We start from the raw sequence: 57,550 nt of genomic DNA, 5'->3' as shown, positions 1-57,550 counted from the left end.
GGGCGCCCAGGCGTTCGGGCCGCCCGGCCGGCTGCTCGCGCTGCCGCCGGTCGCCGCGCTGCTGCGGCGCCAGGTCCGCGGCGACCTGGCGGCGTTCCTCGCCCGCGGCTGATCGAGGACCGGGGTCAGCTCCGCCCGGGCCGCGGGAACTGCGTCCCGACGAAGGCGTCCCACATCCGCGCGGTCATCAGCCGCCGCTGGGCGATCAGGAGGTGCGCCGACGGCGTCACCCGGTAGCGGATCCGGGGCCGCGCGGTGGTGATCGCCCGCTCGACGACCTTGGCCACGCGCTCCGGCGGGCCGCCGAACAGCTTCATCGGCTGCTTCTCGTAGGCCTCGGCGGTCAGGCGCTCGACCGCGGCGTTGAACGACGCGTAGGGATCGTCGCCGGCGACGTCGCCCGGCATGTGGGCCTTCGCCGCCGCGGCGAACTGGGTCCGGATCGCGCCCGGCTGGACGATCACGACGTCGACCCCGAAGCCCTTGACCTCGAACCGCAGGGCGTCGGAGAGCGCGTCGACCGCGTACTTGGTCGCGTGGTAGATGCCGCCGCCCGGGAACACCAGGTTGGCGCCCATCGAGCTGATGTTGACGATCCGCCCGCGGCCGGCTGCCCGCATCGACGGAAGCGCCAGCTGGCACATCCGCATCAGCCCGAAGACGTTGGTCTCGAACTGGGATCGCGCCGCGTCGAGGGGGACCGACTCGATCGCGCCCGACTGCGAGTAGCCGGCGTTGTTGACCAGGGCCCCGACCGCGCCCCGCTCCTCGACGACCCGATCGACCGCGGCGGCCATCGACGCCTCGTCGGTCACGTCGAGCGCCAGCACCTGGCAGCCCCGCTCGGCCAGATCGGCGATCGACTCCGGCCGGCGGGCGGTGGCGTAGACCACGTGCCCGCGGTCGGCGAGCCGCTCGGCGGTGGCCCGGCCGATGCCGGTCGAGCAGCCGGTGATCAGCACTGCGCCTGCGTCGGCCATCAGGAGCCTCTCCTCTGGCGCAGCAGCGCCTTGGCGATCGTCAGCGGGTGGTTGGCGACGGTCGCCAGCCGGCCGACCAGCGTGGTCGGGTCGTGCGCCACGCCGAGCTGGCGCAGGATCGTGGCGCTGTCGAAGTAGACGCGCTCGGTCACCAGCCGGTCGCTCTCGCCCTCGAAGACGAAGAACGCGGCCATCCGGGCGGTGAAGTCGCGGCCGGTGGCGGGCAGGCCGCGGAACGGGCCCAGGTGCGTGCCGCGGAGCCAGAACTCGACGATCACGGCATCGGCCGCGTGGTGGAGGGCGATCAGCTCGTTGCGCTGATCGGGGAACGCGGTCCGCGTCTCCCGGAAGTAGCGGCGGACGGCCTGCTCGCCGTCGAACACGTCGCCGGTCGCGATCAGCTCGTAGCGCGGGTGGTGGAACGTCCCGATCGTCACGTCGTAGGCGTGCTCGTTCTCGGACTCCATGTGCTCGCGCACGAGCGCCTCGCGGCGCTTGCGCACCGCGGCGGTGACGGCCATCGGTTGCTCCCCGGACGTTGGTCGGGACGATCCTAGTCGCCGTCCGGGCGCCGGCTCGACGGCCTGCGCGGCGGGCGGGCCGCACCCTGCGAGCCGCGCCGCCGCGCGGTCAGCCGGTCCAGCGGACCGGGCGCAGCAGCTCGCGGATCAGCGGCAGCGCCGGGTCCAGCGAGGCGCGCCCCCACTCGCGGGCGCGGTCGATCGCGTCCGGCGACGGGACCAGGTTGGCCGGCGACAGCGTCGGCGTGAACTGCACCATCACGTCGGCGAAGAGGGCGTTGCGGCGCAGCTGGACCTTGACCGCCTGGGTGATCGGGTGCAGCCACAGGTGGCGCGGGTCCCACTGCGGCTGGAAGCAGTCGAACGCCAGGACGAGCGCGTTGCGGGTCCCCAGCCGCCCGGCCTGGACCCGCCGCCAGGCGAGCTCCGCCGGGACGTTGGCGACCATCCCGCCGTCGATCAGGGCGGCCAGCTGGCGCCGCTCCATCAGCTCGCCGAAGGCCTGCGCGCCGGGGCTGTCGTCGTCGGGCATCAGGTCGTAGTGGAGGACGCCGGGAATCGAGGCCGAGAAGCCGGCGGCGTCGAGCGCCCGGCAGGCGGTGGTCCCGGGCTCCGCCCCGATCACGACCGGCTCGACCAGCCGCGGGTCGAAGAACGCGGTCGCCTGCCACATCCGGGTGGCGATCGCCGGTGCGACCTGCGACGGCGACTGGCGCGCGGTCGGATCCTCGAGCGTGGCCTCGGTGGCGTCGGCGCGGAAGTGCCGGGGGAGCCGCTGGAAGGGGCGGCGGCGGACGCCGGCGACGACGGCCTCGTAGGGGATCTCGAGGTCGGCGAGCGTGATCGCCTCGCCGTCGGGCATCGCGAAGACCTCGCCGAACGCCCGCCGCAGGCGCAGCGGCAGCAGGCCCGGCATCCCGAACCGCCGCTTCGTCGCCGACGACATGAACAGCGAGCGGCGGTCGGTCGCCTTGGCGATCGCGTCCAGCTGCGGCCAGTCGGGCTCGCGGTGGCGGGCGCGGAAGACGCCCATCAGCGCGCCGATCGAGGCGCCGATCACGTAGGCCGGGGCGATCCCGGCCTCGTCGAGCCGCGCGTAGGCCCCGAGGTAGACGTAGCCGGCGCCACCGCCCCCGCCGGCGGCGTTGACCAGCACCCGGGTGCCGACCTCGGCGTCCAGCTCGTCGGCGGAGAAGGCGTTCCCGTGGGCGGCGACCAGGGCCGCGCGCTGCTCGGCCAGCGGCTCGCGCAGCCGTTCCAGCATCCCGACGGCGGCGGCCAGCAGGGTCGGTCCGTCACCGCCGTTGCGGCGGGCCGTCGTGAGCTCGGCGAGCACCCGCCCGCGGAACCCGGACAGCTCGGCGCTGAGGTCGACGTCGGGCCGCGCGCCGACGGGGCCGCCGCCCGCGGCGCCCGGCTCGAAGACCGTCAGGCGGGCGAGCGAGAGCAGGTAGCGCAGCTGCTCGAGGTGCTCGGGCTCGAGGCCGTCGGCGGCCTTCAGCTGGGCGCGGACCAGGTCGACCTCGGCCCGGGCGATGTCGCGCACGGCACGGGTCGCGGTCGCGCCGCCGATGTCGGGGCTGCGGGCGGCCGCCGCGCTGGCCGGGCCACCGGGTGCCGCCAGGCCGGCGGCGTCGCCTGGGTCCGCGTCCGGCTCGGCCATGGAGCGAGTCTACGGCGACCTGGGGTCGCCTCGGGGCACCTCAGCGGCGGACGCCGCCGAGCACCAGCGCGGCCAGCTCCTCGTAGGCCTCGGCGTCGTGCAGCCCGGTGTTGCGCAGGACGGCGCCGCTCTGGATCCGGGTCATCGTGGCCGCGACGGTGTCGGCGACGAACGCCGCGTGGACGGCCCGGAAGTCGCCCGCGTCGACGCCCTCGGCGATCAGCCGCCGGACCCGCTCGGCGGCCGCGGCGGTGTTGCGCTCGTAGACCTCGGCCGCGGCGGGGTGATCGGCCAGGTCGGCCATGAACTGGGCCGAGGCCGGTCGCAGGGCGTCGGCGACCGCTCGCAGGTAGACGACGATCCGCTCGGCGGGATCGTCCTGGGCGGCCGTTCGCTCCTCGACGAAGGCGGTCGCGGTGCGGAAGAAGTGGCGGACGGCGCCCGCGGTCAGCTGCTCCTTGTTGCGGCCGAGCGCGTAGAGGGTGGTCTTCGAGCAGCGCAGGCGGGTCGCCAGGTCGCCGAGCGTGAACGAGGCGAAGCCCTCGGCGAGGAAGAGCTCGACGAGGTCGTCCAGCAGCTCGAGGTGCCGTTCGGTCGCGGTCGGGGCCACCACGCGAGGTTAACGTGCTGATCCCAGCACCAGTACCTGGGTACTGTGGCTGGTACTCTCATGGCATGCCGGCTGAGCGTCTCCTTCCCTCGCCCGAAGCCGAGGCCGTCGTTGCGATGGCCCGCGACGTCGCCGCGTCGGAGCTGGCGCCGCGCGCCGCCCGGGCGGAGGCCGACGCGGCCTTCCCGCGCGAGGTCTTCCGCCATCTCGGCGAGCTGGGCCTGCTGGCGATGCCCTACGGCGAGGACGTCGGCGGGGGCGGCCTGCCCTACGAGGTCTACCTGCAGGCGCTCGAGGAGCTGGCGAGCGCCTGGTCGAGCGTCGCGGTCGGCGTCAGCGTCCACGTGATGTCCTGCTACCCGCTGGCGACGCGCGGCAGCGACGAGCAGCGCGAGCGGTGGCTGCCGTCGCTGCTCTCGGGCGAGCTGCTCGGCGGCTACTGCCTGTCGGAGGCCCAGGCCGGATCGGACGCCGCGGCGCTGCGGACGGCGGCCGCGCGGACCCCGGGCGGCTACCGGGTCCGCGGCAGCAAGGCCTGGGTCACGCACGGCGGCGAGGCCGACTTCTACACCCTCTTCGCCCGTACGGCCGAGGATCGCTCGCGCGGAATCAGCTGCTTCCTGGTCCCGGGCGACGCCGCCGGGCTCAGCGCCGAGGCGCCCGAGGCCAAGATGGGCCTGACCGGGTCGACGACCGCGACCGTGGTCTACGACGACGTCGAGGTCGCCGAGCAGCGGCGGATCGGCGACGAGGGCGACGGGCTGCCGATCGCCCTCGAGGCCCTCGACAGCGGGCGGCTCGGGATCGCGGCCGTCGCCGTCGGCGTCGCCCAGGCGGCGCTCGACCACTCCGTCGCCTACGCCCAGCAGCGCGAGACCTTCGGCAAGCCGATCATCGACCACCAGGGCCTCGGCTTCCTGCTGGCCGACATGGCGGCGGCGGTCGAGTCGGCCCGGGCGACGGTGCTCGAGGCGGCCCGCCGCCGCGACCGCGGCCTGCCGTTCAGCCGCCAGGCGTCGGTCGCCAAGCTGGTGGCGACGGACGCGGCGATGCGGGTCACGACCGACGCCGTCCAGGTGCTCGGCGGCTACGGCTACACCAGGGACTTCCCGGTCGAGCGGCTGATGCGCGAGGCGAAGGTGATGCAGATCTTCGAGGGCACCAACCAGATCCAGCGGTTGGTGATCTCGCGCCACCTGGCCCGGACGGCGCGGGCGCGGCCGCTGGTGGCGGCTGGGTAGCGCACCCCTCCAACGTGCCTGGGGCCCCGCTCTAAGTGGGGGGTCGGCGCCTCATGAGGAAACCGCTGCCGGGGCGCAGCATCGGGTCCGTACTCGCACGGGAGAGGCGGACCCTCATGGCATCCAGGCAGCTGACGGCGCAGGACATCACGGAGCTCTTCGACGCGTATGCCACGCGCGTCCAGGCGTTCTGCCAACGCATGCTGGGGTGCCCGGCCGCCGCGGAGGACGCGACCCAGGAGACGTTCCTCAACCTGCTGCGGCGGGCGCCAGCGGTCCGCGACGATCCCGACGCTGTCCGGACCTACGTCTTCGCGACCGCCCGCAACGCCTGTTGCGACCTGCTGCGGCGGCGGCGGGCGGTGGTCAGCCTCGACGCGCTCGCCGAGGCGGGAGACCGCGCCGGCGACCCCGTCAGCCTCGACCCGCGCCACGACCCGGAGCGGCGCGCGCTCTCGGCCGAGCTGCGCGGAGACCTGGTCGCGGCGCTGGCCCGGATCCCTCCGCGCCAGGCCGAGGTGATGGTGCTGCGCGTCGCCGGGGACCTGTCCTACACCCAGATCGCCAACCGGGTCGACACCAACGCCAACAACGTCGCCCAGATCCTGCACCGGGCGCGCCGCAACCTGGTCACGGTGCTGGAGCCGGTCGCGGTCTGAGCGGGGCGTCGCGGCGCCGCCGGGCGTCCCGGATCGGGTCTGCCGGCCGCTACGCTGCGCAGCGAGATGGGTCAGCAGGGGGAGGACGGTGGTCGCCCGGCTTCGTGGGGCCCCGGTCGGCTGCTCGAGCGCGAGCGCGAGCTGGCGGCCCTGGACGCCGCGAACCGGGCCGCGACCGGAGGCGCGGGCGGCGCTCTCGTGGTGCTCCGGGGACCGTCCGGCATTGGCCGATCGAGCCTCCTGACGGCCTACCGCCACCAGGCCGAGGCGGCCGGGATGGTCGTCGCCTCGACGGTCGGGGTACCGACGCGCACGGCCGTCGGATACGCGGCGGCGCGCGAGCTGATCGCGGCCGTCGACGCGCGCGCCCAGCGGGCCCCGAGCTCGGCGCGCGCGGTCGCGGCGTGGCGGGTGCTGACCGGCGCCGCCGCACCGGAGGAGGCTCCGCCGACCGTGATGCTCGGCGAGGGCGCGCAGGTCGTCGCCCGCGGCCTGACGGAGTACGTGCTCGAGGTCGCCGACCACCGGCCGCTGGCGCTCGTCGTCGACGACCTGCAGGCGGTCGACGAACCGACCCAGCGCTGGCTGGCGCTGCTCGCCCATCGGATCGACCGCCGCGCGCTGGTGCTGGTGGTGGCGCTCCACGAGGGGCACGCCGAGCAGCGGACCGCGCCGATCGCCGAGCTCTGCGGCCGCGCCGGAGCCCGGCTGCTGGACCTCGGGCCGCTCAGCGAGCGAGCGACCCGGTCGATCGTCGCCTCGGGCCTGCGGAGCCCGGCGAGCGACGGCCTCGCGCGCCACTGCCACGAGCTGACCGGCGGCAACCCGTTCCTCACGATCGAGATCGTCGCCGAGCTGCGGACCCGCCGGCAGCAGGGCACCGACGCCGGCCTGGCGCTGCTGGAGGGCGGGCTCGACCGCTTCGTCGCCCACATCCTCACCCGTGCCGAGAGCGTCGGCCCCGAAGCGGCCGCGGTCGCCGAGGCCGTCGCGGTGCTCGGTCCGGGCGCGCGGATCGACGATCTGGCGGCACTGGCCGGGATCGGCGTCGACGAGGTCGCCCACGCCCTCGATGGGCTCGGCCACGTGGGGCTGCTCTCGGCGGCCGATGGCGGCTTTCGTCACCCGATCCTGCGGTCCGCGCTCTACGACGCGATCGGCCTGCGGCAGCGGCAGGCGCTCCACGAACTGGCCGCTCGGCGGTTCGTCGCGCGGGCCGAGCCGGCTCGCGAGGCCGCCGCGCACGTGCTGGCGACCCGACCCGGGCGCGCGCCCTGGGCGCGGGACGTGCTGATCCGGGCCGGTCACGACGATCTGTTGGCGGGCGCCCCGGAGACGGCGGTCCGGTACCTGCGGCGGGCGCTCGACGAGGGGATCGACCGGGACGACGAGGCGGTCCTCCACGCTCTGCTGGCGATGGCCCACTGGCAGACCGGCGACGCGGTCCGGGCGTCGGCGGAGATGGAGCGCGCGATAGCCGGGGCCCAGGACGAGGAGACCCGTCTGCGGTGGGCGATCGAGCGCAACACGATGATGACCTCGCACGCCGACACGATCGACGCTGCGCTGCCCGCCTTCGAGCGCGTCCACGCCGCCAGCGTCGCGCACGTCTCCCCGGACACGGCGCTGGTCGCCGAGTCGTGCCTGCTCGCCGACCAGCTGCTCCTGCGCCCGGGTGCCGTCGACCCGGCGGTCGATCGCCATCGCGACCTCGAGGGGCGGACCGACGGCGAGCAGCAGCTGCTGTCGATCCTCGCCTGGCGCGCGTTCGTCGCGGGCGAGCCGCGGGACGTGGTGATCTCGCTCGCTCGCCGTGGCCTGGGGCACGGGCACGGGCCGATCGAGAGCTTCCTCGTCCGCAACTCCGGCTACTACGCGTCGTTCGCGCTGCTGCTGGCGGACGATCGGCCGTTCATCAGCGAGGCGCTGGCGGCCTGGGAGGACGCGGCCCGCGACCTCAACGCGCTCTTCGGCACCTCCGGCCTGCTGATGCTGCGCTCCTACGACGCCCTGGTCGAAGGCGACTTCGCCGTGGCGGCGGAGCGGGCCGGCGAGGCGCTCGAGCTGACCGGGCCGCTGGCGAGCCTCGGGTTCATGGCCCTTGCCTGCCGCGTTCGGGCGCTGCTGGAGCTGGACCTGGTCGTGCAGGCGCGCACCGAGCTGGACCAGGCGGGGGTGGCGTTCCCGTTGCCGCCGACGGCGCTGACCAACCCGCTGCTGCACGCTCGTGGCCTGGTCGAGCGGGCCGAGGGCCGTCGCGACGACGCCTGGGCGACCTTCCACGAGGTCGGTCGCGCCGACGCCGAGGCCGGAATCGCCTTCAGCCCCGCGTCGCCGTGGCGGACGGAGGCGGCACGGATCGCGATCGAGCGCGGGGATGACGACGCGGCCCGCGAGCTCGCGGATGCCCACCACGCGGCCGCCGAGTCCTGGGGCGCGCCGGGAGAGCGAGCGCGGGCCGCGGCCGAGGCACGGTTGGCCGGGCTGCCGGTCGCGCCGCCCGCGCTCGACCCGGCGACCACGCCCTACCTGCGGGCGACGGTCGAGCACGCGCTCGGCCTGGCCGCCCTGTGGGCCGGGGACGCGGACCGGGCCCGTCATCACCTGCGGGCGGCGCGCGACGGCCTCGAGCTCGCGCGCCACCCGCGCCGGGTGCGGCTGGTCGAGGATGCCCTGCGAGAGGCGGGCGGGCGCCGCAGCGCGCGCGATGACGATCCGCTTGGCCTGACGCCGGCCGAGCGGCGGATCGTGGACCTGGTCGTGGCCGGGCTCTCCAACCGCGAGGTCGCGGAGCGGCTGGTGGTGCGGCCGAAGTCGGTCGAGAACCAGCTCGGCAGGATCTACCGGCGGCTCGGCGTTCGATCGCGGACCGAGCTCGAGCGGGCGCTGCGCGACGGGGAGCGCTCGGGCCCCGCGTGACGTCGCGGCCGGCCCAGCGACTGCGACGTCACGAGCGCCCGCCGGCGTCGACGAACGCCCCCTCCGCCAGTCGCGCCCGCAGCTCCTCGCGACCGGCGACGTCGAGCTTGCGGTAGGCGCGCCCGAGGTGGTTCTCGACCGTCCGCCTGCTGACGAACAGCGTCCCGGCGATCCGCTCGCTGGTCAGCCCCTCGACGGCCAGGCGGGCCACTCGCCGCTCGGCCGCCGTCAGCGCGTCGAGCCCGCTGAAGGCCAGTGGCTGCGGGCGGCTGCGCAGGACCGCCAGCTCCGACGACGCGGCGTCGACGAGCGCGTGCGCGCCGCAGCGACGTGCGATCCGCAGGGCCTCGTCGATCCGGTCGGCCGCGACGCTGCGGCGGCCGGCCCGGCGGTGGAGCCGGCCGGCGGCGAACAGGCAGTGGGCCAGCTCCAGGTGGATCCCGTGCTGCTCGAGGGTCGGCAGCGCCCGCTCGACGATCGCGGGATCGCCGGCCACCTCGCCCATCACGCGGTGGGCCTCGCCGATCAGCGGCGCCGCGTCCCACCAGGCGGCGTGCTCCAGGTGCTCCGCGGCCAGGGCCCGGGCCTCGTCGACCCGGCCGAGCCGCAGGAGCGCCAGGGCGGCGCCGCCTCGCCAGGTCCGGTGGGGGACCGCAAGCGCCGGGTCGCGCTGCTCGTCGGCGCGGATCCCGTCGAAGGTCTGCAGCGCCTCGTGATCGGCGCCGCGGGCGAGCAGCAGCTGGCCGTGGGCGTGCCGTGCCCGGGCACGGTGCTGCGGGTCGCTGTCGTCGAGGACTGCCGTCACCGCGGCCTCTGCCTCGTCGTAGCGCCCCTGCTCGCGCAGGCACTGACAGAGCAGCGGCAACATCATCGTGTCCCACTGCGGGGCGCCGGGGAGCTGGCGGAACTCGGTGACCTCCTCCTCGCAGCGGCGCAGGTCGCCGACGGCGAAGCGGGCCGTCGCCTGTCCGACCAGCAGCAGCGCGACGGCCAGGCGCGAGCAGGTGGCCCGGGTTCGGTCGAGCTCGGGGGAGAGCAGCGCGAGCGCCTCGTGTGGGAGCCCGCAGGCGACCAGGCCGGTCGCTCCGAGGCTCATGTGGACGGTCACGATCGGGCTCATCGCCGCGTCGGCGGGCGGGACCAGGCCGCGGCGCGAGAGATCGACGACGGTCGCCCGGTCGCCGTGCACCAGGTACTCGTAGCGCGCCCGCATGCCGAGGGTGCTCCACGCGAGCATCGGGGCGACGGCGAACGCCTCCTCGTAGGGGGTGATCTCGGCCGGGGTCCAGCCGCCGAATCCCGGCAGCGTGACGGCCGCCGCGGTGGTCAGCAGCGCCTCGGCCTCGAGCCGCTCCTCGGGAGCCCACGACCGCTGCCGATCGCCGAGCAGCCGTCGCAGCCGCGGGAGGGCGAGTGCGGCCCGGCCGGACGCGGTCAGCGCTCGGGCCTCGAGCAGCTCGGCCCGGAACGCGTGCGTCCCGCGACCGTCGCCGTCGAGCCCCCGCAGCCGGCGCGCGGCGGCGACCGCCTCGTCGAAGTGGCCGAGGCCGATCAGGAGGTCGGCGAGCTCCTCGAACAGCTCGGCGAGCGCCTCGTGGCCTGGCGGCTCCTCGATCGCCCGTCGCAGCAGCCGGATCGCGTGCTCGGCGCTCCCGTCGCGGCGTGCCGCGGCCGCTTCCGCCCGCAGCGCGGCGACGATCGCCGCGTCCCCGGTCGGAGCCGATGCGAGCGCGTGGACGGCGGCGCCACGCCGGTCGCCGCGGGCCAGCAGCGCGCGCGCCGCGCGGCCGTGGAGGACAGTCCGGGTCGACGGGGGGATCCCGGCATGGATCGCCTCGCGCACGAGCGGATGCTCGAACGCGCCGCTGTCGTCCAGCAGGCCGTGGTGGCGGAGCCGCTGGCCGGCCGCCTCGACTGTGGGCAGCGGGCGCGCCATCGCCTCGGCGACGACGGCTGGCTCGGCGACGTCGAGGACGGCGAGCATCCGGATGGTCGCGAGCGCGTCGCCGTCGAGTGCCGCCAGCCGCCGACCGATCGCCTCCTGGACGGTCGCCGGTATGCCGTCCGCCTGGCCGGCGCCACCCAGGTGGCGGGCCAGCTCGACGACGAAGAACGGGACGCCGTTGGTGCGCGCCCGAAGCTCGCGGACGGTGCGCTCGTCGACGGCGGCGCCGTGGCCGGCGAGCAGGATGCCGACGCCCGTGGCCGACAGCGGCAGGGGACGCAGGCGATCCGCGCCCGCGGCGCCGATCCGCTCGGCGACCGTCGCGGTCGCGTCACCGTCGCGCAGGCCGAGGACGAACAGCACCGGCACCTCGCCGGCCCACTCCTCGAGCAGCCAGCAGAGGACCTCGACCGACTCGTCGTCCGCCCACTGGAGGTCGTCGACGCAGGCGACCAGCGGCCGCTCGGCCACGAGCCCCTCGAGCAGCCGGCTGATGGCGCTGGCGGCGCGCACGTGATCGTCGTGGCCCTGATCGGCGAGCGCCGCCAGCGTCGGCCCGCCGGCAACGGCCCCGCGGGCGTCGACGACCGGACCGATCAGGCGCTCCACGACGCCCAGCGCCAGGGTCTGCTCGATCTCGCGGCCGGCCACGCCCGCGATGTCCACGCCGGCCAGCGCGGCGCGGTCGCCTGCCGCCTCCAGCAGCGCGGTCTTGCCGACCCCGGGCGGGCCGGTCACCAGCACGGCGCCGCCGCGGCGGTCGCGGGCCAGGCGATCGATCCGCTCGCGGAGCAGCGCCAGCTCGCGGTCGCGCTCGGTCAGCGGGAGCATGTGGTGCCGGTGGCGCGGGCGTCGAGGGTCGCGAGCAGCCGCTCGATCGCCCGCCGCGACTCGGGTGAGCGGACGACGTCGACGAACGCGCGGTCGGCGCCCGCGGCCGCCTCGTGCATCCGTCCGAGCACCGGCGCCCGGACCGCGCGCTTGGTGAACCGGAACGCGGGCAGCGAGCCGCCCGCCAGCCGCGCTGCCTCGGCGATCGCCCGGGAGACCAGCGCGGCTGGGTCGCAGACCTCGTCCAGGACCCCGATCCGGTGGGCGGCCTCGACGTCGAGCTCGGTCCCCAGCAGCGACAGGCGCGAGGCGGTGGGCCAGCCGATCGCGCTCGCCAGCAGCTCCAGGTAGGTGCGCGGCATCGGGATCCCGATCGGCACCTCGTTGAGGGCGAACCGGGCCGGACCGCGGGCGCCGATCCGCAGGTCGGCGCAGAGAGCGGTGATGAGCCCGCCGGCGTAGGCGTGTCCGTTCACGGCGGCCACCAGGGGACGATCGAGGGCGAAGAGACGGAGGTTGGTCGCGAAGTAGCGATCCTTCCACGCCAGCAGGGCGTCGTGGTCGCCGTCGCGGAACAGCTCGCCGACGTAGCGCACGTCGAGGCCGGCCGAGAACGATCGCCCCTCCCCGGTGAGCACGACGGGCCGGTCTCGGTGCTCGTCGTCGAGGCGGTCGAGGGTCGCGTGCAACGCGGCGTAGAAGGCCTCGTTCTGGCAGTTCGCCGGCGTGCCGGTCATCGTCGTGACGGCGACGCCGTCGACGACCTCGATCGGCCAGGGCGGGGTGGCGTCGACCGCGGGGCGGGCGGTGCCGTCGGCGGCGTTCGGCAGCTGGTCGCGGCGGGCGTCGAGCGCAGAGGTTTCGGTCACGGAGGGACAACCGTCGAGCGGCGCCGGACTTACGGCTGCCGCTCGACGAACGTCGCGCTCAGCCGGCCGGGGCGACGGCCAGGCCGGCGACCAGGTCCCGCGTCGTCGCGGCGACGGCCGCGACCGGGTCGTCGTGCTCCTGGATGGCCCGCACCACGCGGCTGCCGACGATCACCCCGTCGGCCCCCGCGTCGGCGACGGCGCGGACGTGCTCGCGCGTCGACACCCCGAACCCGACCGCGATCGGCAACTCGGTCATCTCGCGGACGCGGGCGACGGTCGGTGCCGTCGAGTCGGGCATCGCGCCGCGCTCGCCGGTGACGCCGCCCGCTTGCGCGACGTAGACGAAGCCGCCGGCGGTGGCGCAGGCGGCGTGGAGGCGCCCCGGGGGCGTCGACCCGGCGACGATCGGCACCCAGCCGATCCCGTAGCGCCGACAGGCGTTCTGAACCTCGCGGGCGGCGTCGACCGGGAGGTCGGCCACGATCAGGCCGCAGGCCCCGGCCCGCCGCAGCGCGGCGACGAAGCGCTCCGGGCCGCGGGCGTAGACCGCGCTCGCGTAGCACATGACGACCACCGGGACGGCGGCCGAGACGACCGCCACCGCGTCCAGGATCCCGTCGACCGACGCGCCGCGATGGAGCGCCGCGCGTCCCGCCGACTCGATCGCGGGGCCGTCGGCGGTCGGGTCGCGCGAGGGCAGGCCGATTTCGACGAACGCCGCGCCGGCGGCGGCCGAGGCAGCGGCCGCCGCGCCGCTCAGCTCGACCGTCGGGAAGCCCCCGACCACGAAGGTGCCGAGCGCGGCGCGTCCCGGCGCGCCGTGGATCGCGGCCGCCAGCCGCTCCGCGCCGCTCATGAGGCCGCCGCGATCAGGGCCAGGTCCTTCTCTCCCCGCCCGGAGAGGCAGATCACCGTCAGCGCCGACGGGTGGTCGGCGACCCAGGCCAGGGCGTGGGCCGCCTCGATCGCGGGCAGGATCCCCTCGCAGCGCGCGAACGCCCGGTAGGCGGCGAGGGCGCGATGGTCGTCGATCGCCACGTAGTGCGCCCGGCCGCTGTCGCGCAGCCGGCCGTGTTGCGGCCCCGCCCCCGGGTAGCGCAGGCCCTCGGCGATCGAGCGTCGCGGCACCGCGTGGCCGTCGCGGTCGCGGATCAGCGGGATCCGCGCCCCGTGGAGGATGCCGCCGCGCGCTCCGGTGGTCAGCGGTGCCGTCCAGACGTCGCCGGCCTCGACGCCGACCAGCTCGACGTCGTCGTCGAGGAACGCCGAGAAGATGCCCCAGGCGTTGGCGCCACCCCCGACGCAGGCCACGATCCTGGCCGGGCGTCGCCCGTCGGTCCGCAACTGCTCCCGGGTCTCGTCGCCGATCACCGACTGGAGATCCCCCACGATCGACGGCAGCGGCGCCGGCCCGACGCACGAACCGGGCAGGAAGTACGAGCCCTCTGTGTCAGCCATCCAGTCGCGCATCGCCTGGGCGAAGGCGCTGCGGACCCCGTCGTCGGGACCGGCGACCGGGCGCACGTCGGCGCCGAGCAGCCGCATCTGGTCGACCGCGACCCGCGACGGGGCCCGCGCCACGTGGATCGTGCAGGCGAGGCCGAGCTTGGCGGCGGCGGTCGCCGTCGCGATGCCGTGCTGCCCCGAGCCGGTCTCCGCGATCAGCCGGCGGAAGCCGAGGCGGCGGGCGAACAGGGCCTGGCCGAGCGTGTTGGTGATCTTGTGCCCACCGGTGTGGAGGAGGTCCTCGCGCTTGAGCAGGACCGGGTGGCCGGCGAGCTCGCTGAAGCGGTCGGCCGGCTGGAGCGGGGTCGGTCGCCCGGCGTAGCGCGCCAGCAGGGCGGCCAGCTCGGCACGGAAGGCGCGGTCCTCGCGCGCGGCGCGCCACTCGTGCTCCAGCCGGTCGAGCGCCGGCACCAGCGGCTCGGGGACGAAGCGTCCGCCGAGCGGTGGTGCGGGCCGCGGCGCCGGTGGCGCCTCGGGGGCAGTGCAGGTCGTCATCGCGTTTCCGTCGTCGGGGTAAGGCCGATGGTCCCTGTGCCGTCTTCGACTTCAACCAACGGCGGCAGGGGCCGCACCATCAGCGACGAGGAAGCGGAGCGAGAACTTATGACCACGCACGGGGCCACGGCCCAGGATCAGCTGCATCCCCACCATCGGCTCTCGGTGAGGAACGGCCACGACAGCGTCTTTCGGATCGGCGGGCGTCAGGTCGGCGGCGAGGCGTTCACCCTGATCGCCGGTCCATGCACGATCGAGTCCGCCGAGCAGGTGCGCGAGACCGCGCTGGCGGTCGACGCGGCTGGCGCGACGATGTTCCGAGCGGGCGCGTACAAGCCGCGGACGTCGCCCTATGCCTTCCAGGGCCTCGGGGTGGCCGGGCTCCAGATGCTGGCCGAGGTTCGCAGCGAGCTCGGGATCCCGGTCGTGACCGAGGTGATGGACGCGCGCCACGTCGAGACCGTCCGCGAGTACGCCGACGTGATCCAGATCGGCGCGCGCAACATGCAGAACTACACGCTGCTGGCCGAGCTCGGCCGCAGCGACGTGCCGGTCCTGCTCAAGCGCGGGCAGGCCTCGACGATCGACGAGCTGCTGGCCGCCTCGGAGTACGTGCTGGACGGTGGCAACGAACGCGTGCTGCTCTGCGAGCGGGGCATCCGGACGTTCGAGCAGGCCTACCGCTTCACCCTCGACGTGTCGGCGATCCCGGTCCTCAAGGAGCGCACGCACCTGCCGGTGATCGTCGACCCGAGCCACGCCGCCGGACGTCGCGAGTGGGTGACGCCGCTTGCGCTGGCCGCCGCGGCCGCCGGGGCCGACGGCCTGATCGTCGAGGTCCATCCGGAGCCGGAGCTGGCGATCTGCGACGGCCGCCAGTCGCTGCATGTCGACGACTTCGCCGGCTTCGCGGAGGCGGTCGCCCGCGTCGCCGTCGCCGCCGGTCGCCCTGCGACCGCGAACCCCGTCGCGGTCGGGGTCTAGGGCGATGTCGGTGGCGGCGCCCGAACGGGCGATCGAGGTCCAGCCGTCCGTCGGCGCGGTGCGGGAGGCGTCGCGCCGCGGAGAGTGCGCGACGGTCTGGACGACCTTCCTCGACGACGAGCTGACCGCGGCCGCCGCCTACCAGCGGCTGCGTGGGGACGGCCCCTCGTTCCTGCTGGAGCCGGCCGACGGCGAGCAGCCGACCGGGCGCCACGCCTACATCGGGATCCACCCCGCCGAGCTGCTGCGCTGGCGCCTCGGCGACCCGGGCGATCCGTATCGACTGGTGCGAGAGGCCAGCGGGCGGGCGAGCCGCGACGCCGGACCGCCGCTGCCGTTCCGCGGCGGCGCGGTCGGGCTCTTCGGCTACGACCTCGTGCGGGCCGTCGAGCCGCTCGGGCCGCCTCCGCCGGACGAGCTGGGGCTGCCCGACCTGGCGGTGATGGTCACCGACGTCGTCGTCGCGCTCGACGCGGTCGACCGCACGATCACGATCATGGCCACGGTCCGCCCGGAGGAGGACCCGGAGCTGGGGCACGCGGACGCCTGCCGGAGGATCGCCGAGGTCCGTGGGCGGCTGCTCGATCCCGGCGCCGGCCCCAGCGGGCCGCCGCGGGTGGCGGCCGGGATGTTCCGGGACGGCGTCGCGCCGGGGCGCTACGACGAGATGGTCGAGCGCTGCACCCGCTACATCGAGGCCGGGGACGCGTTCCAGGTGGTGCCATCGCAGCGCTGGTCGGCCCCGCTGGAGGGGGACCCGTTCGACGTCCACCGCGCGCTGCGGTCGGTCAACCCCGCGCCCTACCTGTTCTTCCTCGACTTCGAGGACTTCCAGCTCTCCGGGGCCAGCCCCGAGCCGCTGCTGCAGGTCCGCGACGGCGTCGCGACGACCTCGCCGATCGCCGGCACCCGTGCCCGCGGCGCGGACCCCGTGGCGGATCTGCTGCAGGAGGCCGAGCTGCTGGCCGACGAGAAGGAGCGGGCCGAGCACACGATGCTCGTCGACCTCGGCCGCAACGACCTCGGCCGGGTCTGCGAGCCGGGCAGCGTGCGGGTCGATCGCCTGATGGACGTGGTCCGCTGCTCGCACGTGATGCACGTCGTCTCGCGCGTGAGCGGGACCCTGTCCAAGGGCGTCCACGCGATCGACGCGCTGCGCAGCACGCTCCCCGCCGGCACTCTCAGCGGCGCGCCGAAGGTCAGGGCGATGCAGATCATCGACGAGCTGGAGCCGGTCAAGCGCGGGCCCTACGGCGGCGCGGTCGGCTGGCTCGGCCACGACGGCAATCTCGACACGGCGATCGTGATCCGGACGGCGGTCGTCCGCGACGGCCGGATCCACGTCCAGGCGGGAGCCGGCGTCGTCGCCGACTCGATCCCGTGGCGGGAGCGCCGCGAGACCGTCGACAAGGCGCGCGCCGTCGTCCGCGCCGTGGAACTGGCGGGCGGTGCCGCATGACCCGCGTGCTGATGGTCGACAACTACGACTCGTTCACCTACAACCTGGTCCAGTACCTGGCCGAGCTGGGGTGCGAGGTCGACGTCGTCCGCAACGACGCGGCGACCACGGGCGAGCTGCTCGCCCGCGGCTACGACCGGGCCGTCATCTCGCCGGGGCCGTGCACGCCCGATCAGGCGGGCATCAGCGTCGAGGTCGCCCGGGCCTTCCCCGAGGCGGGGATCCCGCTGCTGGGCGTCTGCCTGGGCCACCAGTCGATCGCCCAGGCCTACGGCGGACGGGTGGTGCGTCACGTCCCCGCCCACGGCAAGGCGTCCACGATCGACCACGACGGACGCTCCCTGTTCGGGGGACTGCCGAGCCCGGTCGACGTCGGGCGCTACCACTCGCTGGTCGTCGACGCCGCTCTGCCGCCGTGCCTGGAGTGCAGTGCCGACGTGACGCTCGACGGGGTCCGCGTCGTGATGGCGATCCGCCACCGCGCGCTGCCGGTCGAGGGCGTCCAGTTCCACCCCGAGTCGATCCTGACCGAGCACGGCAAGCGCCTGCTCGAGAACTTCCTGGAGGCAGCATGAGCAGTCGTGGCGATCTGCGCGAGGTCCTCGGACGGCTCGCGCGGCAGGAGCAGCTGACCGCCGGCGAGGCCGGAGCCGCGGTGCGCGTGATCATGTCGGGACGGGCCGCGCCCGAGCAGACGGCCGGCTTCCTGATGGCCCTGCGGGGGCGTGGCGAGACCGTCGACGAGGTCGTCGGCGTCGCTCGCGCGATGCGGGAGCTGGCGACGCCGGTGCACCTGGACGACCCGGACGGCCTCGTCGACACCGCCGGGACCGGCGGCGGCCGCTCGACGTTCAACGTGTCGACGCTGGCGGCGCTGATCGCGGCCGGCGCCGGCTGCCGCGTGGCGAAGCACGGCAATCGGTCGAGCACCAGCCGCTCCGGATCGGCGGACGTCCTGCGTGCGCTCGGCGTCGAGGTCGGCCTGTCGCCGGACGGCGTCGCGGCGTCGATCGACGCGACCGGCTTCGGCTTCATGTTCGCTCCCGCCCACCACCCGGCGATGCGCCACGTGGTGCCGGTCCGCCGTGCGCTCGGGGTCCAGACGATCTTCAACCTGGTCGGCCCGCTGACGAACCCGGCCGGCGTGCGACGGCAGGTGATCGGCGTGTCGGACGCCGGCTGCGTCGATCTGGTGGCGCGGGCCGTGGCCCGGCTGGGGGCGCTGCACGCGCTCGTGGTCCGCGGCGAGGACGGCGCCGACGAGCTGAGCCTCGAGGGCGCGTCGCGGGCGATCGAGATCGTCGACGGGGCGATCGTCCGCGACGGGACCCTGGTGCCCGAGGACTTCGGCCTGACCCGCCGGCCGATCGACGACGTCGCCGGCGGCGAGCCGGGAGAGAACGCCGACGTCCTGCGGCGCGTGCTGGCCGGTGCCCCCGGCAACGCGCGCGACGTCGCGGTCCTCAACGCCGCGGCCACGATCCACGTCAGCGGGCGCTCGTCGTCGCTGACCGAGGCGGGGGCGATGGCTCGCGAGTCGCTCGACAGCGGGGCGGCCGCGGCGGTCCTGGAGCGCGTCGTGGCGCGTACGCGGGCGGGGGTGGCGGCATGAGCGTCCTCGACCGGATCATCCGCACGACGACCGCCGACCTGGGGGCGCGGATGGTGCGGATCCCGGCGGCGGAGCTGGAGGCCCGGGCGCTGATGGCGCCGCGGCGGCCCTCGTTCGCGGCCGCCCTCTGCGCTCCCGGGCTGTCGGTGATCGCCGAGCACAAGCGGCGCTCGCCGTCGCGTGGGGCGATCCGCGTCGATCTCGAGCTGACCGAGATCGTCCGCGACTACGAGCGGGGCGGGGCGGCCGCGGTCTCGGTGCTGACCGAGGAGCGCCACTTCGGCGGCGCGCTCGACGACCTGACCGAGGCGGCTTGGGTCTGCGGGCTGCCGCTGCTGCGCAAGGACTTCGTCGTCGACCGGTACCAGCTGCTGGAGGCCCGGGCCGCGGGCGCGTCGGCGGTGCTGCTGATCGTGGCCGCGCTGCCGATCCGGCGGCTGGAGGAGCTGCACGGCGCGGCGCTCGACCTCGGCCTGGACGTCCTGGTCGAGGTCCACGACGCGGTCGAGCTGGACGTCGCCCGCAGCATCGGCGCCCGGATCGTCGGGGTCAACAACCGCGACCTGCGCGACTTCTCGATCGACGTCGAGCGCACCTACCGACTGCTCGACGGGATGCCGGCCGGCGCGCTGGTCGTGGCCGAGTCGGGCATCCGCGGGGTCGACGACGCGCGACGGCTGGCCGCGGCCGGCGTCGACGCGGTGCTGGTGGGCGAGGCCCTGATGGCGGCGCCCGATCCGCGGCTCGCGTGCGAGGAGCTGGCGTGCGCCTGCGGATGACGACCGCCGGCGAGTCGCACGGCCCTGGACTGAGCTGCATCGTCGAGGGCCTGCCGGCCGGGCTGCTGCTCGACCGCGAGGCGCTCGACGAGGACATGGCCCGCCGTCAGCTCGGCCACGGGCGCGGCGGTCGGATGCGGATCGAGCGCGACCGGGTCGAGGTGACCGCCGGCGTCCGCCACGGGCGCACGCTGGGATCGCCGGTGGCGCTGCAGGTGGCCAACCGCGACCACGGCAACTGGGCCGAGCGGATGAGTCCCTGGCCGGTCGACGCCGAGATCCCCGAGGTCCACCTGCCGCGTCCGGGCCACGCCGACCTGGCCGGGCTGCTCAAGTACGGCCATCGCGACGTCCGCGACGTGCTCGAACGCGCGAGCGCGCGGGAGACGGCGGCACGAGTCGCCGGTGGCGCCGTCGCCAAGGCGCTGCTGCGAGCGCTCGACGTCGAGGTCCGCTCGCACGTGACCCGGATCGGGGACGTGGCGACCGACGTGCGTCCGCGCGAGCTGGCGGCCTTCGCCGCGGTCGACGAGAGCCCGGTCCGCTGCCTCGACCCGGAGGCGGCGGCGGCGATGGTCGATCACATCACCCGTCAGCGCAAGGCCAACGAGTCGATCGGGGGCGTCTGGGAGGTCGTGGTGCTGGGCCTGCCGGTCGGCCTCGGCTCCCACGTCAGCTGGGAGGAGCGGCTCGACGGCCGGCTGGCGGCGGCCGTCTGCTCGATCCAGGCGTGCAAGGGCGTCGAGTTCGGGGACGGCTTCGCGCTGGCGGCGCGCCCGGGATCGGCGGCCCACGACGAGATCTTCCCGGGACTGGTGCGCCACACGAACCACGCGGGTGGCCTGGAGGGTGGGATGACGACCGGCGAGCCGCTCGTGATCCGAGGCGCGATGAAGCCGATCCCGACCCTGACCCGTCCGCTGCGATCGGTCGACCTCGGGACCGGCGAGGCCGCGGCCGCGCTGCGGGAGCGGACCGACTCCTGCGTCGTCCCGGCGGCGGCCGTCGTCGGCGAGGCGATGATCGCGCTGGTGCTCGCCGATGCCGTGCTGCGCAAGTTCGGCGGCGACCACCTGGACGACGTGCGGGCGGCGCTAGCGGCCTACCGCGAGCGCTGCGCCGCGCTGGTCCCGGTCGCCGCGGCGTAAGCCGGAACCGGTCCAACCAGTCTCACTCCACGGGAGCGCCGTCAGGGAGGGCGGCGCCCCGTTCATCGGAGGAGAGAGAACCGTGAGAACGATCGGACGCCTGCTCGTCCTCGGCATCGTGCTGGGGGCAGCGCTGGCCGGACCCGCCAACGAGGCCCGGGCCGGCCTCGTCTGCGAGCTGACACCGCAGCTCTGCAACACCCTCACCTACGAGTACGTGACGACGACCGAGACCGGCGGCCAGCCGATCGTGCGCACCCACAAGGCCCTGATCGACGTGCCGACGCTGATCAACGTCGACGACGACCTGGCGCCGGAGCTGACGGCGACGCTGCTGACGATCTCGGGCACCAGCGCCACCGTCGAGATCAAGCGCAACGGGCTCGGCTGGCAGGACGGCCAGAAGCTGCGGACCAAGGTCGAGGTGCGCCTGCCCTATACCGGCGAGAAGCGGATGGCGTTCGGCTACGACGGCCGGCTCGACACCGCGCCGACGGCCTTCAAGGCCAAGCTGAAGGCGCCGAACGCGACCGACGTCAGCGTCGGCGTGACCCAGGAGGGCGCGGGCGCGAAGACCGCGGTCACCGGGGCGACCTTCACCCCGGTCGGCGACGTGCGCAAGGACCCGACCGAGATCGAGGCGCGCTTCTCGGCGCTGCCCGCGCAGGTCGACCTGAACGCCCAGATGACCGATGCGCCGGTCTTCCAGCTGACCGCCGCCGGCCGTCCGACGCTCGACCTGCGGGTCGACAGCACCGCCGGGGCGGAGGCCCAGCGGATCAACGCGCACGTCGAGAAGCTGCCGACCTGGACCAAGGTCTCCTACGCGACCGGGGCGGACGACCGCCACGTCGTGTGGGACGCCGCGCAGGTCGCCGCCCGCGGGACCTTCGACTACACCCGCTTCGTCGGCGGCATCGACCGCGAGCACGTCGGGGTCGTCGCCGAGGACGTCCCGCAGAAGCTGCTCGTCGACCAGACCGCCGATCAGCTGGTGGTCGACGGGTCGACCGCGGCGAAGAAGCTGCGGGCCCAGGTCGACGGCGCCCAGCCGATCTTCCAGGCCAACGGCCAGAGCGTCCGCTCGCTCTACGCGTCGCTGACCGGCCCGACGAAGAAGGTGACCGCGCGCTACGTCGGCGGGGCCGAGGGCTACCGGCTGACGCCGGAGGGCGGCACGATCGACGAGGTCGCGCTGCGGCTCTCCGACGAGCGCAAGCCCGCGCCGCTGGGCGGCGGCCAGGGTCCGCTGCCGATCTCCGACGGGCAGGCGATCCCGCGCAGCTTCGTGCGCTACCGCGACCGGCCGAACGAGTTCGACGTCGCCGCGCGCCTGCGGGATGTCCGCGGCGTGGCGCTGCGCACCGACCAGCCGCTGCGCGTGGCGCCGGACGTCGCCACCGCCCAGCCGCTCGACGTCGACCTGAAGTGGTCCGACGCCGCGGGGCCGGTGATCTCCGCCGGGGGCGGCGACGGCCGTACGCCGCGGCCCCTGTACGAGGTCTGGGGCACGGTCGCGCAGCTGCAGCCGAGCACCGTCCTGCAGCTCGACGACCAGGGCGGCGCGCGCGGCATCCAGTACGACGCGGCCGGCACGGTCACCCAGGCCGACCTGCACTTCCGCGGCTTCGACCTGACCGATCGCGCCGACGTGCTCGACGTCGAGGCGGACGCGCTGCCGGGCAAGCTGACCCTGCAGTCCTCGCCCGACGGGACGATCGTCGGCGGCGCCTCGGCGCCGATCGGCGAGGTCCGGATGCGGCTGGTCGACCAGGCCGCCAACGCGATCGCCCCGCCGGCCGGCAAGGACGGCGTGACCTACGTCGACACCCCGGCCAGCTTCGGCGTCGCGGCCCGGATCCGCGGGGTCCGCAGCTTCGAGCTGCGCTCGGGCGACAAGCAGGTGGTGGCCGTCGACAGCGCGGCGGGCAAGCCGTTCGGGGCCCGGGTGACGATGCCGCAGAGCGGGTTGCCCCAGCCCCTGCGGGCCGAGGTCGACCTGTCGAAGCTGCCGCCGAAGGCACGGCTGAGCCTGGAGCCGCGAGCCGGTGGCGGCAAGCTCGTCGGCTGGAGCGCCGACGCCGGCGTGCCGAGCGCGACGATCGCCGTCCGCGACGTGCGGCTGACCGAGCGGGCACGCTACGCGGGCCTGGCCGTGACCGACCTGCCGAAGCAGTTCACGATCGCCACTCGCGACTCGGGCAAGCTCGAGATGACGGCGGCCGACCCCGTCGGCGGCGCGCGCCTGCGCCTGGCCGACAGCGAGGAGCACGCGATCGCGCCGCCGGTCGCGACCGACGGCGCGACCTACGTCGACGAGCAGGCGAAGTTCGCCGTCGCGGTCGCGATCCACGGCCTGCGCAGCTTCGAGGTCGACCCGGGCACCACACAGGTGGTCGCGGCCGACAGCGTCGCCGGCAAGCCGTTCGAGGCGGTCCTGCGGATGCCGCTGAAGGGCGCCGACAAGCCGCTGCGCGGCCGGCTCGTGCTGTCGAAGCTGCCGCCCAAGGCCCGTCTGAGCCTGGCGCCCAACGGCAAGGGCGGCCAGCTGATCCAGTGGTCGGCCGGCGCCCCGATCGCCAACGCGCAGCTGACGGTCCGCGACGTGACGATCACCGACCGGGCCCGCTACGCCGGGCTCGACGTGACCGACGTGCCGAAGGCGTTCACCGTCAAGACCAGCGATCGGATCGAGGTCAGCGCCGCCGACCCGATCGGCCGGATCGAGGCCCGGATGACCGAGAAGGAGAGCCGGCTCGACCAGGCGAACCTGGTCAGCAGCCGGATCCCGGCCAACGAGGACGGCTTCGACTACGTCGAGAAGCCGGAGGAGTTCTACGCGGTCGGCCGGCTGAGCGGTCTGCGCGGGCTCCTCCTCCAGGCGCCGAAGGAGCAGCCCGAGGGCGAGCCGGAGCGCTCGGTCACCGTCGCCAACGTCGACGCGGTCGCCGGACGGCCGTTCGGGGTCGACTTCGAGATGCCGGAGACGGAGCCCGGCGAGTACGAGGCGTCGGGCAAGGACCACTTCTTCCTCAGCGGCCGGCTGGCGAAGCTGCGCCCGAAGACGAAGCTGACGGTCGACGTCGGGGCGAGCGGGGACTACGACGAGCAGCTGGCGGACGTCGAGTACGAGGCGCAGGGCACGTCGCCGGGGCTGACCCTCTCGTCGAACGCGGGCGGAACGAAGAAGCTGACGATGAGCACCGGCGCGCTGCCGGAGAAGCTCCGCGCCTGCTACTCGACCTACCGCTGGTGCGCGACCTCGGACGCGTACCTGATCGACAAGCGGCTGGGCCGCCAGCCGGCGGGCTTCCCGCAGCCGAACGGCACCCGCAACGACTCGGGGTCGATCTTCGTCGACGCGTCCTCGCCGTTCACGGTTCAGGAGCTGACCGTCTGCTACGCAGGCGCGACCTGCACCCTGGCCGACGGCAACGCGCTGGACGGCGTGATCGTCAGCGACCTGGTCGCCCAGAAGCTCGCCGTCGACATGTCGATGGACGACTTCAAGACCGAGAAGAACCGCCTGCGCGGTCACGTCTGGATCGACACCGACGGGCACCCGGTGTTCGGACGGCTGCACATCCGCTACGGCACCGACGACACCAACACGGTCAACCGGCTGAGCTACAAGCTCGACGGGCTGCGGGCGGACGACCGGCTGGCGATGTGGCACACCGGCTCGTGGGGCATCAACGAGGACGCCAACTACAACGACTACTGGGCCACGGGCGCCATCGAGTGCCACGGCGGGTTCATCCTCACCGACGCCGGGAAGCTCGGGAAGGGGAAGCTGAAGGCGGAGCAGGCGACGGAGGTCATCAACCACGCCCTCTGCAAGAACCACCCGGCGCCGTGATCGCGGAGCCGCAGCGGTAGGACCTCGCGGCCGGCGCCCGGACGGGTGCCGGCCGCGCCGCGTCGTGTCACACGTTCGGGCTCCAACCGGAAGAAGAGGCATGACCGACGACCGCACCGACGAGGAGCTCGTCGCGCGCCTGGGCCAGGACCCGGAGGCGCTCGGGGCCCTCTTCGACCGCCATGCGGGCGGCCGGCGGGCGTGGTTGCTGCGGGTCACCGGCGACGCGGCGCTGGCGGAGGACCTGACCGCCGAGACGTTCGTCGTCGCCTGGGGCGCCGGCCGCCGCTTCGGCCGCGGTGCGGGCGCGGCGCTCGCCGAGCTGCCGCACGACCTGCGCGCGGCCCTGCACCTGCGGGTGCTCCAGGACCTGCCCTACGACCAGGTCGCCGTCGAGCTGTCCTGCTCGGTCGCGACCGCCCGCCAACGCGTGTCCCGCGCGCTGCGGCACCTGACCACGAGCCTCGAGGAGGCCCCGCCGTGCCCGACATCGTGAACGACCTCGACCATCTGCGTGAGCGGGTCGTCGCCCACGCCCGCCGTGACCTGACGGCGCGCCGCCACCGCCACCGCCGGCGTCGCGCGGCGCGGATCGCGACCGCCGCCTCCGGGGCGGTCGTGGCGATGGCCTCGACGGCGATCGCCGCCGACCAGCTCGGCGTGATCCACCTGTCGGGGACCGAGGCGCGGCCGCTGGCGGCCGGGGAGCCGCTCCCGCCCTACGCCCGGGACGACGCCTGGCACGAAGTCGCCGACGGGCTCGTCTGCGGCGCCGGGCGCGCGCGGGTGATCCTCCCGGGCCGGCGGACGGACATCCCCGCGACGGTGGTGCCGCCGCCGGAGGCGCGGAAGCGGCTGAGCCCGGAGCTGGCGGGCTGCCGCGAGGCGACGGCCGCCGAGGTGGCGCGGCTGAACCGTGCCGGGGCGGCCGGCACGCTCGGGCGCTTCCGCATCGACGGCGACGACGAGGTGCTGGCCGGGCTGCCGATCGAATGGGGACCGCGACCACGGGCCGGGCCCCGAGCGGCGGCGGTCCGGCACCGAAGGCCCCGGACCGCCGCCACATCAGAAGTTGCAGGTCAGGCCCCCGCCGTAGACCGGCGGGTTGCCCGAGGAGCCAGGCGGCTCGAGGTTGCCGCCGCTGGGCCGGCAGGGGGTGAAGAAGCAGCCGAGGGTCTTGAAGAACTTGCCGTTGTGCTTCGCCTTGCAGGCGGACCACTTCCCGCCGACGACGACGCCCGGCGTCGCGAGCGCGGTGGGCGACGGCGGATCCTGGGCGCTCGCGCCGGTCGCCGGCGCGAGCGAGGCCAGGGCGACGGCGGCGGTGATCGCCAGCGTTCGAGCTGGGGTCATGAACTGCTCCTATCGGTCCTCGGGGACGAGCCTCGCGCGGCCACGCGAGCGTTCTCGGACCCCGAACGACCCGACGGCCGGGAGCGGTGGTTCGTTACGGATCGCCGCCCCGGTCGACGGTCGTCCAGGGCCCGTAAGGGGACGGACACGCAGGAGGGTCTATGGAGGTGTGGCAGGTCGTGAACGGTGGAACGAGCAGCTGATGGCACGGGAGGTCACGGTCGACGAGGCCGCCGCGCTGCTGCCCTGGCCGCAGCGCGAGGCGCTCGCGCTGCTGGCCGACGGAGAGCTGGGCTACTCCGAGATCGCGGGGATCACCGGCGCCAGTCGCGGGTCGGTCGCGCGGACGGTGGTCGCGGCCCGGATCGGGATCGCCGACCGGATGGGCGGAACCCACGTCGCCGACGAGCTCGGCCGCGAATGCTGGGCGGCCGCGATCCAGATCGCCGCCGCGATCGATGGTGAGAGCTGGGCGATCGACGGACGGCTGGCCGCCCACCGCGAGCGCTGTCCGCGCTGCCGGGCGGCTGAGCGCGGGCTCGAGCAGGCGACTCGGGCCTGCGAGGCCTGGCGGCCTGATCCGCCTCGGCCGGGATGGCGCGAGCGGACCCTGCGGCGCTGCGGCGCGGGCGGGATCGGACGGTCGACGTAAGGCGCGATCGCCGCCGGCCGTCCTATCCACGGGTCGCGGCCCGGCGTCGACGACGCGCGGCCGCGGCGCGCAAATCCCGATCGAGGAGAAGCAGATGAAGAGCATCACGGGCCGCAAGGGCCGCTGGGCGGCCGCGGTCGCCGTCACGGTCGCCGCGAGCGCGTTCGCGGGAACGCCGGCCAACGCCGCCGGCGGGTCGATCGGCGGCGTGCAGTGGACCTGCGGGTCGCAGCCGATCGACAGCGGCGTCGACCATCACGGCAAGAAGTGGTCGCAGTACGAGTGTCAGGTCGGCGGCAAGATCCGGATCTACACCAAGTACGAGGACTGATCGCCGGCGCTCGTGGTGGCTCCCGGCCGGGAGCCACCACGACGCTCGACGGCCGAGCCGTCGAGGACCGCCTGGGCGATCGCCCTCGCCGGGTGGCCCGGCGCAGCGGACGCCAGGATCCGAACCGCCGCCGTCGCGCGCGTCCGGGCCTCCCGGTCGTGACCCAGCTCGGCCAGGTGCGCGGCACTGCTGGCCAGCGTGACCGCCACCTCGGGGTGGCTGCCTCCGAGCGCGGCGGACTTCTCGATCAGCGCGTCGTCGAACGCGGCGCGAGCACGCTCGTGGTCACCGCGTCGACGCAGCCCCTCGGCGAGGTTGTGGTGCGCGGCTCCGAGGTCGAGCGGATCGTGGGCGCCGACGGCGGCGAAGGTGTCGATCGCGGCCGTGAGCAGGGCCGCCGCGGCCTCGCAGTCGTCCAGGTCGACGAGGATCGCGGCCAGCGCTGCCTGCTCGACGGCGACGTCGCGGTCGTGCGTCGCGTTGCGGGCCTGCCGGGCGCGCCAGGCGAGGGCGGCCTCGGCGTGGGGCCGGGCGGCCGCGGCCTCGCCGGACGCGTGCTCCAGTCCGGCCAGGTTGTGGTCGAGCGCCGCGCGGGCTTCGCCGCCGAGCTCGCCGGCCTCGCAGGCGGTCTCCGCGATCCGGTAGAGCGCCCGGGCGTCCGCGTGGCGACCGAGCGCCTTGGCGGCCACGCCGCCGGTCATCGCCGCGGCGAACGTGTCGGCCGCGGTCCGAGCGGTGGAGGACGTCGCGAGCAGGTCCTGGATCGCGCCCAACGCGTCGACGTAGGCTCCCCGGTCGATCTGGATCGATGCGCCGGTGACCACCAGCGTGCCGTGGAGCCGCGCACAGTCGGCGGGGACGTCAGCGAGCGCGACCAGCGGCGCAAGGATCTCCAGCGCTCGGCCGATGTGCTCCTGGGCTTCGTCGAGCCGCCCCTGGCACTGCAGGCAGGCGGCGGCCAGCGCTCGCGCGTTGGCGCCGTCGGGGCAGGCCCCGAACCGCTCCGCGCTGCGCGCGGCGAGCACGGCGGCCGCAGCCAGGTCGCCGCGCTCGGCGGCGCTCGTCGCGTCCTGCAGCTGCCGCTGTGCGGACGACTCGTGCATCGCAGGGGGACGGGCCGCGCCGGCGAACCGGCACGGCCCTCGGGATGCGGGCGTTGCGGCCTAGCGGCGGCCCGTGACCTGGTTGTGGTTGAGCCGGAAGGTGGCGACGACGACGGGGGTGGTGAGGACCTGGTTGTGGTTGAGCCGGAAGCCGGCGACGACGACGGGGGTGGTGAGCATCTGCTCGCTCCTGTTGGTTGGGTGGCACCGATCCCGCAGCAGCGGGAGCGTGTTCCGGGAAGACGCACGGGTCCCCGGGCGCCTTACGCGCGGCTCGCGGCTCGGTCGCGTAAGGCTTGGCCACCGTCTGCGGTCCTAGCTGCGTGACTCCACCGAACGAGGACATGATCCGTCGTCGATCCGCCACCGTGGCCCGCGCGCTCCTCGCGCTCGCCGTCGGCTTGGCGGCCCTCGGCGGGCCCACCGACGCTCATGCGGCCATCGTCGACGAGCAGGGGGATCTCTCGGCCGTGGTCGACGCGTTCGAGGACGCGCTGCCGGAGGGCGGCAGCGAGGGCTACGACGTCCCGACCGTCGCCGAGGCCGACACGATGGCCGACGCCTACGCCGCGATCCGCCAGGGCAAGCTGTCACAGGCGGCAACGCTCGCCGCGCCGCTGAAGTACGACGTGGTGAGGTTCCACGACACCGCGGTCGCGCGCGACTACGTGCTGCTGCGCGAGCGACAGAACCCGAACGCCAGCTGGCCGCACGCCTGGGGGCTCTACGTCCATGCGCCGGACGCCGTGCTCTGGGACGCGGTGGTCGAAGCGCCCCACCCGCTCTTCGACACCCACACCTTCGACATCGCAGTCCGGCTGATGCGGGATGCCCGGGCGGCCGATCTGCTGCTCGCGGGGACCCACCGCAACGCCAACGCCGCGACCCTGCCGAGTGGCGACAAGGTCGCGGACGTCGCGCACGCGCCCGGCAGCGTCTTCCAGGCGATCAACCAGGTGGTCGTCGACGCGAACGTGGTCGTGACCCAGCTGCACGGATTCGCCGAGGACCGTCCGGCGGCGTGCAAGGAGGTCGCGGTCTCCGCGGGCGTGTCGACGCCCCACGACGTCGTCACGACGGCCGCGCAGAAGCTGATCGCCCAGGGATTGACGGTCTTCACCTTCAGCGGCACGACCTGCGGGGCGCCGCTGGCCGGGACCGAGAACGTGCAGGGCGACGCGACGCGAGCGGCCGGCGGTCGCTTTCTCCACGTCGAGCTGCGCGAGCACGTTCGCGGCAGCGCGACGTCGCGGGCCAAGGTGGCAGCGGGGATCTCGGGCGCACTGAGCGCCCTGCTGCCGCACTACCCGTTCGTCTTCGTCTGGCCGTAGCCGCGGCGTGGCGATCGGACCGGTCGCTCGCTCCCCACGAGCGAGCGACGCCGATCGCCAAGGCCGAGGACCGCAGCCCCGCGCCCGCCTCAGGCCCCGAACTCGTCCGGGTGCGGCCCGGTCCGGGTGCCGTCGTCGAGCTTCGCGATCGCGGCCATCTGCTCGTCGGAGAGCTCGAAGTCGAAGAGCGCGACGTTGGCGGCGATCCGCTCCGGGGTGACCGACTTGGGGATCACGACGTTGCCCAGCTGGACGTGCCAGCGCAGGACGACCTGGGCCGGCGTGCGGCCGTGGGCCCGGGCGATCGACGTGATCGTCGGGTCGTTCAGGACCGCGCCCTGGGCGAGCGGGCTCCAGGCCTCGGTCACGATCCCGTGCTCGGCGTGGAACGCCCGCAGCTCGGCCTGGGCCAGCCGCGGGTGCAGCTCGATCTGGTTGACCGCCGGCACCACGTCGGAGGACTCGAGGATCTCGCGCAGGTGGTGGGTCTGGAAGTTCGAGACGCCGATCGCGCGGCTGCTGCCCTCGGCCTGGACCTTCTCCAGCGCCTGCCAGGTCTCGACGTAGAGCTGCTTGCCCGGCGCGGGCCAGTGGATCAGGTACAGGTCGACGTAGGTCAGCCCGAGCTTGCCGAGGCTGACGTCGAAGGCCCGCAGCGCCTCCTCGGCGCCCTGGTCGGCGTTCCACAGCTTGGTGGTGACGAACAGCTCCTCGCGCGGGATGCCCGAGGCCTTGATCGCGGCGCCGACGGCGGTCTCGTTGCGGTAGGCGGCGGCGGTGTCGATGCTGCGGTAGCCCGCCTCGAGCGCCGTCAGGACGGCGGCCTCGGTCTCCTCGGCGGGGACCTGGAAGACACCGAAGCCGACCTGGGGGATCGAGGTGCCGCTGTTGAGCGGGATGGTCGGGATCTGGGTCATGGAGTCCATCCTGTCGTCTTTCGTTCGTGGGAGCGGTGCGGCGTCAGGCGGCGTTGGCGAGCTGCGCCTGCGTCGCGGCCGGCGCGGTGCCGGCCCGGCGGTCGAGGTACCCCGACAGCAGCGCCAGCAGCAGCCCGCCGGCGGCGAGCGCGGCGCCGATCCAGTTCGGCGCCGTGTAGCCGAGGCCGCCCGCGATCGCCAGCCCGGAGAGCCAGGCGCCGAGCGCGTTGCCGATGTTGAAGGCCGCGATGTTGGCGGCCGAGGCGAGGGTCTCGGCGCCCTCCGCCTTCTGCATCACGCGGGCCTGGAGCGCGGGCACCGTGGCGAAGCCGGCGGCCCCGAAGAGCACGATCGTGACGATCGACGCGGCCTGCGAGTGGGCGGTGAAGGCGAACGCCGCCAGCACCAGCGCGAGGGCGACGAGGATCCCGTAGATGCTCGGCATCAGCGCCCGGTCGGCCAGCCGCCCGCCGAGGATGTTGCCGCCGACCAGGCCGACCCCGAACAGCACCAGCAGCCAGCTGACGGTCGAGGGGGAGAAGCCGGCCAGCTCGGTCATCATCGGCGAGATGTAGGTGAACGAGGCGAAGACGCCGCCGAAGCCGAGCGCGGTCATCCCGAGCGCCATCCAGACCTGCGGGCGGCGGAAGACGGCCAGCTCGCGCCGCAGGTTGCTGGCCGGGTCGGCGGGCTGGCGGGGGACCAGCGCGACGATCCCGGCGAGGCCGATCGCCCCGAGCGCGCTGACCGCCCAGAAGGTCGAGCGCCAGCCGAGCTCCTGCCCGAGGAACGTCCCGAGCGGGACGCCGAGGACGTTGGCCGCCGTCAGGCCGGTGAACATCAGCGCGATCGCGCTCGCCCGCTTCTGGGGCGCGACCAGGTCGGCGGCGACCACGGCGCCGATCCCGAAGAACGCGCCGTGCGAGAACGCGGCGACGATCCGGGCGCCCATCAGCACCCCGTAGCTGGGCGCCAGCGCCGCCAGCACGTTGCCGGCGATGAACAGCACCATCAGCCACAGCAGGACGGTCTTGCGGGAGATCCTGGTGACCGCCGCGGTCAGCAGCGGCGCGCCGATCGCGACCCCGATCGCGTAGCCCGAGATCAGCAGCCCGGCGGAGGAGATCGAGACGTCGAAGCTGGTGGCGACCTCGGGCAGCAGGCCGACGATCACGAACTCGGTCGTGCCGATGGCGAACGCGCCGAGGGCGAGGGCGAGGAGGGCGAGGGGCATGAGGGGAGACTCCAATGCGTCAGCAATTAGCGGCGTGAGCAATAGTTGCAAACGCTGGCTATTGCTGTCAACTGGTAGTCTTGCGCCAGCAGCGAGGACCACCGCTGCCTCCCGAGACGAGGTCTGAGCCATGTCGATGCCCGATGACGCGATCGAGGCCCGAGCCCAGGGCTGGCGGACGCTGGCCGCGCTCCACGCGCGGATCGAGGACCGGCTCGCCCGCGAGCTGGAGTCCCGCCACGACCTGAGCGTCAACGAGTACACGGTGCTCGACGTGCTCTCGCGCCAGGACGAGCACCACATGCGGATGCAGCAGCTGGCGGGGGCGGTCGTCCTCAGCCAGAGCGCCACGACCCGGCTGGTCGCCCGGCTGGAGGATCGCGGCTACCTGGCCCGGCACCTCTGCGCCACCGACCGCCGCGGGATCTACTCCGAGCTGACCGAGGCCGGGCAGGCGCTGCTCGATGCCGCCCGCCCGACCCACGACGCGGCACTGCGGGAGGCGCTGGCCGCCGCCCGCCAGCAGGAGGAGCTGCAGCCGCTGGTCGAGACCGTCGAGCGGCTCTCCCGGCCCGCCGCGGTCGGCGCCTGACCTCGATGGACGGCGGCCCGGACCCCGGGGGCGAGCCGCCGGCGCTTCCGCCCGACGCGCTCCCCGGATCGGATCCGCCGGCGGTCCTCGGGGCGCTGCTGGAGAGCGTCGCCGACGCGGTCTACGTGGTCGACCACGCCGGCACGGTCCGGTTCGCCAACGCGGCCGCGCTCGAGCTGCTCGGCTACCGCGAGGACGAGCTGGTCGGCCGCCCGAGCCATGCGGCGATCCACCACACGCGACCCGACGGCCGCCCCTTCCCGGAGTCCGAGTGCCCGCTGCTGCGGCCGCGGATCACCGGCGAGGTGGTGCGGATCTGGGAGGACTGGTTCGTCCGCCGCGACGGCACGATGGTGCCGGTCGCCTACTCGTCGGCGCCGATCGCGACCGCCGACGGCCGTGGCGCGGTGGTCGTCTTCCGCGACGTCTCCGATCGCCGCGCGGCCGAGCAGGCCGAGCGGGGCGCCGCCGTCGAGCGGGCGCGGGCCGAGGAGCTGGAGCGGTCCCGGATCCGGATCGTCGAGGCCGCCGACGCCGAGCGCCGGCGGATCGGCCGCGACCTCCACGACGGCGCCCAGCAGCGGCTGATGAACGTCGCGCTGCAGGTCCGCCAGGCGCTGGCCGCGATCGACGGCGAACGACCCGAGGCGGCGCGCGAGGACCTCGCCGGGGCGCTCGACGAGCTGCGGGCGACGCTGGCCGAGCTGCGCGAGCTGGCGGCCGGCATCCACCCCTCGATCCTCACCAACCGCGGGCTGGCGGCCGCCGTCGACGGGCTGACCGGGCGGATGCCGCTGCCGGTGCGCGCGACCGTGCCCGAGGTCCGCTGGCCGCCGGCGATCGAGGCGACCGCCTACTTCGTGATCGCCGAGGCGCTGGCCAACGTCACCAAGCACGCCGGCGCGTCGCTGGCGCGGATCGACGTCCGCGAGCGAGACGGGCGGCTGCTGGTCGAGGTCGGCGACGACGGGCGCGGCGGCGCCGACCTGGGCGCCGGCCGCGGGCTCCAGGGCCTGGCCGACCGGGTCGCGGCGCTCGGCGGATCGCTGGCGATCGAGCCCGGCGAGGCGGGCGGGACGGTGGTGCGGGCCGCGCTGCCGCTGCCCGGCGCGATGTCCGGCTAGCCCGACCCCGGCTGTCCGGCGCGACCCCCTTCCGCGAGCCCTGCGCGCGCGGGACCATCGATGGACCGGACGAGCGACGTCCCTCCGTCGCCCGCCTCGCTCGTCACCGTCCTCGCCGACCGACAGGAGCCCGCCGTGCTGACCCCCGTGAAGATCGTCCGCTTCTGGTTGCCGGGCCTGATCTTCCTGATCGGCGCGCTGATGCTGGTGACGCGCCCGGACATCATCGGCGTCGAGGGCGCGGCGCTGATGCTCGGCGGCGGCCTGGGCGTCGTCGTCTCCGATCGCCTGTACCGGATGGGCCTCAAGGGCGAGGAGGAGCGCGACGAGGAGAGCGACGCCCGCGGCTTCCTCGACCGCTACGGCGTCTGGCCCGACCAGGCCTCGCCCGAGCTGCTCGAGCGCGCCGAGCGCGAGGGCACCTGGCCCGCCGCCCACCGCGCCTGAGCCGATCCGGTCCCCGCTCCGGCGCGCCGGAGACGGATGGCCCCGATCCGCGGCGGTCGCTCACCGCGATCCGGGGCCGTCCGGCCTCGACGGCGAGGTCAGGCCGCCGGGAGCCGCTCGGCGAACCGCAGCAGGGCGTCGGGATCGCGCAGGACCGGGCCGTGGCCGAAGCACGCGATCCGGGGGCGAAGCTCGGCGAGCCGGCGAATCGCGTTCCGATTGCGGGCCGGGTCCGGGGTCAGGATCGGCAGCGGCTCGTGCAGGCCGACGCGCCCGGTCAGCGGGTGGACGTGGTTGAGCACGTCGCCGAGCAGCAGCACCCGGTCCTCGGCCCGCCAGAACGCGAGGTGACCGGGGCTGTGGCCGGGCGTCTCCAGCACGGCGAACCCCGCGACCTCGTCACCCTCGCGCAGCCGCCGGTCGACCGGGTGCGGCGGCCCCGTCCACCAGCGCTGCTGCAAGTGGTTCGCCAGGCCGGGCGCCTGCAGCGCCGCGACCCCACCGGGGGTCTCGGCCGCGTCGGCGTCGCCGTCGCCGACGAGGAACGGCAGGCGCAGCTCGGTGCAGATCGCGTGGCTCGAGCCCTGGTGGTCGGGATGCGCGTGCGTCAGCGCGTGCGCGCGGACGGCGCGACCGGCGATCTGGCGCATGATCCGGCGACGAGCGTGGCGGGTGCCCGCGTCGATCAGGACGTCGCCGACCAGGTAGGCGTTGATCGCGTCCCGCGGCCGGCCGGCCAGCTGGAGCACGTCCGGTGCGATCTGGCGCACCTCAGGCATCCTCGCGTCGGGGCTGGGCGTCGTTGGTCGTCCGTGGCATCGGGCCGGCAGCCTAGGACGGGGCCCGCCGCATGGCGTCGGGGCGGGACCCGTGGGTTTTGGCGGTCGACCCCGAACGACAGGACGGCCACGCTGCCCCGCGACGCGTCCCGGCCGTCGCCGTTCAGCGCGCGCGCAGCAGCGTCAGCACGGCCATCACCCGGCGGTGCTCGTTGGCGGTGGCGGTCAGGCCGAGCTTGTGGAAGATCCGCGTCGTGTGCTTCTCGATCGCGGCCGCGCCGACGCCGAGCGCCTCGGCGATCCCGCGGTTGGAGTGGCCCTCGGCCATCAGCGCGAGGACCTCGCGCTCGCGCGGGGTCAGCGCGTCGAGCGGGTCGTCGACCCGCGGCCGGCCGACCATCCGCGCGACCACGTCCGGGTCGAGCGCCGAGCCGCCGCCCGCCACCCGCCGGACCGCGTCGACGAACGACTCGACGTCGATGATCCGGTCCTTCAGCAGGTAGCCGACGCCGTGGGCGTCGTCGCCGATCAGGTCGGTCGCGTAGCGCTCCTCGAGGAACTGCGAGAGGACGAGGACCGCCGTCTCGGGCAGCTCGCGCCGGATCCTGACCGCCGCCCGCAGCCCGTCGTCGCCGTGGTCGGGCGGCATCTGGACGTCGACGATCGCCACGTCCGGCCGGTGGGCCCGGGCCTTGCGCAGCAGCTCGTCGGCGTCGCCGGCCTCGGCCACGACCTGCAGCCCGGCGTCCTCCAGCAGCCGGGCGATGCCGGACCGCAGGAGCACCTGGTCCTCGGCGATCAGGACGCGCAGCGCAGCCACGCCGGGCAGCCTGGCAGACCAACGCGCCGGCCGCTCACGACGGGCCGAACCGCTCGGTCCGGATCCGCGCCGGGTCGTGCCCGCCGTCGACCAGCAGGTCGGCCGCGTGCTCGACGAACGGGGTCGGCCCGCAGACGAAGACCAGCGGCCGCTCCTGCGGCGGCGGGCCGATCGCAGCCACCATCGCCGCGTCGATCCGGCCGGCGAACCCGCTCCAGCCCGGCGGCGGCAGCCGCGTGTAGGTCGGTCGCAGGTCGAGGCGGTCGTCGGAGGCCAGCGCCGTCAGCTCGTCGCGGTAGAGCAGGTCGCCCGGCCCGCGGACCGAGACCAGCGCGCGGGCGTCGATCGTGGAGCCGCGGGCGGCGCGGTGACGCAGCATCGCCATCAGCGGCACGAGCCCCGACCCGCCGGCGATCAGCAGCAGCGGACCGCCGTCCGCCACCGACCAGGTGAACGGTCCGCCGATCGGCCCGCGCAGCTCGAACTGGTCGCCGACCCGCAGCTCGTCGACCAGGTAGGGGGAGACCTCGCCGTCGTCGATCCGCTCGACGGTGATCTCGACCCGCCCGGACTCAGGGGCCGAGGCGAGCGAGAACGAGCGCTGCGCCTGGTAGCCGTCCTCGGCCGTCAGCCGGACGTCGAGGTACTGGCCGGCGCGGTGGCCGGGCCAGCCGGGCACGTCCAGCTCGAGCGTCCGGGCATGGTCGTTCTCGGCCCGCGTCGCCGCGACGGTCGCGGTCCGCCAGACGATCGCCGGCGGTGTCGCCGGGCCGCGCGCGTCGGCCACCCTCAGTCGCTCCAGTAGCGCTCTTCGCGCCACGGGTCGCCGCGCCGGTGGTAGCCGCCGCGCTCCCAGAACCCGGGCTCGTCGGCGACGGTGATCGTCAGCCCGCGAACCCACTTGGCGCTCTTCCAGAAGTACAGGTGCGGGACCAGCAGCCGCGCCGGCCCGCCGTGCTCGGGCGGCAGCGGGGCGCCGTCGTACTCGTGCACGACCCAGGCCCTGCCGTCGGTCAGGTCGGCCAGCGGCAGGTTCGTCGTGTAGCCGCCGTCGCACCAGACGCTGACGAACGCCCCGCCCGGGCTCAGGCCGGCGAGCAGGGTGTCGACCGCGACGCCGGTCCAGGTGGTGTCGAGCTTCGTCCACTTCGTCACGCAGTGGATGTCGACGGTGAAGGTCTCCTGGGGGAGCGCCCGGAACTGCTCCCAGCTCCAGCTGGCGGCGCGGTCGATCGCGCCGTCGATCGACAGCTGCCAGCGGTCCAGGTCGACGCGCGGCGTCGGACCGGCGGACAGCACCGGGAAGTCCCGCTCGACGTACTGGCCGGGCGGGACCCGGGTCGGGTCGACGGGCGGACGGCGGCCACGGAACCCGCGCGAGATCGGGGGCATCGGGAGCGGCTCCTCAGCCGAGCATCGGGGACGGCGGGATCCGGGGCTCGCCGTGGATCGCGTCGATCCGCAGCGCGACCTCGTCGACGAAGCACCACGACCACCGCTCGCCCGGCTCGATCGAGCGGATCAGCGGGTGGCCGGTCGCGGTCGCGTGGGCGGTGGCGTGCCGGGCCGGCGAGTCGTCGCAGCAGCCGACGTGGCCGCACTCCAGGCAGATCCGGAGGTGCAGCCACTGGCCGCCGACCGCGAGGCAGTCCTCGCAGCCGTCGACCGACTCGGGCAGCTCGGTGACGAGGACGTGGTCCAGGTGGGTGCAGGCGGGCATGGCGGTCTCGGCTCCTGGCCGTCAGGCGGCGTTCGGCTCGACGGGGATCAGGGTCTCGTCGTCGGCCGCCGACTCGAACGGGATCCAGACGTGGAAGGTGGTCCGGCCCGGCTCGGAGTCGACGGTCATCGATCCGTGGTGGCGGTCGACGACGATGCTGCGGGCGGTCGTCAGGCCCAGGCCGGTGCCCTGGCCGACGTCCTTGGTGGTGAAGAACGACTCGAAGACGCGATCGCGGACCTCGGGCGGCATCCCGGGGCCGTCGTCGCTGATCTCGATCAGGGCGCAGGGCCCGTCTCGGCGGGTGGCGAGGGTGATCGTGCCGCGCTCGCCGAGCGCCTGGATCGCGTTGTCGAGCAGGTTCGTCCAGACCTGGTTCAGCTCGGGCCCGCGGACCATCAGCGGCGGCAGGGTCCGGTCGTAGTCGCGCACGACCTCGATCGCGGTCTGCTTGAGCTTGTGGCCGAGGACCGTCAGCGTCGTCTCCAGCCCCTCGTGGACGTCGACCTGCACGACCTCGCCGCGGTCGACGTAGGCGTAGGACTTGACCGCCCCGACCAGCTCCGACATCCGCGCGGTCGACTCCTGCAGCTCGCGCGCGAGGCCCTGGGCGGAGAGGGTCGCCGCGACCCAGCGGACGACGGCGTCGGTCGCCTCGCCGGCCAGCCCGCGGACGCGCTCCAGCCAGGCGGCGTCGACGCGGGCGCGGGCGAGCGGCTCGACGATCCGCCAGGCCTCGCCGACGCCGGCGTCCTCGAGCGCGTCGCGCAGCTCGTCCTCGGCGTCGGCCGCGTCGAGGGCGTCGAGCGCGCTGCAGGACGCGGAGCGCTGGACGGCCTGCTGCTGCAGCTCGATCAGCTGCGCGGCCTCGGCCCGCTCGACCCCGGCGGCGACCAGGCTGATCAGCGCGCCGTTGACGGTCTCGATCGCCTCGGCCATGTCGGCGGCGGCCCGGCGCGCCGCCGCGGCCGGGTTGTTCAGCTCGTGGGCGAGCCCGGCGGCCATCGTGCCGAGCGCGGCCAGCCGCTCGCGGTTCTGCTCGACGGCGGCGATCCGGTGGACGACGGGGGAGACCTTCGACATCACCCGCTCGCGGACCAGCGGCTGCTCGTAGGTGATCCGGCGGAACTCGTCGGCCGGCAGCAGCGCCACCAGGCTCGGCTCCTCGACCTGCATCCGGACGGCGTGGGCGCCGTCGATGATCACCGCCACGGCGCCCATCCAGGTCGGCGCCTGCTGGCGGCCGATCGGCTCGCTGCGCTCGCCCTCGACCAGCCAGTTCTGGACGCTCCCGCGCAGCAGCAGGTGGACGCCGGCCGGCTGGCGTCCCTGCTCGGCGAGCACGGTGCCCGCCGGCACCTCCTGGACGCGGGCGACCGACGCCCACGCCGCGAGCTGGGCGTCGTCGAGGCCGTCGAAGAGGTCGACCGCGCGCAGCTGCTCGACCGTGGCCGGCACCCCGTCGTCGGAGAAGTCGTCGCCCATCGCTACGCCTCGGCCAGGTACTGGTGGACGAGCGACACGGCCATCGACCCCTCGCCGACCGCGCTCGCGACCCGCTTGATCGACCGCGCCCGGACGTCGCCGGCCACGAAGACGCCGGGGACGCTGGTCTCCAGCAGGTAGGGCTCGCGCGGGAGCGGCCAGCGGTCGGCGGGTGCGTCGGGCCCGGCGAGGATGAAGCCGCGCTCGTCGCGGGCGACGACGCCGTCGAGCCAGTCGGTCCGGGGCGAGGCGCCGATGAAGACGAAGCAGGCGTCGGCGGCCAGGTCGGACTCGCCGTCGGGCCCGCGAACGCGCAGCGTGCGCAGCCGGCCCTCGTCGCCGTCGGCGGCGATCGCCGAGGTGCCGGTCCGGACCTCGACGTTCGGCAGTCCGGCGATCTGCTCGATCAGGTAGTGCGACATCGACGCCTCCAGCGACGGGCCCCGCACCAGCATCGTCACCTTGCCGGCGTAGCCGGCGAAGTGGACCGCGGCCTGGCCGGCCGAGTTGGCGCCGCCGATCACGACGACCTGCTGGTCCGCGCACGCGCGGGCCTCGGTCATCGCCGCGCCGTAGTAGATCCCGGCCCCGGTCAGATCGGCGAACCCGGGCGCGTCGAGCTGGCGGTACGAGACCCCGGAGGCGACCAGCACGCAGTTCGCGCTCAGCGTCCCTCCGCCGCTCAGCTCGACGATCCGCCCGGCGCCCTCGGCCCGCAGCCCGATCGCGTCCTGGACCGTCAGCAGCTCGGCGCCGAGCCGCCGCGCCTGGTCGGTCCCGCGCCGCGCCAGGTCCGACCCGGAGAGGCCGGCGGGGAAGCCCAGGTAGTTCTCGATCCGGCTCGACTGCCCGGCCTGGCCGCCCGGCGCCTCGCGCTCGATCATCACCGTCCGCAGCCCCTCGGAGGCGCCGTAGACCGCCGCCGCCAAGCCCGCCGGCCCGCCGCCGACGATCACCAGGTCGTAGTGGTCCTGCGCGGCCTGGCCGCTGACCCCGAGTCGCTCGGCCAGCTCCAGGACCGTCGGGCGCTCCAGGATCGACCCGTCCTCCAGCAGCACCATCGGCAGGCCGTCGGGGCTGACCCCGGCGACCTGCAGCAGCTCGCGCGCCTCGCCCTCGCGCTCGACGTCGAGCCAGCGGGCGGGGACCCGGTTCCGGGCCAGGAAGTCGCGCAGGTCGTGGGAGTCCTTGGAGAACCGGTGGCCGATCACCCGCACGCCTCCGGCGTCGAGCGCGGCGCCCGCCTCCCAGGTCGTCAGCAGGTCCTCGACGACCGGGAACAGCTGCTCCTCCGGCGGGTCCCACGGCTTCAGCAGGTAGTAGTCGAGCGCGACCTCGTTGATCGCCTGGATCGCGGCGTCGGTGTCGGCGTAGGCGGTCAGCAGCACCCGCTTGGCCTCGGGCACGAGCTTGCGGGCCTCGATCAGGTACTCGGTCCCCGACATCCCGGGCATCCGCTGGTCGGCGATCAGCAGCGCGACGGCGTCGCCCCGGGTCCGCAGCTGCCGCAGCAGGTCGAGCGCCTCGGCCCCCGACGAGGCGCGCAGGATCCGGAACCGCTCGCCGAAGCCGCGGCGCAGGTCGCGCGCGACCGCCGCCAGCACCGCCGGTTCGTCGTCGACGGCCAGGATCGCGGGCCGCCGGGCGCGCTGGTCCTCGGTCTGCGGATCCGCGTTCACGCTCGCCACATTGCCACACCCGTCAAGTGGGCCGGTGGAACCGGTGCGGCACGTGGTCGGCACCGATCCGGCACTGTCGGGACGGGATCCCGGTGGGAATGTCGAGAGCGACCGGGGCGGCGCAAGCGCCCACGCATCGACAGGGGGAAGCACGTGATCAGCAGGGACCTCGTCGTGGAACAGCGACGCCTGACCGTGGAGCCGGTGAGCCTGGCGCTCGGCGCCCGGATCGACGGGCTGGATCTCTCCAGCGAACTCACCGACGACCAGCGCCAGGCGGTCCGCGAGGCGTTCAAGGACCACGGGCTGCTGGTCGTACGCGACCAGGACATCACCGTCGACGACCAGCGGCGGTTCGCGTCGGCCTTCAGCGAGCTGGAGCTGGCGCCCGGCCAGAGCCCGCTCGAGATGCGCGAGCACACGGCGATGTTCGCGCTCGACGGTCACCCCGACTGCCTGGCGCTGCACAACGGGCCCGACCGCCGGCCCGGGCTGGACCACTGGCACACCGACAACGTCGGCTTCGTCGACCCGCCGAGCGCCACGGTGCTCTACGCCAAGATCACGCCGGCGCTCGGCGGGGACACGCTGTTCTCGAGCATGTACCTGGCGTACGAGGCGCTGTCGCCCACGATGCGGCGCCTGCTCGAGGGCCTCGAGGGCGTCCACGACATGCGCCAGGCGTTCCGCAACCCGATGCTCGAGAAGGCGCTGCGGGCACGGGGCATCGATCCCGACGAGCACTTCGCCGCCCATCCCGCCGTCGCGCATCCGCTGGTCCGCACCCACCCGCTGACCGGGCGCAAGGCCCTGTTCCTCTCCGCCCCGCACACGACCGGGATCGTCGGGCTGAACGACGACGAGGCGAAGCACCTGCTCGGGTTCCTCTTCCGCCACGTCGAGAACCCGGCCTTCCACTACCGCCACGTCTGGCGCGAGGGCGACGTGCTGGTCTGGGACAACCGCTGCCTGCAGCACCTGCCGGTCGCCGACTACTACCCGCACGAGCGGCTGATGCTCCGGATGAGCGTCGCGGGCGACCGTCTCGGCACCGCGGTCTGAGGAGCGTCCGATGACGACGACGCTCGTCGGGGGGACCGACGACGCAGGGACGCTGGACGCCGGGCTGGCCGCCGGGCACCCGAACCTGGTCTGGGCGCAGGCGCACCTGGCCGGGCGGATGACCGGCCGCCGGTCGCCGGTCGCCGAGCGCACCGAGCTGCTCGAGGTCGGCGGGCGGCTCTGCTTCCTGGCCGGGCCGATCGACGCGGCGGCGCTGGCCGCCGCGGCCCGGGCGCTCCGGTCCCGCCGCACGGCGATGCTGGTCCTGCCGCCGGGCACCGACCTGGACGCGCTGACGGTGCCCGACGGCTTCCGCGCCGGGCTGCGGCAGCACTTCCGCGGCCGCAGCGCGGACCTGCGGCGGGCATTGACCGGCGCGGAGGAGCGCGAACGCCGCCGGCGGTTCCGTGCCGACGGCTACGGGCTGCGGCGGCTGCGGCCCTCCGACATCGACGATCCGCTGCTGCGGGAGACGATGCTCGAGGTCTACGGCGCCGCCGAGCACTTCCGCGCCGGACCCGAGCTGGGGTTCTGCGCGACCCACGAGGGCCGGATGGTCTCGTGGATGCATCCGGTGGTCGGCGCCGGCGCCGGCGAGGTCGGTGCCGGGACGGCGGCCGAGCACCGCGGGCGCGGGCTGTCGGGGACGCTGGTCTTCGTCACCGCGCGGGCGATGGCGCAGGCCGGTCTCGACGTGACGGCCAGCTGGATGGCGGACCTGGAGGCCAGCTGGAGGCTCTCGCGCCACGCGTCGCTGCGCCACGAGTTCGACTACCCGGTGCTGGTGCGCGATGCGCGCTGACCCGGCGCCGCGCGCCGACCCGCTGATCCGCTGCGCCGTCGCCGGCGACGGCGGCCCCTGCGAATCGGTCTACCTGGGGTTCGGCCTGGCGACCCGCCACGGGCTCGGCGAGGGCCGACTACCGCTCGACGCGCTGGCGATGGTGCTGGTCGCCGCCCGCCGCCGCGAGCAGCTGGGCGCCGCGCGGGTGGTGCACCTGATCGCCGACCGGCACGCGCTCTACAACGGCTTCGCGACCCGCCGCGACGTCGATCGGCGCGCCCGGATGCTGGCCGCGGAGCTGCGGGAGCTGGCCGCCGCGCTCGGCCTCGGCCCCTACGAGGTGGTGCTGGCGTCGGAGATCGAGGATCGGCTCCACCCGCGGCTGATGGGCGAGGCTTGGGCCCGCTGCCCGGACCTCTACGCCGCGCGCCAGGCGGCCGACGTCGAGTGGGCGCGCCGGCGGTGGGGCGCGGGCGTCAAGGTCGGCTGGAGCATGAGCGGGGACGTGGCGGCGACCGGAGGCCGGGACGAGCCGTACTTCGACCGCGTCCACCGGTCGATCTTCGGCGGCGAGCTGGCCGCGGTCTACACCGCGCCGGGGCGGGCGCTCGATCCGGCGCGCCCGCGCTGCAGCCCGTACACGCTGCTGCCGGGCCAGCCGCGGCTGACGTTCTCCTCGGACGCCGACGCGATCCGCGTCCACTGCGCCAGCGCCAGCATGCGGCGGCACCTGGCCCCGATCTGCGATCGCGGGCTCGAGCAGCTCGGGGTCGCGGTCGACGGTGCGCTCGCCGACCGGCTGGACGTCCTGCTCGCGCACCTGCCCGGACGCGCGAGCGGGGCGGCCCGGGCGGTGGCGGCCTGATCGAGCGGCGCGGGGTCGCCTCCGCCCGGCATCGACTGGCGCCCGGGCGAAGATCTTCGCCTGGACCGCGCGCCTCTCAGGCGCTAGGTTCGGGTCGGGGGGACGCACACAGCGGCGTCCACAGGTCCACGGGGTCGAGGAGCGCCAGATGGCTGCCATCGCAAGCACCATGCCGGTCACGTAGATGCGACGCGCGCATGCCCTGGACGCTGGACATCCACATCATCGACGTCGGCCAGGGCGAGTGCACGTTCATCGTCGCCCGCGATCCGGCGGCGGTGGCGCCGGCGCCGGCGACGCGCTCGATCCTGATCGACGCGGGCCACCGGATCTACGCGAAGACGGTCAACGACTACATCGCGAACCTCCCCGGCGGCGCGGTCCCCGTCGATCACATCCTGACCAGCCACTACGACGTCGACCACTCGGGCGGCGTCCAGGCGCTGCTGATCGCGGACAACCTCGACGCCGTCTGCCGGGCGGTCGGCTCGACGGCGCCGATGGCCAACATCCCGGCGCCACGCCCGCAGCTGCTCGCCGGGTTCACCGCCGCCGCCTGCGCCGCCATGCTCGGCGCCTACGGGCCGAGCGCCGCGGCCGCCGGCCCGCCGATCCTCGTCGCGCGCGGCGCAGCGGCCGGACTCAACGACGCGAACGCGATGCAGCAGGGGATCGCCAGCGCCGAGGCGCTGCCGCCGCCCGCCCCGCAGCCGCTCTTCGCCCAGGGCGCGACCAAGCGCCGCGACGTCGCCCGGCGGGTCGGACTGGCCGCGACCAACGCGGTCGCGGGCGGCTTCAACGTCGCCGCCTCGGCGCGGGCCGCGGCCTACCAGGAACTGCGAACGACGGTCCCGGCCGGCAGCCGCTTCCGGACGCTCGGCCGCTACCGCGACACGCACGTGATCGACATCGGGCCCACGGCGCACATGCCGGCGGCGTACGGGCCCGCGATCACGGGGCAGTACACCGCCTCGGGCAACTACGCGGTGCAGGCGCCGAACACCAACCGCATGCGGACCACGCCGGCGCTCGGCGACGAGGTGCTGTTCGACTCGGGGCCCGGCGCGGTGCTGCCGCCCGCGAACGCCCCGGCGGCCGTCGTGACCGCGATCAGCGGCACCGCCTGGCCGACGGGCGCCGCCTTTCCGCCGAGCGGCCAGCCGGACAACGACGACAGCATCGGCCTCGTCATCCAGTTCAACGAGTTCGTCTACTGGACCGCCGGCGACCTGCCGTCGCAGGGCGAGGACGTCGTCGGCAACGCGCTGATGGCCAACCCGCTCCCCGACCCCGCCGGCGGCTTCTACCCGCAGGCGACGAGCGTCGCCTGCTTCAAGTGCGGCCACCACGGGTCGGCGACCGCGACGTCGCCGGCCTTCCTGGCCGCGGTCAACCCCGTCGGGGCGATGATCTCCGCCGGCAACAACCCGGCCCACCAGCACCCGCGGCAGGCCACCATCACCGCGCTGGACAACGCCGGGACGATGCAGTTCTTCTACCTGACGAACTGCAACTTCGCCCGGGTCGGGGTCCCGCGGTCCAACGGCCTCAACCAGCTCACGGCGATGGGCAACCGCTCGCGCGTGGCCGGCGACAACGCGCTGCCGAACCTCCCGGTGCCCGGCGCGCCGGCACGGCACCGCGGGAACGTCGTCCTGCGCGTCGTCGAGGCGCAGTCGCTGCTGCCGGCCGGCAATCCGGCGCGCTGGTGCGTGGTCGGCTACTGGGACCTGGATGCCGCTCCGGCGGGGCCGCGCGTCGACGCGCTGGTGTTCTGATGGACCTCGCCGCCCTCCGCACCGAGCTGCTCGCGCGTGGCTCGCCGCTGACCCTGGCGGCGACCGACACCACGCTCCCGGCCGCGCTGACGGCGTTCCTGGCGGCGGCTCCGGAGCGGAGCCTGTCGATCGCCCCGGCCTCCGGCGGGATCGCGCTCTCCGGCTCGGTGCTGACCGTCGCGGGCACGACGAGCGCCGCCTGGCCGGTCCAGGGGCTGGCCGGCGTCCACCTGACCGTGACCGCCGTCGAGCTGCGGATCGCCGACGGCACGCCGCCGGTCGTCGGCCTGACCGCGACCGGGACGCTGCCGCTCGGCGGGCAGGCCGCCCCGGTCGCCGTCACCTCGCCGGTCGCGGCGGGCGGCGGCTGGACGATCGCCCTCACCGCCGACGTGCCCGCCGTGACCCCGGAGGCGCTGGTCGGGCTCGCGTACGCGCTCGAGACGCCGTTCGCGGTCCCCGAGCAGCTCGACGTGCTGTCGCGGCCGCTCACGCTCGCCAGGGACGCGCTGGCGATCGCCTTCGTGCCGGGGACGACGGACGACGCGCTGCTGACGTTCGCGATCGAGGCGCCGCAGGCCAGGTTCGCGCTGGTCGACGGCGTCGCCGAGCTCGAGGGGCTGACGCTGCGGGCCACGATCAAGACCCGCTCGATCTCGCTGACCGTCATCGGCCACCTCGAGATCGACGGCATCGACGTCGACGTCGGCGTCGGCTTCTCCACCGGCAGCGTGTGGACCGCGTTCATCGCGCCGCCGCCCGGCAAGTCATTCCCGGGCATCGTGGCGCTCGCGGACTGGATCGCGGGCTCCGGCACGTCGCAGGCGGGCGACGTCCAGGACGGCTTCGCGAACGTCGGGTTCGACACGGGGGCCTTCGACGCCGCGATCGAGGGGGTCAGCGTCGCCTTCGACGTCAGCGCCGGCTCGCTCGTCTCGTTCGAGGTCTTCAGTCGGCTGACCGTGGCGGCGATCCCGCTCGACCTGGTGCTGACGCTGCCCGAGCTCACCGTCAGCGGCACGCTGCACCCCGGCACGCCGGTGCGGATCTCCGACGTCCTCGGCGCGCTCCACCTGCCGACCGGCGGCCTGCCGCTCGACGCCGAGATCGGCCTCGTCATCCTCAGCGCCCAGCCGAGCACCAACTCGTACGCGCTCGAGTTGCACGTCGACGACGTGGCGCAGGCGGGGCCCTTCGCGGTCGAGCAGGTCTCGCTGCTCGTCTCGTACTCGAGCAACGGGTTCGACGGGCAGTTCGGCGCCGAGATGTCGGTCTGGGACCTCGGGGCGCTCGAGGCGGTCGCCGAGTACTCCTCGACCGGCGGCTGGACGTGGTCCGCGATGACCCCGCCGGGCCAGGACCTGGAGCTCGGCGCGATCATCGCCAAGATCGGCTCGGAGTTCGGGCTCCAGGCGAGCGACGTGCCCGAGCCGATCCGGACGCTCGACCTGAAGGCGCTGACGGTGACCTACGCCTCCGGCACGTCGAGCTTCGCGTTCACCTTCACCGGCGACTTCGCCGTCGCGGACGTGCCGGTCGAGATCGCGCCGTCGATCCTCGTCGCCGCGATCGACCCGAAGGACCTGAGCAAGGGGTACCGCTACGACTTCGGCGGCACGCTGACCGTCGCGTTCCTCGAGCTGGCGCTGGCGTTCGACACGACGCCGAGCTCGACCACGTTCGTGGCCGCGCTGGCCGCCGACACCGACGGCAAGCCGGGCACGGTCGACATCGGGGCGCTCGTCTCGGAGCTCTCGCCGACGCTCGGCGCCGAGGTCCCGAGCGGCATCGCGATCGACCTGAAGAGCGCCAAGCTCGCCTCGATCGCACCGGCGGCCGGGCCCCGCACGCTGGCGTTCGCACTCGACCTGGCCGCCTCGATCGGGCTCTCCGAGCTGCCGCTGGTGGGCGACCGGCTGCCTCCCGGCGAGACGGTCTCGATCGACGACCTCCAGGTGCTCTACGCCTCGGCCGTGGTCACCGCCGAGCAGGCCACCCAGCTCAACGCGCACCTGCCGCCGGCGATCCAGTTCCCGGCCGCAGGGCTCGCCGCCGGCCCCGGCTTCAGCGCGACGGCCACGATCGCGGGAACGCCCGAGCGGCTGTCGCTCGGGCTGGTCGCCCCGCGCCAGCCGCCGCGGCCGCCGCAGCTGCCGTCGGCCGGGCCGCTGCCGGCGACGCGGCCGGTTGGCGCGCCGACCGCTCCCGCCGGGCCCGCCGCCCCGACGAGCAAGTGGTTCGACATCCAGCGCAAGATCGGCACGGTCCAGTTCTCGCGCGTCGGAGTCGTCTACGACAGCGGCACGCTCTTCCTCGCGATCGACGCGGCGCTGACGATCGGGCCGCTCACGCTCTCGGTCGACGGCCTCGGGGTGGGGTCGCCGCTCACGCGGTTCGAGCCGACGTTCACCTTCACCGGCGCCGGCCTCGAGGTCGACCGGCCGCCGCTGAGGATCGGCGGCGCGTTCCTGCGGGTGGTGCCGCCCCCGACCGGCACGACCTTCGAGCTGGACGGCTCGCTCGTGATCGAGGCCGAGGGCTTCGGCATCGCCGCAGTCGGCTCCTACGCGGCGCTCGAGTCCGGGGCGCCCTCGCTGTTCGCCTTCGGCCAGCTCTCGGCGCCGCTCGGCGGGCCGCCCGCGTTCTTCGTCACCGGCCTGATGGCGGGCTTCGGCGTCAACCGCGCCCTGACCGTCCCCGAGCCGACCGAGGTCCAGGGGTTCCCGCTGCTCGTCCTCAACGAGCCGCCCGCGCCGGGGCGGAGCGCGCCGCCGCAGGGCCTCGGCCACGTCCTCGACGTGATCGAGGGACGGGTGCCCGCGACGCCGGCCGGCAAGCCCAGGGCGTGGATCAGCCCGGCACCCGGCGAGTACTGGTTCGCGGCCGGCCTGACCGCGACGCACTTCGAGCTCGTCCAGACCCGCGCGGTCGTCGTCGTCGAGCTCGGCAAGCAGCTGCAGTTCGCGCTGCTCGGGCTCGCGACGATGGCGCTCCCGCAGGCGGCGGACTCGAGCGCGACCTACGCCTACGCCGAGCTCGAGCTCGAGGCGGTGCTCGAGCCGAGCGAGGGCCGCTTCGGGCTCACCGCGCTGCTCACGCCGAGCTCCTACGTGCTCGTGCCGCAGTGCAAGCTGACGGGCGGATTCGCGTTCCAGGTCTGGTTCGGCGACAACCCGCACGCCGGCCAGTTCGTGCTGACGCTCGGCGGCTACCACCCGGCGTTCCGCGTCCCGGACTTCTATCCGGCGGTGCCGCGGCTCGGGTTCAGCTGGGCGGTCAGCAGCACGGTGTCGATCAGCGGCGGCGCCTACTTCGCGCTCACCCCGAGCTCGGCGATGGCGGGCGGGCGGCTGCAGGCGCTGTTCAGCGACGGCGACCTGAAGGCCTGGTTCACCGCCAACGCCGACCTGCTCGTCTCGTGGCGGCCGTTCAGCTTCACGGCCGGCATCGACGTCGAGATCGGGGTCTCCTACCGGCTCAACCTGCTGATCTGCCACAAGACGATCGAGCTGTCGCTCGGGGCGAGCGTCGACCTCTGGGGGCCTCCGACCGGCGGCCGGGTCCACGTCCACCTGTGGTGCGTGTCGTTCACCGTCAGGTTCGGCTCGCACGGCGCCGGCAGCAGCCAGGATCCGCTGGAGTGGACGGGCTTCCGGTCGCTGCTGCCCGCGACCGACGCGGTCGTCTCCTTCCAGCCGACCGGCGGCCTGGCCAAGCAGCAGGACAGCACCGCCAGCACCAGCGGCAAGGCCTGGATCGTGCGCGCCACCGCGTTCTCCTTCACGACCGAGTCCGCCGTCCCCGCCAGCCACCTGTGCATCGGCGCCGCGGTGCCGGGCGACCCGACCGCGGGCACGGTGTCGACCTCCGACCCGGTCGACGTCAAGCCGATGAACCGTGCCGGCCTGACCGCGGTCCACCGGCTCGTCGTGCGCCGCGGCGCGCCCGACGCGGAGCCGTGGGACCTGTCGGGCTGGACCCACGCGCCCCGGCTGCGCAACGTCCCCGACGCGCTGTGGGGCACGCCGCCGTCGCCGTTCGCGCAGACCCCGGCGGCCGCGAGGGCCGACGTGGTGCCCGGCCGCCCGGTGGGGTTCGCGGTCGCGCCTCCGCCGCCGGCGATCGGGGCGACCCGGGGCGCGTTCCCGCTCGCCGAGGTCGCGCAGGAGACGATCGCGACGACGGCGATGCCGCTGGACCCCGGGGCGACGCCCGGGACCGCGTACCTGCCGGCCGACGCGCCGCACAGCGTCGGCGACATCGCGCGGATCGCCGGCCTCGCCGGGACGCGCACGGCGCTCGTGCAGGCGCTCGGCGCGCTCTACGGCGGCGCCGACGACCCGATGACCGCGATCGGCGCGCAGGCGGCGACGCTCTTCGCCGACGCCCCGATGGAGGTGACCGCGCCGGCATGAGCAGCGATCCGACGCCGTCCCCGATCCCGGTCGGCGACCTCCGCCTGTACGACAGCTACCTGCCCGCGCTCGGGGCCGGCAGCTGGTACCTCGAGGCCGATCACGCGCTGCTCGACGGCAGCGCGGTCGTCAACGCCGACGCGCTCACGGCGAAGCAGGAGCTGGTCGTCACCGCGCCGCAGCTCTCGCTGCCGCAGGACGAGATCCTCGCCCTCCACCCGCCGCCGGGCAGCACCGGGCAGTTCGCGGACGAGCTGCCGCACGTGGTGTTGAGCGAGCCGATGCTCCCCTGGGAGCGGTCGCTGGCCGGCGACGTCGCGGGCCGCCCGTGGCTCGCCCTGCTGGTGCTCGACGCGGACCAGGTCGTCGACCCCGCCGGCTCGGCCACCGGAGCGATCGCGACCACGGTCGACGCGTTCCTCGCGACCGCCGACGGGAGCGTGCTCAAGCCGTCGGTCACGCGCGAGCACGACGTCGCCGGCAGCGACCCGATGACGATGGTCGTCGTGCCGACCACGGCCTTCGCGGCGGTCATGCCGCGCCTGGACGAGCTCGAGTACCTCGCGCACTGCCGCCAGGCGAGCACCGCCGACAAGGCGACCCTCGCCGAGCAGGGCCTGTTCTCCGTCGTCGTCGCCAACCGCTTCCCGGCCGCGCCCGCCGCCGCGGGCGACCCGCCGGCCCGCTGCCTGGTCCACCTGGTGTCGGTCGAGGGGCTCGAGCCGTACCTGGTCGAGTCGCCGGACTTCGGCAGCGCCACGAGCGTCGCGCTCGCGTCGCTGGCGAGCTGGTCGTTCTGGACGATCCCCGACCCGCGGGAGGACTTCCGCGGGCTGATGGAGGCGATCGTCCAGGCCGGCAGCGACCACGGGTCGCCGGCGCCCGACGCCTACCGGCTGCGGCTCCGCTCGGACTCGATCGACGGCGCGGCGCCCGGGGGCGGCGAGGCGATCGCCCGGCTGCGGCAGGGCTACGTCCCGCTCACGTACGCGACGCGCACCGGAGAGTCGACCCTGGGCTGGTACCGCGGCCCGCTCGCGCCGTACCCGGTCGCGCGACTCGACCGCTCCACGCCGCTGCCGACCGCCGACGCGGCGCTCGCCTACCAGCCCGCCTACGGGGTCTTCGACGCATCGCTGGCCGCCGCGTTCCACGTCGGTCGCGCCGCGGCGCTCGCGGACCCGGCGTTCGGCCAGCGGCTGCTCGACCTGCGCACGCGCGGACACCGGTTCGCCGACGCCCTCCACCACCGGCTCACGAGCGACGCGTTCAGCGCGACCGAGATCGCGGCGCTGTCGGGCGCGAACGTGCAGGACGAGCTGCGCGGCGTGCTCACCGCCGACCTGCTCGCCGACCTCGGCAAGCCGGGGCTGCTCCCGGTCCCTCCGGCCCCGCCGCCGCCCGGGCCGGACAGCTCGCCGCAGGAGGCGCTCGCCGCCTTCCTCGCCGAGGACGACGTGCAGCAGGCGCTGCTCGACGCGGTCGGCGTCGACCTCGACCCGGTCGCGACCTGGCTCGGGCAGCTGCTGCTGCTGGGGCCGGTGCCGTTCCACGCGCTGGTCCCGCGCGAGTCGATGCTGCCCCGCGAGTCGCTGCGCTTCTTCCACCTCGACCCGAACTGGCTCGCGGCGCTCCTCGACGGCGCGCTGTCGATTGGGATCGAGTCCAGCCGCGACACGTTCTTCCACCAGATCGCCGGCGACGTCCTCCACGCGGCCGCCTACGACGCGGTCGCGGAGTACCGGTCGACGATCGCGGGGACCGGACCGCCGTCGCCGGCCACGGGCACGGGGCCGATGAGCGGGATGCTCCTGCGCTCGGGCGTCGTCTCGGGATGGCCGAACCTGGCCGTCCGTCCCGAGGACCACGACGGGGCCCTGCTCGCGACGCTGCGGATGGAGCGCCTGTCGCCCGACGTCCTGCTGTGCCTGTTCACCGGCACCCCTGCGAAGGTCACGGTCGCCGAGCCGCAGGAGGGCTTCCGGTTCGGCGTCGACCAGGACGGCTGCGCGACGCTGCGCAGCCTCGCCGCGACCGCGTCGCTCCAGGTCGGCGAGCAGTTCCCCGGCGATCCGGTCGTCCTCGTGCGGGACCCGCAGGGCACGCTGCCCGGCGCGATGCGGCCCGGCGGCGCCCGGGTGCTGAACGTGGCGCCGGGAGCGGAGGGCGGCCTGGTCGCCCAGCTCGCGGCGGGCGTCGCCAAGGCGGCGCAGACCGCGGTCGCGACGTTCGGATCCGCCGACCTCGCGCTGCAGATGCTGAACGCCCCCGAGGCGGTCGCGTTCACCGCGCCGACAGGAGGCTGAGCATGACCGGCCCCGCGCTCGTCGTCCCCGTCCAGCTCGACGCCCTGTCGGTCAACGCGCAGCTGATCGCGCGCGACGGCTTCCGCTGGTGGCGCTACGACTACGCCGCGCTCGACGAGTTCTCCAGCCCCGAGCCCGTCGCGCAGCAGGACGGGATCACCGGCGGCGGGCCGGGCGTGCGCCTGCACTGGGTGATCCCCGACGCGCTCCGCCAGGGCGTCCAGGACGCGCGCACCGGGACGATCGAGCATCCGCTGGTGCCCAACCGCTGGCTGGTCTCGCGGTTCGTCCAGGGCGCGACGCTGAGCGCGACCTCCTGGGTCGTCGAGAGCGACTGCCCGTACAGCCCGGCATCGAAGGCGGCCGGGGCGGACGTCGCCCAGATGAGCATGTGCCTGGTCGACTCCGACCTGGCGCGGCGCTGGGCCGCGAGCCCGGACCCCTGCCGCAACACCGTCCAGCTGCCGCCCGCCGGCAGGACGCCCTACGCGATGATCGGGGCCGCCTTCCCGCTCGCCCAGTGGCAGGAACGCGATCCCGACAGCGCGTTCCTGACCGCGCTGGCCCCGGGCAACGTCGCGTTCCCGATCTACACGCCCCACAACCGCGGGGTCTTCTCGTTCTACGACGCGATGGCCGGCGTGCCCGCCGGCGCCGGCACCGTCAGCTACGCCGTCGTCGGGTGGCACTCCAGCGCCGACGACGACCCGCTCGCCGGGTGGGCGGCGGACAGCGGCTCCGACACGCCGTACCTCGACGCGCTGTCCGCGCTCGACTGGAGCGTCGCGGGCGATCGCGCGCAGCCGGCGACCAGGACGCTCTACGAGGGCCTCGCCCTGGGGGTCGCATGGGATCCGTCGGGCCCGCCGGCCTGCGGCGAGCAGGATCCGCTCGCGGCCCTGAAGCACAGCCCCGACATCGACGTCGGCGTCGGCAACACGACGACCGACGCGTTCACGTCGCTGCTGGCGGCGCGCGCCCCGGACCTGCGATCGGGCGGCGAGCAGCTGCTGCGGGCGTTCCAGTACGACCTGCTGCCGGTGCTCGGCGAGGTCAACGGCGAGGCGCTGCTCGATCGCAGCATCCGCCGGGCCTGGCACGGGTCGTCGGCGGGCGGCTATCGCTGGGAGATCGTCGCCGCCGAGGACCAGGACGCCAGCGCCGCCACGCTCACGGTCGGCGAGCGGACCTGGCTCGCCCAGCTCAACGCCGACCAGCTGCGCCTCGACCTGGCGCTCGGCGACCTCGACGCGCTCCAGTGGCGGTTCCACGAGCTGTGGTGGAAGGCGGGCCGCTACCCCTCCGACTCGTTCCCCGACCCACCGCCGGGCGTCGCGTCGCAGGAGCAGCTGACCCAGCAGCTGGACCCCACCTTCGTGGCCGGGGACGGGACCGCGAGCGTCGCGCGACAGCTGCTCGACCAGCTCGCGACGGTGCGCGCGCTGGCCGATCGCGTGCCCCAGCCGGACCCCCACGTGCCCGACCCCCAGGACGCGCTGACGGCGGGGATCGGCGCGTTCGCCCGCGCTCGCGGCCTCGACGCGACGGCGAAGGTCCTGAAGGCGGTCGAGGCGCCCCGCTACTGGATGCCCAACGACCCGGTCGTCGTCGTGTCGGGCGTCCAGCCGCCGGACGAGTCGACCGCGACCCCGCCCGTCGCGCGGCTGCAGTCCGACCTCGTCGCGAGCCTCACCGTCGACGGGGTCCCGGCGACGCTCGCCGGGATGCCGGCCCTGGCCGCCGCGCTGCCCGCCCGTGCCGGGCTGCCGGACGGCGTCGGCGCGGTGCTCGCGGAGTGGCTGCTCGTCGACCCCGCCAACGCGACGCTGATCGGGCAGGCGCTCGGCAAGCCGCCCGGGGACGTCGCCAAGGCCATCGCCACCCGGGCGGCGCCCGCGTACTCCTCGCCGCTGCCGGCGCTCGGCCTGATCCCGTGGGTCCAGCCGTGGCAGCCGATGTTCGTGGAGTGGGCCGCCGCGTACGCGCCGCTCGGCGACGGCGCGCAGTGGGCGTTCGACGGCGAGGACTACCGCTACGCGCCGCGGACGCCCGCGACCGCGACTCCGCAGTCGCTGTCCGGCATCTCGCTGCTGAGCCCGCACGCCCAGGTCGTCATGGGCGCGCGGCTGCAGACGTTCCTCGACCAGTTCGGCGGCTCGGCCGAGCTGCGGCACGTCTACGAGGAGATCTTCGGCGGCCGAACCCCGCTGCCGGTCCTGACCCAGGCCCTGACCGGGTTCAACGCGCAGCTCACGGTCCGCGACCAGCGGGCGATGCGCCGCCCGGCGCCGGCCGAGCAGACGCCGGTCACCGGCAGCGAGCCCTCCTACTCGATCGCCGAGCTCGCGGGCTTCCCGGACGCCGACGCCGCCGGCCTGCTCGCCGCGCGCTATCGCGGGGCGGTGACGACGGCCCCGTTCATGGTCGCCGGGGTCAGCCCGCCGTTCCAGCCGCTGCGCCAGGGGCAGATGTGGCTCACCTACCTGGCGCTCTACGACAAGTTCGGCCGCACGCTGACCGTGGTCGGCGACGGGCGCTCGGAGAGCGGGATCCACGACGCCGCCAACTTCCCGGCCGTCGTCGACCCGGCGATGGCGCCGACCGCCAAGGCGGTGCCGAACGTGGCGTCGGTGGTCGAGCTGCCGCCGCGGATCCTGCAGCCGACCCGGCTCGACTTCGATCTGGTGGACGGTCGCGACGACGCGAGGCTCCTGTGGCGCGACGCCGACGCCAACCCGGTCTGCGGCTGGCTGCTGCCGAACCACCTGGACCACAGCGTGCTCGTGTTCGGGCCCGACGGCACCGCGCTCGGCGAGGTCCGGCTCGTCGTCGCGGCCGACGGCACCCGCAGCGGGCACTGGGACCCGCCACCGCACGGCGACGTCCGGACGATGGCCGACGTCGCCGCCGCGGCCCCGCGGCTCGCCCAGATGATCAGCGCGCCGGCGCTCGCGCAGGAGGCGGCGTTCGACGCGTTCCTCGACGCCATCGACACGACCCTCTGGACGACCGATCCGCTCGGCGCCCGGCGCGATCAGGCGCTGTCGGTGCTGATCGGCCGGCCGCTCGCCCTGGTCCGCGCCAGCCTGCGGCTGAGCCTGCGGCAGCCGCCGCGCCGGGACCCGAGCTGGGCCGGCACGTTCGCCGCTCCGTCGACGGCGGTCCGGCAGCAGCCGTTCGCGGTTCGCCTCGGCGACCTCGCCACCCGCGACGACGGCCTGATCGGGTACTTCGCGCACGAGGACTACTCGACGCTGAACACCGTCGCGACCCCGCGGACGCAGACCGCGCAGGGGTACGTCCATCCGATCGGCGCGCCGGGCGCCGACGGGCCGAACTACCTCGCGCTGCGACCCGACGCCGCGCCGGCGCCGATCACGATGCTCGTCGACCCGCGGGCGGGCGTCCACGCGACCACCGGCGTGGTCCCCGTCGTCCGCGCCGACCTGCCCGGGCCGTTCGTCGCGCGGGCGCTGCGCCGGCTCGAGGTGACGTTCCGGCTCGAGCCCGCGCTGACCTACGTGCAGCCGACGCCGACGATCGCGGGCACGACCCCGGATCCGGCCAGCTCGGTCGTCCTGCCGATCCCGTCCGAGCGCGCGGGCACCTGGACCTTCTGGGACCAGGAGCCGGCCTGGACGCCCTACGGCCTCGTCGACGCCACGCCCGGCGCCGAGCTCAAGCCCTACCTGGCCTCGCTGCGCGACGGGCGGCTGCAGCTCGTCGTCGACCTCGCCGACGCGCCACCGCCAACCTGACCCGGAGGGACACCCCATGGCTCTGCTGCTCGACTACACCTTCTCGACCGATCCGGCGCCGCTGCAGACGAGCACGGCCCAGGCGGGCACGCGCGGGCGCATCAACGTCTCGGTCTCGGACCCGTCGGACGCGGTCTACTGCAACCAGCTGCTGATCGCGGTGCCCCTGGGCGACGACCCGGCCTCGCTGGCGGCCGTGGCGAACGTGCCGACCGCGTCGATCAACACCGCGGCCTGGAACCCGACGTCGGTCGAGGTCGGCGCGCTCGGCGGCGATCCGACCGTGACCTGGGCGAAGTTCACCTTCAGGGCGCTCAGCACCGACCCGGCGGACTGGCTGATCGGCTCGGCGAACCTCGTGCCCAGCCTCGACGCGATCGTCAACCTCGCCCCGGGGCAGTTCGAGTACGTGATCGAGGAGACCTCGGGCACCGACCCGGAGAAGCTGGACCCGAACCGCGGCAGCTTCACGCTCGACAAGGTGCTGCCGCGGTTCTACGTCCAGAACCTGGTGGCGGTGGCGCCGACGGCGCCGACCGTGCCCGCCACCGAGTTCGCGCTCGGAGCGCCGATCCTGCTCGAGTGGGAGGGCAACGGCACCTGGTACGAGCTGTACCGGAAGGGGATCTCGATGCCGGTCTACGCCGGCACCGCGACCAGCTTCGAGATCGCCGACGGGCTGCTGACCGACACGACCTTCGTGCTGGTCGCGTCGAGCACCGGGAACCCGGCCCACGACTCGCCATCGACCGGCTACGAGACGATCGTCCTCTACGAGACCCTCACGCTGACGGTCTCGAACCCGGCGCTCACGCCGACGAGCGTCAAGGCCTCGGGCGACGTCACGGCCGGCGGGACGCTGGGCGTCAGCGAGGCGGCCACCATCGGCAAGACGCTCGACGTGACCGGCGCGCTGAGCGCGGAGAGCGTCTCCACGGGGCCCGTGGCGGGCAACAGCCTCTCGATCTCCGGCCACGCGTCGATCGGCGACGGGGTGACCGTGGGCGGCGCGTCCTCCCTCGGTCCCACGAACGTCAACGGCAACCTCGCGTCGACGGGAGGGTTCTGGGCGAGCGCGGTCACGACGCCGGGCCTCAACGTCAACGGCGGCGCGACCGTCGGCGCCCTGACCGCCAACGGGCAGACCCTGGTCAACGGCCTCCTGGCGCTCAAGCCGGGCAGCGGCAACGCGATCTACGCGCTGAGCTCGTCCGGCGTCAACCAGATCGCGGGCTTCTACAACCACGCCCGCCGCTCCGGCGACTACATCACCGGCGTCGTCTCGATCGTGGGCCCCGGAGGCGCCTACGGCTTCGGCACCAACGGCAAGTACACGAGCTCGGCCGGCAGCGCGCTCCTCACCCACCTCGAGACGCGGGTCGGCCACCGGGTCGTCACGTCGCCGCTGGTGCTCGAGGAGGAGGTCCAGATCTCGGGAACCGGTCGACTGTCGTCCGGCCGCGCGACGGTCCTGCTCGGGGACGAGGCGGCCGACCTCGTCGTCCACGGCGAGGAGGCCGCCTACCGGGTGCTGGTCACGCCGAACGGCCGCTGCGGCGGACTCGCCGTGGTCGAGCGCTCGCCCGACGGGTTCGTGGTCGAGGAGCTCGGCGACGGGGCGGGGGAGGTCGAGTTCGACTGGCTGCTGATCTCGCGCAAGCCCGCCGAGCTCGGCGCGACCCGACCCAGCGAGCTTCCCGACCGGCTGCCGGAGGCGGCCCCGCCGAGCCTCTGACGACGGGATAGGATCTCCGTCCACCCGCCGAGCCGCGGTTCGACGGCAGCGGGCGCGTTCGGGCGAACTGCGTGCTTTGCAGGGCGTTCCCGGGTTTCACGGTCCGATTCCGCGGGGCTAGCGGATCGGGGCCGCCAACGCAAGCGAGATCGGCGATCCGTTGAGACGCGCCGCGATCGGCGAAAGCCTCGCTACCGTCGGTCGCAAATGTCGGCATACATCGAACACACGATGGAGCGTGCGACGGGCGGCCCGTCATCGCGTGGCTCGGCCGCTGGGGTGCGGGGAGGTGCCCGTCGGCGCGCCGATCGGGTGCTGCAGCAGAGCTACGAGTCCCTCCGCTCCAGCACCCTCCGCACGCTCGACGTCAAGCTCCGCCGCGTGGGGCTGATCCTGGACCGCGCCGACCAGGACGCGGCGTACAACTTCGCCTGGCACGGCCTCTACCAGCGCATGCTGGCGGGCGAGGAGATCGACAACCTCGGCGGCTTCCTGGCCCAGGCCGCGTACTTCCGGGCGATCGACGAGGCGCGGCGGCTCCGGCTGGATCGTCGCGCCGACGACTGCGAGGTCGCCGACCTGGCGGCGGCGGCCGCCGACCTCGACCAGCAGCTGGACGACGCCCAGATGCTCCGGTCGTTCGCCGAGGGGCTCCGCGTTCGCCTGCGCCCGCGGGAGCGCGAGGCCGCGACGCTCTGCTACCTCCACGGGTACAGCCGGGCCGAGGCGGCCGACGTCCTGGGGCTCACGCCGAGGCGGATGGGCAAGGTGATGGATCGCGTCTCGAAGCAGGTCGGCTCGCTCGTCGACGACCTGCGCGAGGGCGACTGGTGCCGCGAGCAGCGTTCGCTGATCACCGCCTACGCGTTCGACGCGCTCGACCGGGACGGCGAGCGGCACGCGATCGCCACGTCCCATCTGGCGGACTGCTCGGCCTGTCGCGCGCTCGTGCGGCGGTTGCGCGCGGCCAGCGCGGTCGTTCCGCCGCTCGCCCTGCCGTGGGCGGTCGTCGGCGGGGCCCCGACCGCGGCTCCCGAAGCGGTCGGCGAGCACCTCGGAAGCCTGCTCGTGCCGGACCGCTGGTCGTCGCGGTGGACGGGGGCCGCGGCGAACGTCGCCGGTGCCGCGCCGTCGCTGGCCGCGCTCGCGCCCGTGGTGGCGCTCGCCGGCGCCGTCGGCGTATCGGCCGCGGTCCGG

The 57,550-nt window shown here is 74.8% G+C and carries 46 protein-coding genes (1 of these 46 cut by a window edge); 27 read left to right on the top strand and 19 right to left on the bottom strand.

The window, feature by feature from the left end; genetic code table 11:
- On the top strand, positions 1-112 hold the final stretch of the coding sequence (locus PAI11_RS20500) for a nuclear transport factor 2 family protein (protein WP_007578331.1). 356 nt of this gene lie to the left of the window's left edge; only the last 112 of its 468 coding nucleotides appear in the window; its start codon lies beyond the left edge, outside the window; it ends in the stop codon at positions 110-112.
- Positions 113-125: 13 nt separating this feature from the next.
- Here PAI11_RS20500 and PAI11_RS20495 read toward each other — a convergent pair whose 3' ends face one another.
- The 4 genes from PAI11_RS20495 to PAI11_RS20480 form a co-directional block, all read right to left on the bottom strand.
- Positions 126-980, bottom strand: coding sequence for an SDR family NAD(P)-dependent oxidoreductase (locus PAI11_RS20495; RefSeq protein WP_007578330.1), 855 nt, complete (start codon positions 978-980; stop codon positions 126-128).
- Positions 980-1,501 (bottom strand): ester cyclase, encoded by a 522-nt coding sequence (locus PAI11_RS20490; RefSeq protein WP_007578329.1) that lies wholly within the window; start codon positions 1,499-1,501, stop codon positions 980-982. Before PAI11_RS20490 ends, PAI11_RS20495 begins: the two co-directional genes overlap by 1 nt.
- Positions 1,502-1,610: 109 nt before the next feature.
- Positions 1,611-3,164, bottom strand: a complete 1,554-nt coding sequence (locus PAI11_RS20485; protein ID WP_007578328.1) for a patatin-like phospholipase family protein — start codon at positions 3,162-3,164, stop codon at positions 1,611-1,613.
- Positions 3,165-3,204: 40 nt separating this feature from the next.
- The gene (locus PAI11_RS20480) at positions 3,205-3,777 is read right to left on the bottom strand and encodes a TetR/AcrR family transcriptional regulator (protein WP_007578327.1); all 573 of its coding nucleotides are present in this window, start codon (positions 3,775-3,777) and stop codon (positions 3,205-3,207) included.
- A gap of 62 nt (positions 3,778-3,839) precedes the next feature.
- On the opposite strand from PAI11_RS20480, the gene PAI11_RS20475 reads away from it, so the two are divergent.
- The 3 genes from PAI11_RS20475 (at position 3,840) to PAI11_RS28370 (ending at position 8,593) form a co-directional block, all read left to right on the top strand.
- Positions 3,840-5,015, top strand: coding sequence for an acyl-CoA dehydrogenase family protein (locus tag PAI11_RS20475; RefSeq protein ID WP_007578326.1), 1,176 nt, complete (start codon positions 3,840-3,842; stop codon positions 5,013-5,015).
- A 116-nt stretch (positions 5,016-5,131) separates the two neighbouring features.
- Positions 5,132-5,674, top strand: a complete 543-nt coding sequence (locus tag PAI11_RS20470) for an RNA polymerase sigma factor (protein WP_050897336.1) — start codon at positions 5,132-5,134, stop codon at positions 5,672-5,674.
- Positions 5,675-5,740: 66 nt separating this feature from the next.
- On the top strand, positions 5,741-8,593 hold the full coding sequence (locus tag PAI11_RS28370) for an ATP-binding protein (protein WP_007578324.1): 2,853 nt from the start codon (positions 5,741-5,743) through the stop codon (positions 8,591-8,593).
- Between the two features lie 28 nt (positions 8,594-8,621).
- Here the strand turns inward: PAI11_RS28370 and PAI11_RS20460 are convergent, their stop codons facing one another.
- The 4 genes from PAI11_RS20460 to PAI11_RS20445 are packed head-to-tail and all read right to left on the bottom strand — an operon-like array spanning position 8,622 to position 14,242.
- Positions 8,622-11,369: an ATP-binding protein gene (locus PAI11_RS20460; RefSeq protein ID WP_007578323.1), complete on the bottom strand. Its 2,748-nt coding sequence runs from the start codon at positions 11,367-11,369 to the stop codon at positions 8,622-8,624.
- Positions 11,357-12,238: an enoyl-CoA hydratase/isomerase family protein gene (locus tag PAI11_RS20455; RefSeq protein WP_007578322.1), complete on the bottom strand. Its 882-nt coding sequence runs from the start codon at positions 12,236-12,238 to the stop codon at positions 11,357-11,359. The genes PAI11_RS20460 and PAI11_RS20455 overlap by 13 nt, the downstream gene beginning before the upstream one ends.
- Positions 12,239-12,296: 58 nt before the next feature.
- Positions 12,297-13,097 (bottom strand): tryptophan synthase subunit alpha, encoded by an 801-nt coding sequence (trpA, locus tag PAI11_RS20450; protein ID WP_007578321.1) that lies wholly within the window; start codon positions 13,095-13,097, stop codon positions 12,297-12,299.
- The gene (locus tag PAI11_RS20445; protein WP_007578320.1) at positions 13,094-14,242 is read right to left on the bottom strand and encodes a pyridoxal-phosphate dependent enzyme; all 1,149 of its coding nucleotides are present in this window, start codon (positions 14,240-14,242) and stop codon (positions 13,094-13,096) included. Before PAI11_RS20445 ends, trpA begins: the two co-directional genes overlap by 4 nt.
- A 165-nt stretch (positions 14,243-14,407) precedes the next feature.
- Here PAI11_RS20445 and aroF point away from each other — a divergent pair, with 165 nt between their 5' ends.
- From aroF to PAI11_RS24885, 8 genes are all read left to right on the top strand, one after another.
- The gene (gene aroF / locus PAI11_RS20440) at positions 14,408-15,226 is read left to right on the top strand and encodes a 3-deoxy-7-phosphoheptulonate synthase (protein WP_244406576.1); all 819 of its coding nucleotides are present in this window, start codon (positions 14,408-14,410) and stop codon (positions 15,224-15,226) included.
- 4 nt (positions 15,227-15,230) lie between these two features.
- Positions 15,231-16,685, top strand: coding sequence for an anthranilate synthase component I family protein (locus PAI11_RS20435; RefSeq protein WP_081488553.1), 1,455 nt, complete (start codon positions 15,231-15,233; stop codon positions 16,683-16,685).
- Positions 16,682-17,260 carry an anthranilate synthase component II gene (locus tag PAI11_RS20430; RefSeq protein ID WP_007578317.1) on the top strand — a complete coding sequence of 193 codons (579 nt, stop codon included), beginning with the start codon at positions 16,682-16,684 and terminating at the stop codon, positions 17,258-17,260. Before PAI11_RS20435 ends, PAI11_RS20430 begins: the two co-directional genes overlap by 4 nt.
- Positions 17,257-18,297 (top strand): anthranilate phosphoribosyltransferase, encoded by a 1,041-nt coding sequence (gene trpD, locus PAI11_RS20425; RefSeq protein WP_007578316.1) that lies wholly within the window; start codon positions 17,257-17,259, stop codon positions 18,295-18,297. Before PAI11_RS20430 ends, trpD begins: the two co-directional genes overlap by 4 nt.
- Entirely contained in the window at positions 18,294-19,076 is a 783-nt protein-coding gene (trpC, locus tag PAI11_RS20420; protein ID WP_007578315.1) for an indole-3-glycerol phosphate synthase TrpC, read from the top strand. Before trpD ends, trpC begins: the two co-directional genes overlap by 4 nt.
- Positions 19,061-20,224 carry a chorismate synthase gene (aroC, locus tag PAI11_RS20415; protein ID WP_007578314.1) on the top strand — a complete coding sequence of 388 codons (1,164 nt, stop codon included), beginning with the start codon at positions 19,061-19,063 and terminating at the stop codon, positions 20,222-20,224. The genes trpC and aroC overlap by 16 nt, the downstream gene beginning before the upstream one ends.
- A gap of 82 nt (positions 20,225-20,306) precedes the next feature.
- Positions 20,307-24,083 carry a hypothetical protein gene (locus tag PAI11_RS20410; protein ID WP_007578313.1) on the top strand — a complete coding sequence of 1,259 codons (3,777 nt, stop codon included), beginning with the start codon at positions 20,307-20,309 and terminating at the stop codon, positions 24,081-24,083.
- A 100-nt stretch (positions 24,084-24,183) separates the two neighbouring features.
- Positions 24,184-24,579 (top strand): RNA polymerase sigma factor, encoded by a 396-nt coding sequence (locus tag PAI11_RS24885; protein ID WP_007578312.1) that lies wholly within the window; start codon positions 24,184-24,186, stop codon positions 24,577-24,579.
- A 569-nt stretch (positions 24,580-25,148) separates the two neighbouring features.
- Here PAI11_RS24885 and PAI11_RS20395 read toward each other — a convergent pair.
- The gene (locus tag PAI11_RS20395) at positions 25,149-25,436 is read right to left on the bottom strand and encodes a hypothetical protein (RefSeq protein ID WP_007578310.1); all 288 of its coding nucleotides are present in this window, start codon (positions 25,434-25,436) and stop codon (positions 25,149-25,151) included.
- Positions 25,437-25,638: 202 nt separating this feature from the next.
- Between PAI11_RS20395 and PAI11_RS20390 the strand changes: the two genes are divergently transcribed.
- Together PAI11_RS20390 and PAI11_RS20385 are read left to right on the top strand one after the other, a co-directional pair.
- On the top strand, positions 25,639-26,088 hold the full coding sequence (locus PAI11_RS20390; protein WP_040601160.1) for a sigma factor-like helix-turn-helix DNA-binding protein: 450 nt from the start codon (positions 25,639-25,641) through the stop codon (positions 26,086-26,088).
- Positions 26,089-26,182: 94 nt separating this feature from the next.
- On the top strand, positions 26,183-26,419 hold the full coding sequence (locus PAI11_RS20385; RefSeq protein ID WP_007578308.1) for a hypothetical protein: 237 nt from the start codon (positions 26,183-26,185) through the stop codon (positions 26,417-26,419).
- Here PAI11_RS20385 and PAI11_RS20380 read toward each other — a convergent pair.
- On the bottom strand, positions 26,398-27,522 hold the full coding sequence (locus PAI11_RS20380; protein ID WP_007578307.1) for a tetratricopeptide repeat protein: 1,125 nt from the start codon (positions 27,520-27,522) through the stop codon (positions 26,398-26,400). The genes PAI11_RS20385 and PAI11_RS20380 overlap by 22 nt on opposite strands.
- 368 nt (positions 27,523-27,890) lie before the next feature.
- Between PAI11_RS20380 and PAI11_RS20370 the strand changes: the two genes are divergently transcribed.
- The gene (locus PAI11_RS20370; protein ID WP_007578305.1) at positions 27,891-28,853 is read left to right on the top strand and encodes a hypothetical protein; all 963 of its coding nucleotides are present in this window, start codon (positions 27,891-27,893) and stop codon (positions 28,851-28,853) included.
- 89 nt (positions 28,854-28,942) lie between these two features.
- On the opposite strand, the gene PAI11_RS20365 is transcribed toward PAI11_RS20370, so the two are convergent.
- On the bottom strand, positions 28,943-29,770 hold the full coding sequence (locus tag PAI11_RS20365) for an aldo/keto reductase (RefSeq protein WP_040601156.1): 828 nt from the start codon (positions 29,768-29,770) through the stop codon (positions 28,943-28,945).
- Positions 29,771-29,813: 43 nt separating this feature from the next.
- A complete protein-coding gene (locus tag PAI11_RS20360) occupies positions 29,814-31,004 on the bottom strand; it encodes an MFS transporter (RefSeq protein WP_007578303.1) in 1,191 nt (396 codons plus the stop codon).
- 130 nt (positions 31,005-31,134) lie between these two features.
- Here PAI11_RS20360 and PAI11_RS20355 point away from each other — a divergent pair, with 130 nt between their 5' ends.
- The 3 genes from PAI11_RS20355 (at position 31,135) to PAI11_RS20345 (ending at position 33,167) form a co-directional block, all read left to right on the top strand.
- Positions 31,135-31,596: a MarR family winged helix-turn-helix transcriptional regulator gene (locus PAI11_RS20355; protein WP_007578302.1), complete on the top strand. Its 462-nt coding sequence runs from the start codon at positions 31,135-31,137 to the stop codon at positions 31,594-31,596.
- 5 nt (positions 31,597-31,601) lie between these two features.
- Positions 31,602-32,720 (top strand): sensor histidine kinase, encoded by a 1,119-nt coding sequence (locus tag PAI11_RS20350; RefSeq protein ID WP_007578301.1) that lies wholly within the window; start codon positions 31,602-31,604, stop codon positions 32,718-32,720.
- A gap of 135 nt (positions 32,721-32,855) precedes the next feature.
- Positions 32,856-33,167, top strand: a complete 312-nt coding sequence (locus PAI11_RS20345; RefSeq protein ID WP_211656638.1) for a hypothetical protein — start codon at positions 32,856-32,858, stop codon at positions 33,165-33,167.
- Positions 33,168-33,265: 98 nt separating this feature from the next.
- On the opposite strand, the gene PAI11_RS20340 is transcribed toward PAI11_RS20345, so the two are convergent.
- From PAI11_RS20340 to PAI11_RS20310, 7 genes are all read right to left on the bottom strand, one after another.
- Positions 33,266-33,946: an MBL fold metallo-hydrolase gene (locus PAI11_RS20340; RefSeq protein ID WP_425280477.1), complete on the bottom strand. Its 681-nt coding sequence runs from the start codon at positions 33,944-33,946 to the stop codon at positions 33,266-33,268.
- A gap of 163 nt (positions 33,947-34,109) precedes the next feature.
- On the bottom strand, positions 34,110-34,766 hold the full coding sequence (locus PAI11_RS20335; RefSeq protein ID WP_007578296.1) for a response regulator transcription factor: 657 nt from the start codon (positions 34,764-34,766) through the stop codon (positions 34,110-34,112).
- 34 nt (positions 34,767-34,800) lie between these two features.
- Positions 34,801-35,553 (bottom strand): ferredoxin reductase, encoded by a 753-nt coding sequence (locus tag PAI11_RS20330; protein WP_007578294.1) that lies wholly within the window; start codon positions 35,551-35,553, stop codon positions 34,801-34,803.
- 2 nt (positions 35,554-35,555) lie between these two features.
- Positions 35,556-36,158: a sulfite oxidase-like oxidoreductase gene (locus PAI11_RS20325; protein WP_007578292.1), complete on the bottom strand. Its 603-nt coding sequence runs from the start codon at positions 36,156-36,158 to the stop codon at positions 35,556-35,558.
- Between the two features lie 13 nt (positions 36,159-36,171).
- Positions 36,172-36,486, bottom strand: coding sequence for a UBP-type zinc finger domain-containing protein (locus tag PAI11_RS20320; RefSeq protein ID WP_007578290.1), 315 nt, complete (start codon positions 36,484-36,486; stop codon positions 36,172-36,174).
- A gap of 21 nt (positions 36,487-36,507) precedes the next feature.
- Positions 36,508-37,971: a sensor histidine kinase gene (locus tag PAI11_RS28365; protein ID WP_007578287.1), complete on the bottom strand. Its 1,464-nt coding sequence runs from the start codon at positions 37,969-37,971 to the stop codon at positions 36,508-36,510.
- 2 nt (positions 37,972-37,973) lie between these two features.
- Positions 37,974-39,659 carry an FAD-dependent oxidoreductase gene (locus PAI11_RS20310; RefSeq protein ID WP_007578285.1) on the bottom strand — a complete coding sequence of 562 codons (1,686 nt, stop codon included), beginning with the start codon at positions 39,657-39,659 and terminating at the stop codon, positions 37,974-37,976.
- A gap of 195 nt (positions 39,660-39,854) precedes the next feature.
- Between PAI11_RS20310 and PAI11_RS20305 the strand changes: the two genes are divergently transcribed.
- The 9 genes from PAI11_RS20305 to PAI11_RS20265 all read left to right on the top strand — a co-directional run.
- Positions 39,855-40,712 carry a TauD/TfdA dioxygenase family protein gene (locus tag PAI11_RS20305; protein ID WP_211656637.1) on the top strand — a complete coding sequence of 286 codons (858 nt, stop codon included), beginning with the start codon at positions 39,855-39,857 and terminating at the stop codon, positions 40,710-40,712.
- Positions 40,713-40,722: 10 nt separating this feature from the next.
- The gene (locus tag PAI11_RS20300) at positions 40,723-41,514 is read left to right on the top strand and encodes a hypothetical protein (RefSeq protein ID WP_007578281.1); all 792 of its coding nucleotides are present in this window, start codon (positions 40,723-40,725) and stop codon (positions 41,512-41,514) included.
- Entirely contained in the window at positions 41,504-42,361 is an 858-nt protein-coding gene (locus tag PAI11_RS20295; protein WP_007578279.1) for a hypothetical protein, read from the top strand. Before PAI11_RS20300 ends, PAI11_RS20295 begins: the two co-directional genes overlap by 11 nt.
- Positions 42,362-42,558: 197 nt before the next feature.
- A complete protein-coding gene (locus tag PAI11_RS20290) occupies positions 42,559-44,139 on the top strand; it encodes an MBL fold metallo-hydrolase (RefSeq protein WP_007578278.1) in 1,581 nt (526 codons plus the stop codon).
- Positions 44,139-48,554 carry a DUF6603 domain-containing protein gene (locus tag PAI11_RS20285; RefSeq protein WP_007578276.1) on the top strand — a complete coding sequence of 1,472 codons (4,416 nt, stop codon included), beginning with the start codon at positions 44,139-44,141 and terminating at the stop codon, positions 48,552-48,554. The genes PAI11_RS20290 and PAI11_RS20285 overlap by 1 nt, the downstream gene beginning before the upstream one ends.
- A complete protein-coding gene (locus PAI11_RS27575; RefSeq protein ID WP_007578274.1) occupies positions 48,551-50,860 on the top strand; it encodes a hypothetical protein in 2,310 nt (769 codons plus the stop codon). Before PAI11_RS20285 ends, PAI11_RS27575 begins: the two co-directional genes overlap by 4 nt.
- A 2-nt stretch (positions 50,861-50,862) precedes the next feature.
- On the top strand, positions 50,863-54,618 hold the full coding sequence (locus PAI11_RS20275; RefSeq protein ID WP_007578272.1) for a hypothetical protein: 3,756 nt from the start codon (positions 50,863-50,865) through the stop codon (positions 54,616-54,618).
- Positions 54,619-54,634: 16 nt separating this feature from the next.
- Positions 54,635-56,353, top strand: a complete 1,719-nt coding sequence (locus tag PAI11_RS20270) for a hypothetical protein (protein ID WP_007578270.1) — start codon at positions 54,635-54,637, stop codon at positions 56,351-56,353.
- Between the two features lie 207 nt (positions 56,354-56,560).
- Positions 56,561-57,550 (top strand): ECF-type sigma factor (locus PAI11_RS20265; RefSeq protein WP_138974449.1); only part of this gene is annotated, 990 nt, incomplete at its 3' end.

The organism is Patulibacter medicamentivorans (genome assembly GCF_000240225.1).
Taxonomy (GTDB): Bacteria; Actinomycetota; Thermoleophilia; order Solirubrobacterales; family Solirubrobacteraceae; genus Patulibacter; species Patulibacter medicamentivorans.
Note: the sequence above shows the minus strand (reverse complement) of the source record. Positions and strands in the feature narration are given on the sequence as shown.

What these genes read in the sequence shown, in the direction of transcription:
- PAI11_RS20495 (WP_007578330.1), bottom strand. Translation starts at nt 980, where the DNA reads ATGGCCGACGCAGGCGCAGTGCTGATCACCGGCTGCTCGACCGGCATC.
- PAI11_RS20490 (WP_007578329.1), bottom strand. Translation starts at nt 1,501, where the DNA reads ATGGCCGTCACCGCCGCGGTGCGCAAGCGCCGCGAGGCGCTCGTGCGC.
- PAI11_RS20485 (WP_007578328.1), bottom strand. Translation starts at nt 3,164, where the DNA reads ATGGCCGAGCCGGACGCGGACCCAGGCGACGCCGCCGGCCTGGCGGCA.
- PAI11_RS20475 (WP_007578326.1), top strand. Translation starts at nt 3,840, where the DNA reads ATGCCGGCTGAGCGTCTCCTTCCCTCGCCCGAAGCCGAGGCCGTCGTT.
- PAI11_RS20470 (WP_050897336.1), top strand. Translation starts at nt 5,132, where the DNA reads ATGGCATCCAGGCAGCTGACGGCGCAGGACATCACGGAGCTCTTCGAC.
- PAI11_RS28370 (WP_007578324.1), top strand. Translation starts at nt 5,741, where the DNA reads ATGGGTCAGCAGGGGGAGGACGGTGGTCGCCCGGCTTCGTGGGGCCCC.
- PAI11_RS20460 (WP_007578323.1), bottom strand. Translation starts at nt 11,369, where the DNA reads ATGCTCCCGCTGACCGAGCGCGACCGCGAGCTGGCGCTGCTCCGCGAG.
- trpA (WP_007578321.1), bottom strand. Translation starts at nt 13,097, where the DNA reads ATGAGCGGCGCGGAGCGGCTGGCGGCCGCGATCCACGGCGCGCCGGGA.
- PAI11_RS20445 (WP_007578320.1), bottom strand. Translation starts at nt 14,242, where the DNA reads ATGACGACCTGCACTGCCCCCGAGGCGCCACCGGCGCCGCGGCCCGCA.
- PAI11_RS20435 (WP_081488553.1), top strand. Translation starts at nt 15,231, where the DNA reads ATGTCGGTGGCGGCGCCCGAACGGGCGATCGAGGTCCAGCCGTCCGTC.
- PAI11_RS20430 (WP_007578317.1), top strand. Translation starts at nt 16,682, where the DNA reads ATGACCCGCGTGCTGATGGTCGACAACTACGACTCGTTCACCTACAAC.
- trpD (WP_007578316.1), top strand. Translation starts at nt 17,257, where the DNA reads ATGAGCAGTCGTGGCGATCTGCGCGAGGTCCTCGGACGGCTCGCGCGG.
- trpC (WP_007578315.1), top strand. Translation starts at nt 18,294, where the DNA reads ATGAGCGTCCTCGACCGGATCATCCGCACGACGACCGCCGACCTGGGG.
- PAI11_RS24885 (WP_007578312.1), top strand. Translation starts at nt 24,184, where the DNA reads ATGACCGACGACCGCACCGACGAGGAGCTCGTCGCGCGCCTGGGCCAG.
- PAI11_RS20395 (WP_007578310.1), bottom strand. Translation starts at nt 25,436, where the DNA reads ATGACCCCAGCTCGAACGCTGGCGATCACCGCCGCCGTCGCCCTGGCC.
- PAI11_RS20390 (WP_040601160.1), top strand. Translation starts at nt 25,639, where the DNA reads ATGGCACGGGAGGTCACGGTCGACGAGGCCGCCGCGCTGCTGCCCTGG.
- PAI11_RS20385 (WP_007578308.1), top strand. Translation starts at nt 26,183, where the DNA reads ATGAAGAGCATCACGGGCCGCAAGGGCCGCTGGGCGGCCGCGGTCGCC.
- PAI11_RS20380 (WP_007578307.1), bottom strand. Translation starts at nt 27,522, where the DNA reads ATGCACGAGTCGTCCGCACAGCGGCAGCTGCAGGACGCGACGAGCGCC.
- PAI11_RS20365 (WP_040601156.1), bottom strand. Translation starts at nt 29,770, where the DNA reads ATGACCCAGATCCCGACCATCCCGCTCAACAGCGGCACCTCGATCCCC.
- PAI11_RS20360 (WP_007578303.1), bottom strand. Translation starts at nt 31,004, where the DNA reads ATGCCCCTCGCCCTCCTCGCCCTCGCCCTCGGCGCGTTCGCCATCGGC.
- PAI11_RS20355 (WP_007578302.1), top strand. Translation starts at nt 31,135, where the DNA reads ATGTCGATGCCCGATGACGCGATCGAGGCCCGAGCCCAGGGCTGGCGG.
- PAI11_RS20350 (WP_007578301.1), top strand. Translation starts at nt 31,602, where the DNA reads ATGGACGGCGGCCCGGACCCCGGGGGCGAGCCGCCGGCGCTTCCGCCC.
- PAI11_RS20340 (WP_425280477.1), bottom strand. Translation starts at nt 33,946, where the DNA reads ATGCCTGAGGTGCGCCAGATCGCACCGGACGTGCTCCAGCTGGCCGGC.
- PAI11_RS20325 (WP_007578292.1), bottom strand. Translation starts at nt 36,158, where the DNA reads ATGCCCCCGATCTCGCGCGGGTTCCGTGGCCGCCGTCCGCCCGTCGAC.
- PAI11_RS20320 (WP_007578290.1), bottom strand. Translation starts at nt 36,486, where the DNA reads ATGCCCGCCTGCACCCACCTGGACCACGTCCTCGTCACCGAGCTGCCC.
- PAI11_RS28365 (WP_007578287.1), bottom strand. Translation starts at nt 37,971, where the DNA reads ATGGGCGACGACTTCTCCGACGACGGGGTGCCGGCCACGGTCGAGCAG.
- PAI11_RS20300 (WP_007578281.1), top strand. Translation starts at nt 40,723, where the DNA reads ATGACGACGACGCTCGTCGGGGGGACCGACGACGCAGGGACGCTGGAC.
- PAI11_RS20295 (WP_007578279.1), top strand. Translation starts at nt 41,504, where the DNA reads ATGCGCGCTGACCCGGCGCCGCGCGCCGACCCGCTGATCCGCTGCGCC.
- PAI11_RS20290 (WP_007578278.1), top strand. Translation starts at nt 42,559, where the DNA reads ATGCCCTGGACGCTGGACATCCACATCATCGACGTCGGCCAGGGCGAG.
- PAI11_RS20285 (WP_007578276.1), top strand. Translation starts at nt 44,139, where the DNA reads ATGGACCTCGCCGCCCTCCGCACCGAGCTGCTCGCGCGTGGCTCGCCG.
- PAI11_RS27575 (WP_007578274.1), top strand. Translation starts at nt 48,551, where the DNA reads ATGAGCAGCGATCCGACGCCGTCCCCGATCCCGGTCGGCGACCTCCGC.
- PAI11_RS20275 (WP_007578272.1), top strand. Translation starts at nt 50,863, where the DNA reads ATGACCGGCCCCGCGCTCGTCGTCCCCGTCCAGCTCGACGCCCTGTCG.
- PAI11_RS20270 (WP_007578270.1), top strand. Translation starts at nt 54,635, where the DNA reads ATGGCTCTGCTGCTCGACTACACCTTCTCGACCGATCCGGCGCCGCTG.